Annotated in this window: 53 protein-coding genes (1 of these 53 cut by a window edge); 37 read left to right on the top strand and 16 right to left on the bottom strand. The window is 28.9% G+C overall.

Translation table 11 applies throughout. The features are described from left to right. From KQI89_RS14250 to KQI89_RS14225, 6 genes are all read left to right on the top strand, one after another. Nucleotides 1-1,979, top strand: the 3' portion of a protein-coding gene (locus tag KQI89_RS14250) for a hypothetical protein (protein ID WP_216457605.1). It extends 817 nt beyond the left edge of the window; the window shows 1,979 of its 2,796 coding nt (coding positions 818-2,796); its start codon lies off the left edge, out of view; its stop codon occupies nucleotides 1,977-1,979. A gap of 486 nt (nucleotides 1,980-2,465) precedes the next feature. Beyond that, nucleotides 2,466-3,668 (top strand): efflux RND transporter periplasmic adaptor subunit, encoded by a 1,203-nt coding sequence (locus KQI89_RS14245; protein ID WP_216457604.1) that lies wholly within the window; start codon nucleotides 2,466-2,468, stop codon nucleotides 3,666-3,668. Next, entirely contained in the window at nucleotides 3,665-4,393 is a 729-nt protein-coding gene (locus KQI89_RS14240) for an ABC transporter ATP-binding protein (RefSeq protein ID WP_216457603.1), read from the top strand. Before KQI89_RS14245 ends, KQI89_RS14240 begins: the two co-directional genes overlap by 4 nt. A gap of 11 nt (nucleotides 4,394-4,404) precedes the next feature. Further along, a complete protein-coding gene (locus KQI89_RS14235; protein ID WP_216457602.1) occupies nucleotides 4,405-5,613 on the top strand; it encodes an ABC transporter permease in 1,209 nt (402 codons plus the stop codon). A 183-nt stretch (nucleotides 5,614-5,796) separates the two neighbouring features. Continuing rightward, nucleotides 5,797-6,087 carry a DUF2325 domain-containing protein gene (locus KQI89_RS14230; RefSeq protein WP_032120750.1) on the top strand — a complete coding sequence of 97 codons (291 nt, stop codon included), beginning with the start codon at nucleotides 5,797-5,799 and terminating at the stop codon, nucleotides 6,085-6,087. 39 nt (nucleotides 6,088-6,126) lie between these two features. Further along, on the top strand, nucleotides 6,127-6,735 hold the full coding sequence (locus KQI89_RS14225) for a DUF3793 family protein (RefSeq protein ID WP_216457601.1): 609 nt from the start codon (nucleotides 6,127-6,129) through the stop codon (nucleotides 6,733-6,735). 65 nt (nucleotides 6,736-6,800) lie between these two features. Here the strand turns inward: KQI89_RS14225 and KQI89_RS14220 are convergent, their stop codons facing one another. Both KQI89_RS14220 and KQI89_RS14215 read right to left on the bottom strand, forming a co-directional pair. Then, nucleotides 6,801-7,487, bottom strand: a complete 687-nt coding sequence (locus KQI89_RS14220; protein WP_216457600.1) for a DUF4397 domain-containing protein — start codon at nucleotides 7,485-7,487, stop codon at nucleotides 6,801-6,803. A 21-nt stretch (nucleotides 7,488-7,508) separates the two neighbouring features. Beyond that, nucleotides 7,509-8,435 (bottom strand): hypothetical protein, encoded by a 927-nt coding sequence (locus KQI89_RS14215; RefSeq protein ID WP_216457599.1) that lies wholly within the window; start codon nucleotides 8,433-8,435, stop codon nucleotides 7,509-7,511. Between the two features lie 142 nt (nucleotides 8,436-8,577). Here KQI89_RS14215 and KQI89_RS14210 point away from each other — a divergent pair, with 142 nt between their 5' ends. Together KQI89_RS14210 and KQI89_RS14205 are read left to right on the top strand one after the other, a co-directional pair. After that, nucleotides 8,578-9,870, top strand: a complete 1,293-nt coding sequence (locus KQI89_RS14210; protein WP_216457598.1) for an aminotransferase class V-fold PLP-dependent enzyme — start codon at nucleotides 8,578-8,580, stop codon at nucleotides 9,868-9,870. 24 nt (nucleotides 9,871-9,894) lie between these two features. Next, on the top strand, nucleotides 9,895-10,410 hold the full coding sequence (locus tag KQI89_RS14205) for a ferritin family protein (RefSeq protein WP_216457597.1): 516 nt from the start codon (nucleotides 9,895-9,897) through the stop codon (nucleotides 10,408-10,410). 182 nt (nucleotides 10,411-10,592) lie between these two features. Here KQI89_RS14205 and KQI89_RS14200 read toward each other — a convergent pair whose 3' ends face one another. Further along, a complete protein-coding gene (locus KQI89_RS14200) occupies nucleotides 10,593-11,813 on the bottom strand; it encodes a 6-phosphofructokinase (protein ID WP_216457596.1) in 1,221 nt (406 codons plus the stop codon). A gap of 329 nt (nucleotides 11,814-12,142) precedes the next feature. Here KQI89_RS14200 and KQI89_RS14195 point away from each other — a divergent pair, with 329 nt between their 5' ends. Both KQI89_RS14195 and KQI89_RS14190 read left to right on the top strand, forming a co-directional pair. Continuing rightward, complete coding sequence (locus KQI89_RS14195; protein ID WP_216457595.1) at nucleotides 12,143-12,697, top strand: manganese efflux pump MntP; 555 nt, start codon at nucleotides 12,143-12,145, stop codon at nucleotides 12,695-12,697. Nucleotides 12,698-12,828: 131 nt separating this feature from the next. Further along, the gene (locus KQI89_RS14190; protein ID WP_343216380.1) at nucleotides 12,829-14,124 is read left to right on the top strand and encodes an NCS2 family permease; all 1,296 of its coding nucleotides are present in this window, start codon (nucleotides 12,829-12,831) and stop codon (nucleotides 14,122-14,124) included. 75 nt (nucleotides 14,125-14,199) lie between these two features. Here the strand turns inward: KQI89_RS14190 and KQI89_RS14185 are convergent, their stop codons facing one another. The 3 genes from KQI89_RS14185 to KQI89_RS14175 are packed head-to-tail and all read right to left on the bottom strand — an operon-like array spanning nucleotide 14,200 to nucleotide 16,083. Then, the gene (locus KQI89_RS14185) at nucleotides 14,200-14,613 is read right to left on the bottom strand and encodes a Fur family transcriptional regulator (RefSeq protein WP_216457593.1); all 414 of its coding nucleotides are present in this window, start codon (nucleotides 14,611-14,613) and stop codon (nucleotides 14,200-14,202) included. Nucleotides 14,614-14,618: 5 nt separating this feature from the next. After that, nucleotides 14,619-15,410 carry a metal ABC transporter permease gene (locus KQI89_RS14180; RefSeq protein ID WP_216457592.1) on the bottom strand — a complete coding sequence of 264 codons (792 nt, stop codon included), beginning with the start codon at nucleotides 15,408-15,410 and terminating at the stop codon, nucleotides 14,619-14,621. Between the two features lie 7 nt (nucleotides 15,411-15,417). Beyond that, complete coding sequence (locus KQI89_RS14175) at nucleotides 15,418-16,083, bottom strand: metal ABC transporter ATP-binding protein (protein WP_216457591.1); 666 nt, start codon at nucleotides 16,081-16,083, stop codon at nucleotides 15,418-15,420. A gap of 178 nt (nucleotides 16,084-16,261) precedes the next feature. Here KQI89_RS14175 and KQI89_RS14170 point away from each other — a divergent pair, with 178 nt between their 5' ends. The 4 genes from KQI89_RS14170 (at nucleotide 16,262) to KQI89_RS14155 (ending at nucleotide 20,884) form a co-directional block, all read left to right on the top strand. Further along, complete coding sequence (locus KQI89_RS14170) at nucleotides 16,262-17,167, top strand: metal ABC transporter substrate-binding protein (RefSeq protein ID WP_216457590.1); 906 nt, start codon at nucleotides 16,262-16,264, stop codon at nucleotides 17,165-17,167. A 199-nt stretch (nucleotides 17,168-17,366) separates the two neighbouring features. Next, nucleotides 17,367-17,765 carry a DUF6762 family protein gene (locus KQI89_RS14165; protein ID WP_216457589.1) on the top strand — a complete coding sequence of 133 codons (399 nt, stop codon included), beginning with the start codon at nucleotides 17,367-17,369 and terminating at the stop codon, nucleotides 17,763-17,765. A gap of 138 nt (nucleotides 17,766-17,903) precedes the next feature. Continuing rightward, nucleotides 17,904-19,697 carry an oligoendopeptidase F gene (gene pepF / locus KQI89_RS14160; protein ID WP_216457588.1) on the top strand — a complete coding sequence of 598 codons (1,794 nt, stop codon included), beginning with the start codon at nucleotides 17,904-17,906 and terminating at the stop codon, nucleotides 19,695-19,697. A gap of 128 nt (nucleotides 19,698-19,825) precedes the next feature. Continuing rightward, complete coding sequence (locus KQI89_RS14155; RefSeq protein ID WP_216457587.1) at nucleotides 19,826-20,884, top strand: HD-GYP domain-containing protein; 1,059 nt, start codon at nucleotides 19,826-19,828, stop codon at nucleotides 20,882-20,884. A gap of 40 nt (nucleotides 20,885-20,924) precedes the next feature. On the opposite strand, the gene KQI89_RS14150 is transcribed toward KQI89_RS14155, so the two are convergent. Continuing rightward, complete coding sequence (locus KQI89_RS14150; RefSeq protein ID WP_216457586.1) at nucleotides 20,925-22,583, bottom strand: hypothetical protein; 1,659 nt, start codon at nucleotides 22,581-22,583, stop codon at nucleotides 20,925-20,927. Between the two features lie 92 nt (nucleotides 22,584-22,675). Here KQI89_RS14150 and KQI89_RS14145 point away from each other — a divergent pair, with 92 nt between their 5' ends. Then, entirely contained in the window at nucleotides 22,676-23,671 is a 996-nt protein-coding gene (locus KQI89_RS14145; protein ID WP_216457585.1) for a rhomboid family intramembrane serine protease, read from the top strand. Nucleotides 23,672-23,822: 151 nt separating this feature from the next. On the opposite strand, the gene KQI89_RS14140 is transcribed toward KQI89_RS14145, so the two are convergent. Continuing rightward, nucleotides 23,823-25,550, bottom strand: coding sequence for an ATP-dependent metallopeptidase FtsH/Yme1/Tma family protein (locus KQI89_RS14140; RefSeq protein ID WP_216457584.1), 1,728 nt, complete (start codon nucleotides 25,548-25,550; stop codon nucleotides 23,823-23,825). Between the two features lie 211 nt (nucleotides 25,551-25,761). Here KQI89_RS14140 and KQI89_RS14135 point away from each other — a divergent pair, with 211 nt between their 5' ends. From KQI89_RS14135 to KQI89_RS14115, 5 genes are all read left to right on the top strand, one after another. Continuing rightward, complete coding sequence (locus tag KQI89_RS14135; protein ID WP_216457583.1) at nucleotides 25,762-26,715, top strand: YkvA family protein; 954 nt, start codon at nucleotides 25,762-25,764, stop codon at nucleotides 26,713-26,715. A 23-nt stretch (nucleotides 26,716-26,738) separates the two neighbouring features. Further along, nucleotides 26,739-27,674 (top strand): ribonuclease H1 domain-containing protein, encoded by a 936-nt coding sequence (locus tag KQI89_RS14130; RefSeq protein ID WP_216457582.1) that lies wholly within the window; start codon nucleotides 26,739-26,741, stop codon nucleotides 27,672-27,674. A 100-nt stretch (nucleotides 27,675-27,774) separates the two neighbouring features. Beyond that, a complete protein-coding gene (locus KQI89_RS14125) occupies nucleotides 27,775-27,954 on the top strand; it encodes a YtxH domain-containing protein (protein ID WP_246583126.1) in 180 nt (59 codons plus the stop codon). Nucleotides 27,955-28,241: 287 nt separating this feature from the next. Continuing rightward, on the top strand, nucleotides 28,242-29,546 hold the full coding sequence (locus KQI89_RS14120; protein ID WP_032120770.1) for a helix-turn-helix domain-containing protein: 1,305 nt from the start codon (nucleotides 28,242-28,244) through the stop codon (nucleotides 29,544-29,546). Between the two features lie 38 nt (nucleotides 29,547-29,584). Beyond that, the gene (locus tag KQI89_RS14115) at nucleotides 29,585-30,844 is read left to right on the top strand and encodes a helix-turn-helix domain-containing protein (protein ID WP_216457581.1); all 1,260 of its coding nucleotides are present in this window, start codon (nucleotides 29,585-29,587) and stop codon (nucleotides 30,842-30,844) included. A 581-nt stretch (nucleotides 30,845-31,425) separates the two neighbouring features. On the opposite strand, the gene KQI89_RS14110 is transcribed toward KQI89_RS14115, so the two are convergent. Beyond that, nucleotides 31,426-32,958 carry a thiol-activated cytolysin family protein gene (locus KQI89_RS14110; protein ID WP_216457580.1) on the bottom strand — a complete coding sequence of 511 codons (1,533 nt, stop codon included), beginning with the start codon at nucleotides 32,956-32,958 and terminating at the stop codon, nucleotides 31,426-31,428. A gap of 253 nt (nucleotides 32,959-33,211) precedes the next feature. On the opposite strand from KQI89_RS14110, the gene clpB reads away from it, so the two are divergent. Further along, nucleotides 33,212-35,806, top strand: coding sequence for an ATP-dependent chaperone ClpB (clpB, locus tag KQI89_RS14105; protein WP_216457579.1), 2,595 nt, complete (start codon nucleotides 33,212-33,214; stop codon nucleotides 35,804-35,806). A 111-nt stretch (nucleotides 35,807-35,917) separates the two neighbouring features. Here the strand turns inward: clpB and mnmA are convergent, their stop codons facing one another. Continuing rightward, entirely contained in the window at nucleotides 35,918-37,072 is a 1,155-nt protein-coding gene (gene mnmA / locus KQI89_RS14100; protein WP_281418326.1) for a tRNA 2-thiouridine(34) synthase MnmA, read from the bottom strand. A 253-nt stretch (nucleotides 37,073-37,325) separates the two neighbouring features. On the opposite strand from mnmA, the gene KQI89_RS14095 reads away from it, so the two are divergent. From KQI89_RS14095 to KQI89_RS14085, 3 genes are all read left to right on the top strand, one after another. Continuing rightward, entirely contained in the window at nucleotides 37,326-37,508 is a 183-nt protein-coding gene (locus tag KQI89_RS14095; RefSeq protein ID WP_032120774.1) for a hypothetical protein, read from the top strand. Between the two features lie 15 nt (nucleotides 37,509-37,523). Further along, nucleotides 37,524-37,769 carry a spore coat protein gene (locus KQI89_RS14090; RefSeq protein ID WP_216457578.1) on the top strand — a complete coding sequence of 82 codons (246 nt, stop codon included), beginning with the start codon at nucleotides 37,524-37,526 and terminating at the stop codon, nucleotides 37,767-37,769. A 360-nt stretch (nucleotides 37,770-38,129) separates the two neighbouring features. Further along, nucleotides 38,130-38,732: an ECF transporter S component gene (locus KQI89_RS14085; RefSeq protein WP_032120776.1), complete on the top strand. Its 603-nt coding sequence runs from the start codon at nucleotides 38,130-38,132 to the stop codon at nucleotides 38,730-38,732. A 57-nt stretch (nucleotides 38,733-38,789) separates the two neighbouring features. Here the strand turns inward: KQI89_RS14085 and KQI89_RS14080 are convergent, their stop codons facing one another. After that, a complete protein-coding gene (locus KQI89_RS14080; RefSeq protein WP_081923177.1) occupies nucleotides 38,790-39,089 on the bottom strand; it encodes a PspC domain-containing protein in 300 nt (99 codons plus the stop codon). 127 nt (nucleotides 39,090-39,216) lie between these two features. On the opposite strand from KQI89_RS14080, the gene KQI89_RS14075 reads away from it, so the two are divergent. The 5 genes from KQI89_RS14075 (at nucleotide 39,217) to thiE (ending at nucleotide 43,919) form a co-directional block, all read left to right on the top strand. Further along, the gene (locus KQI89_RS14075; RefSeq protein WP_216457577.1) at nucleotides 39,217-39,882 is read left to right on the top strand and encodes an HD domain-containing protein; all 666 of its coding nucleotides are present in this window, start codon (nucleotides 39,217-39,219) and stop codon (nucleotides 39,880-39,882) included. A 150-nt stretch (nucleotides 39,883-40,032) separates the two neighbouring features. Then, nucleotides 40,033-40,722 carry a TVP38/TMEM64 family protein gene (locus tag KQI89_RS14070; protein WP_216457576.1) on the top strand — a complete coding sequence of 230 codons (690 nt, stop codon included), beginning with the start codon at nucleotides 40,033-40,035 and terminating at the stop codon, nucleotides 40,720-40,722. A 215-nt stretch (nucleotides 40,723-40,937) separates the two neighbouring features. After that, entirely contained in the window at nucleotides 40,938-42,077 is a 1,140-nt protein-coding gene (locus tag KQI89_RS14065) for a cysteine desulfurase family protein (RefSeq protein WP_216457575.1), read from the top strand. Beyond that, nucleotides 42,074-43,219 carry a tRNA uracil 4-sulfurtransferase ThiI gene (gene thiI / locus KQI89_RS14060; protein WP_216457574.1) on the top strand — a complete coding sequence of 382 codons (1,146 nt, stop codon included), beginning with the start codon at nucleotides 42,074-42,076 and terminating at the stop codon, nucleotides 43,217-43,219. The genes KQI89_RS14065 and thiI overlap by 4 nt, the downstream gene beginning before the upstream one ends. A 37-nt stretch (nucleotides 43,220-43,256) precedes the next feature. Further along, nucleotides 43,257-43,919, top strand: coding sequence for a thiamine phosphate synthase (gene thiE, locus KQI89_RS14055; RefSeq protein ID WP_216457573.1), 663 nt, complete (start codon nucleotides 43,257-43,259; stop codon nucleotides 43,917-43,919). Between the two features lie 239 nt (nucleotides 43,920-44,158). Here thiE and KQI89_RS14050 read toward each other — a convergent pair whose 3' ends face one another. Genes KQI89_RS14050 through KQI89_RS14040 form a run of 3 tightly spaced genes read right to left on the bottom strand, consistent with a single transcriptional unit; the run spans nucleotide 44,159 to nucleotide 47,826 of the window. Continuing rightward, nucleotides 44,159-45,283 (bottom strand): Ger(x)C family spore germination C-terminal domain-containing protein, encoded by a 1,125-nt coding sequence (locus tag KQI89_RS14050; protein WP_216457572.1) that lies wholly within the window; start codon nucleotides 45,281-45,283, stop codon nucleotides 44,159-44,161. Then, a complete protein-coding gene (locus KQI89_RS14045) occupies nucleotides 45,270-46,352 on the bottom strand; it encodes a GerAB/ArcD/ProY family transporter (protein WP_216457571.1) in 1,083 nt (360 codons plus the stop codon). Before KQI89_RS14045 ends, KQI89_RS14050 begins: the two co-directional genes overlap by 14 nt. 1 nt (nucleotide 46,353) lies before the next feature. Further along, nucleotides 46,354-47,826, bottom strand: coding sequence for a spore germination protein (locus tag KQI89_RS14040; RefSeq protein ID WP_216457570.1), 1,473 nt, complete (start codon nucleotides 47,824-47,826; stop codon nucleotides 46,354-46,356). Between the two features lie 394 nt (nucleotides 47,827-48,220). On the opposite strand from KQI89_RS14040, the gene KQI89_RS14035 reads away from it, so the two are divergent. From KQI89_RS14035 to KQI89_RS14015, 5 genes are all read left to right on the top strand, one after another. Next, a complete protein-coding gene (locus KQI89_RS14035) occupies nucleotides 48,221-48,628 on the top strand; it encodes a hypothetical protein (RefSeq protein WP_216457569.1) in 408 nt (135 codons plus the stop codon). A gap of 176 nt (nucleotides 48,629-48,804) precedes the next feature. After that, nucleotides 48,805-50,022 carry a MerR family transcriptional regulator gene (locus tag KQI89_RS14030; RefSeq protein ID WP_216457568.1) on the top strand — a complete coding sequence of 406 codons (1,218 nt, stop codon included), beginning with the start codon at nucleotides 48,805-48,807 and terminating at the stop codon, nucleotides 50,020-50,022. Between the two features lie 110 nt (nucleotides 50,023-50,132). Beyond that, the gene (locus KQI89_RS14025; protein ID WP_216457567.1) at nucleotides 50,133-51,374 is read left to right on the top strand and encodes an MFS transporter; all 1,242 of its coding nucleotides are present in this window, start codon (nucleotides 50,133-50,135) and stop codon (nucleotides 51,372-51,374) included. A 207-nt stretch (nucleotides 51,375-51,581) separates the two neighbouring features. Beyond that, the gene (locus tag KQI89_RS17940) at nucleotides 51,582-52,880 is read left to right on the top strand and encodes a murein hydrolase activator EnvC family protein (RefSeq protein WP_281418325.1); all 1,299 of its coding nucleotides are present in this window, start codon (nucleotides 51,582-51,584) and stop codon (nucleotides 52,878-52,880) included. A gap of 385 nt (nucleotides 52,881-53,265) precedes the next feature. Then, nucleotides 53,266-53,460, top strand: a complete 195-nt coding sequence (locus tag KQI89_RS14015; protein ID WP_216457566.1) for a DUF4250 domain-containing protein — start codon at nucleotides 53,266-53,268, stop codon at nucleotides 53,458-53,460. Between the two features lie 59 nt (nucleotides 53,461-53,519). Here KQI89_RS14015 and KQI89_RS14010 read toward each other — a convergent pair whose 3' ends face one another. After that, nucleotides 53,520-54,248, bottom strand: a complete 729-nt coding sequence (locus tag KQI89_RS14010; RefSeq protein WP_216457565.1) for a L,D-transpeptidase family protein — start codon at nucleotides 54,246-54,248, stop codon at nucleotides 53,520-53,522. Nucleotides 54,249-54,402: 154 nt separating this feature from the next. On the opposite strand from KQI89_RS14010, the gene KQI89_RS14005 reads away from it, so the two are divergent. From KQI89_RS14005 to KQI89_RS13995, 3 genes are all read left to right on the top strand, one after another. Beyond that, the gene (locus tag KQI89_RS14005; protein WP_216457564.1) at nucleotides 54,403-54,582 is read left to right on the top strand and encodes a hypothetical protein; all 180 of its coding nucleotides are present in this window, start codon (nucleotides 54,403-54,405) and stop codon (nucleotides 54,580-54,582) included. 271 nt (nucleotides 54,583-54,853) lie between these two features. After that, complete coding sequence (locus tag KQI89_RS14000; RefSeq protein WP_216457563.1) at nucleotides 54,854-56,227, top strand: APC family permease; 1,374 nt, start codon at nucleotides 54,854-54,856, stop codon at nucleotides 56,225-56,227. Nucleotides 56,228-56,368: 141 nt separating this feature from the next. Beyond that, nucleotides 56,369-56,911 (top strand): DUF2680 domain-containing protein, encoded by a 543-nt coding sequence (locus tag KQI89_RS13995; protein WP_216457562.1) that lies wholly within the window; start codon nucleotides 56,369-56,371, stop codon nucleotides 56,909-56,911. A gap of 90 nt (nucleotides 56,912-57,001) precedes the next feature. Here the strand turns inward: KQI89_RS13995 and KQI89_RS13990 are convergent, their stop codons facing one another. After that, entirely contained in the window at nucleotides 57,002-57,421 is a 420-nt protein-coding gene (locus tag KQI89_RS13990; protein ID WP_032120788.1) for a bacteriohemerythrin, read from the bottom strand. Between the last annotated feature and the right edge of the window lie 250 nt (nucleotides 57,422-57,671).

Raw genomic sequence — 57,671 nt, 5'->3', positions numbered from 1 at the left:
GTCAATTGAGAGATGGATCTACAAAACTTTCAGAAAGTGAAAGCCTATTTGCTGAAAAGATGGGAGATTTAGTTTCTGGTACAGATAAATTAGGTTCTGGTTCTAAAACTTTAAAGGAAGGAGCTTACCAATTAAAGGAGGGCATAGGCACTGCAACAAAAGGAATGGCCTTAGCACAAACTGAAATGGCTAAGGCAGAAAATCAGAAAAAGATTGCTCTTATAACTGATGATCATAATGTTCAAAGAGAAAGAACTTTAATTGAAGATGCTTACTTTGCAAAAGATATGGATGTTTCATCAATACAAGGTTTAATGCCTTATATTAACGAAAACAACATGAACCTTATGGGAAAAACTTTTGTGGATTATAGAGCTATAGGAATATCAAAGATCTTAGCGAGTCCTATGATAGATCAAATAAAAGCTTTAGGAACACCAGAAAACATAAAAAATATGGAGGCTTTATTAAATACTACTGATGCATTAGGCAATTTAGATGTAGATATGAATAAATTACAACCTTTACTACAGGTTATGAAAAATATAGATAAATTAGCGCCTTTGATGGGAGAGTTAAACTCCCTAGCTGTTATGGATTTATCTATGATAGATACTTTAGCACCTGTATTCCAAAATGCATCTGCATTTAAAAATATATTGGATTCAGCTTCAGCTTTGCAAAAGGTAAATGGTAAAGAGATGGAGGGTTTCTTACTAGAACAACAAAAGACAGCAGAAGCCTTTATAAAAAATACAGATCAATTAGTTAAAGAAGAAAATGTTAATGCTTTAAGGACAGCGGTGGATAAGGCTTATCCTTTGGATAATGAGCAAACAGCAGTGATAAACAAACAATTAAAGGGCTTAATAGAAGGATATAATAATGCCATTATAGGTGCTAGAACAGGTTTTATTAATTCAAAGGGAAAGATGCAAGCTATGTCAGAAAGCTTACAAAGACTAATAGGCCTCCAAGGAGCTCTTGGTGAAAATAAAGAAGCTTTAGAATCTATGGCAAAGGCATTAAATCCTGAAAATATGTCCAAACTAAATGAAATGATTAGTACCTTAAAAGGAGCTCAAGCAAAGATACAAGATCAACAAACACAAGCTATGTTAAAGGGATTAAATGAAGTTTTAACTAACAAAGATGTTATGGGAGAACTTAATAAAGTAAATCAAATGCTTCCAGCTATACAAGGAATGAAGAGTACATTAGAAGTTAATAAACAAAATATAGCTGTAGCAAAAGAGCTATTACAAATGAGCGATACAAAAGAGTTTAAAGAAGCTATGGTGAAACTTAATGCATTAGAAGAAGACATAAAAGAATTAACTCCATTAATTACTGCTTTAGAAAATAATATGACACCAGAAGTAATGGAGAAACTTAAAACTTCACCAGAGGCCTTAAAACAACTAGTTATTATGCAAAAGCATCTTAAAGATAGTGAAGATATATTAGCTATCATGAAGGAATCTCTAGAAGAAAATAACATAGTTAAAACTAGAGAAGCTTTAGCTAAATTGCCACAATTAACTCAAGGAATAAATAAGTTACAACAAGGTGCTTCCATGCTTTATGATGGTACTGTAGAGCTTAATAAAGGGTCAGAGGACTTAAGCTCAGGAGCCTTAAAATTAAAGGATGCATCTAATGAGTTAGCTAAAGGAGCAAATGATTTAAAAGAAGGAATGATTCAGTTTGATGAAGAAGGAATAGGCAAACTTAATGATAAGGTAAAAGAAAATATAGGAGATATAGATGACATACTTGCATCTAAGGATGAAGTTATAAAACTATCAGAGAATTATGGAACCTTTACTGGACTGGAAGAAGGCATGGAAGGAAAGGTTAAGTTCATAATGAAAACTGAGGAAATAAAATTACCTGAAGTTAAAAAGGAACAAAAAGTAGAAGTAAAAGAAGAGAAAAAGGGATTTTTTAATTGGGTAAAAGGATTATTTAATAAATAATCTTTTGGAACTTAAATAATTAGTAATATCCATAAGGTGTAAATTAGGAAAATTAAAGTTTAATAACTAAAAAGGTCTATTTAAGGACTGTAATTACCATAAAAGTAATTACAGTCCTTAATATTTTTTTAAATAATATTAAGGGTAATCAAATGAAACTTCACCGTAGATGAAATTTGTAAATATATATGAAGGTTAGTTGAACTTATGATGACTTTAGAAGTGTTTATTTTTGAGTATTAGGAATGGTAGTAGATGGATAAATAAGGGTGTTATGTAATAAGTTAAATTAATGCAAATTAAGTATAAACACATTGATAATGTAATATAAAAAGGATAGAATAATTTATATGTGTAGTAAGAAATGTAATAAAATATTTGTTTTAAGTAAGTATATGTTAAAAGTTTTTTAATTATTTGAAATATATATTTGATTAAAAGTAAACTAATAATTAGAATTTATTTTGTAGAATAAGGAGAGGAAAAATGAAAAAAAAGGTAGTAATTTGGATAGGTATTTTAGTGGTAGTAAGTTTAGTAATTTCCATTCCCCTAACACTTGGAAAAAAGAAAGATAAAATACCAAGGGTTAGAACAGCAGCTGTACAAAAGGGAGATATAAGCTCTTATCTTACAACTACAGCAGTGATAAAGTCGAAAAATATAAAGGAGTATTATGGTTCACAACTTAAAGTCACTGCTGTTAATTTTAAAGTGGGTGACAAGGTAAAAGCTGGTGAAACCATAATAAGTTATGATGTACAGGATTTAAAGAATGCAGTAAAGCAGGCAGAAATTCAATATAATAATTCAATTCTTCAAAAGCAAGAACTTTTAAATCAAAAGAAAAGCCTGGAGGAAAAAAAGAGCATAATTAATAATCAATCTGTAGAATCTTATGTGGAAGATATGAATATATCTAACATTCCAAATTCAGAAGAAGCAGTGAAAGCTGTTCAAGGTACTATGGTTCAAAATACCAAAGTTACTGATATACCTGAAATTTCTGAAGAAAAAATAAAGCAAGCAGATAATGCAATAAGTCTTACTAAGCTTTCCTTAGATTCAGCAAAGTCAAAATTAAATTCTGTAAGTGAAAATATAACATCGGAATTTGATGGAGTAATAACAGCTATTAATGTGTCAGAAGGATCTGTGGGAAATATGGCTCAACCCGCTGTAGTTGTTCAGGATATAGACAATTTAAAAGCAGTAATATCCTTAGGTAAATACGATGCTGCAAAGATAGCTATAGATCAAGAGGCTCAAGTTATCTCTGATGGTAACAGAGTAAAAGGTAAGGTATTCCATATAGATCCAGTGGCGAAAAAAATTGCTTCAGCTACAGGTTCGGATGTTATATTAAATGCGGATATTGATATTTTAGAAAAGCTTGAAGGTATTAAACCAGAATTTGATACAGATGTAGAAATATTATTAGCTAAAAAAGAGTCAGTACTAAAGGTACCAACGGAATCTATTAAGTCAGATAAAGAAGGAAAGAATTACGTTTATTTGCTTATGGGTAACAAGGCTGTGGAAAGAGAAGTATCTCTTGGACTGCAATCTGATATAGATGTTGAGATAGTAGAGGGTGTAAATGAAGGAGAAAAAGTAATATTAAACCCTACTGGTATTATACAAGATGGAACTCTTGTAGAGGAAGCTCAATCAGGTGATATAAAATGATAGAAGTTAAAAATATAGTAAAGATATACAAAACTGGTGATATAAATTTTAAGGCCTTAAAAGGTATTGATCTTAAGATAGAAGAGGGAGAATTTACATCTATTATGGGACCTTCTGGGTCAGGGAAATCTACATTTATGAATATTCTAGGATGCTTAGACGTATTTGATGAGGGGCAGTACATTCTAAATGGAAAAGACATCTCTAATCTTAAGGATAATGATCTTGCCTACATAAGAAATAAAGAAATAGGATTTGTATTTCAAGCTTTTAACCTTTTACCTAGAATGACCATATTAGAAAATGTAGAATTACCTATGGTATACGCAGGAGTTTCTAAAAAAGAAAGAAGAGAAAAGGCTCTTAGTGCTTTAGAAAAGGTAGGGTTAATAGATAGGATAAAGCATAGACCAAATGAAATTTCTGGAGGACAAAAGCAAAGGGTGGCAATAGCTAGAGCAATAGTAAATTCACCAGCAGTTATAATGGCGGATGAACCTACAGGAAACCTAGACTCTAAATCTTCAGATGACATAATAAGAATATTTCAAAACTTAAATGATGAGGGGTCTACTATAATAATGGTAACACACGAACCAGAGGTGTCTAAATATACAAAGAGAATAGTAAGATTTAGAGATGGAGAAATTGTAGCAGATGATATGGTAAAAGATAGAGTAATACTTGCTCAGAACAATTCTGATATGGATTTATTCACTGAATAGGAGGGATGAAATTGAATATTATTGAAAATTTCAAAATGGCCTTAGACAGCATAAAATCAAACAAGCTTAGATCCTTCCTTACTATGCTTGGAATAATAATAGGAATAAGTTCAGTTATAACCATACTTGCCTTAGGGGAAGGTGGAAGAAATAGCATATTAGGAGAATTTGAAAAAATAGGAGCAGCTACAGTTAATATAAAAGTTAATAGTCAAAAGGCTGAAGCTTCAGATTATTTTAATTTAGAAGATATAAAGCAAATTAAGGATAAAGTAGATTCAATAAAATATATAACTCCCATAGTTCAAAGACAAGGAGTAATAAGAACAGAAGATAAAAACAAGAGAAGTTTTATAACAGGAGGAACTCAGGATATAAATTATATTCAGAGCTTAGAGATTATTTACGGAAGATTTTTTAATGAAAGAGAATTTAATGAAGGAAAGCCTGTAATTATAATAGACGAAGTAGGGGCGAAATATCTTTTTGGGTATACAGATGTGGTAGGTAAAACATTAACTTTAGGACAAAAAACCTCTCCTAAAAAAGCAACTATAATTGGTGTTTATAAGTCTACTGGATTCCTATATGGTGGAGAAGATGAAAATATGCCTATATTTACAGTAGTTCCATCAACTTTCTTAAAGACATTATTCCCTAATGATTTTATTATGGATAACATTATGATTATGTCTAAGGATAAAGATAAAACTGAAGAAGCGGCAACAAAAACTATAAATGTATTACAATCAAGACATAATAATAGAGGGAGGGAGGTTTATAAAGCAGAAAATACTTTAAAACAATTAGATGAAATAAATAAGGTTGTTGGAACTTTCACTACTTTTATAGGAGCTGTAGCGGCCATATCATTACTAGTAGGTGGCATTGGGGTTATGAATATAATGTTAGTTTCTGTAACAGAAAGAACCAGGGAAATAGGCATAAGAAAGGCTATAGGGGCCACGACTAAAACCATATTGATGCAATTTTTAACAGAGTCAGTGATAATCTCCTTGTTAGGAGGAATAATAGGGATGACCATAGGTATAACAGGTGCTTTTATAATAGGAAGTTTTGTTGATATAACCCCGGTTTTATCATTAGGATCTATACTAGGAGTTATATTTTTCTCATCAGCTGTAGGAATATTCTTTGGCATATATCCTGCAAGAAAGGCTGCAAGATTGGATCCTATAGAAGCCTTAAGATATGAATAGTAATATATATAATCAATAAGAAACCTTTTAGAAAATTCTAAGAGGTTTTTTTATTTGGAAAAAACAAGATAATATTTACAAACATTAAAAATAAGTATATAATATAATCAATAATGAATTTCAATTTCAATTACAATATTGAGATTTGACATATGGGTAAATAAATTATAAGGAGAGAGAAGGATGAGTGTATTAGTTATTGGTGGAGATAAGTTGGGAAATATAAAGGATTACTTAAAGCAGAATGGTTTTCAAACTATAAATCATGTTACAGGAAGAAAAAAGGGAGATTTAAAGGTAGATATACCTGTAAACACTGATTTGGTCTTGATCCTTACTGATTTTATAGGGCATCAATTAACTAAAACTATAAAAGGTAGGGTGAAGGAAAAGGAAGCTACGGTTATATATTCTAAAAGATCCATAAGTTATTTAGATCAAAATTTAAAAGAATTTTTGAAAAATAAGCAATAATAGTATTAAGGAATTAAATAATATAAAGGGTTGATGAAATTGATAAAAGATATTACTTGTAGCTATATGAATAAAATAGAATACTTTTCAGATATAGATTATATTAAAGCAAAGATTTATTACCACATAGCACCTACGCTAAAAGGATTAAAACCCTCATCAATAGTAACTCTTACTAAGGATAAAAGGGATCTTTGTAGCTTATGGGATTTATATAAAAATCAAATATTATTGGACTGTGGGTTAGATTACTTTGAATTAAAAAGAGATGATCAGAGCATTAATGTTATGGTTTATAATAAGTCCTATCTTATTAGAACTATACATAATTCTAATAACTTAGATTTTTTATTTCAATATGGATATTATAAGTCTATGAATCTAAATGAGATCTTAAATAGATTAAAACAAAGATTTGTTAATGTCTGTCCTCATGAAGTAGGTATATTTTTAGGATATCCCATTGAAGATGTTAAGGACTTTATAAAACATCCTAAAAAACCTTGCTTAATTACTGGTTATTGGAAGGTATATAATGATTTGGATTATGCAGAGAAGAAATTTAAAAGTTTTGATAAGGCAAAAATAAATGTTATGATGGATATAATGAATGGTTTTAATTTTACAAATAAAAATTATTTAAATTAAAACTAAAAGATAAAAAAAGCCCAGAGAGTATATACGTTTTAAACTCTCTAGGGCTTTTAGTTTTATCAGGTTTTTAGATAAGAAGCTCCATCTAAAGGAACTAATATTTGCAGTGGAGGAGAAGAATTTAATAGCCCCACCGTATATATGGTATAAAATTTATTAGGAAGTAATTTCACGCTAGGTATAGTAAGTAAAATTCTATCTGTTAAGCTATCTCTTATTTCAAGCCAATGGTCCTTAGGTACTACAGGGATATATGATGTAGTCTCCTGGAACTCAACATTTTTAAATAATTTAGTGTTATCTCTATAAGTTAAATCTAGCGTAGGAGCATTAGGTGAAAGATTAGAAAATCTTAACATGGAGAAATTAGGTTTACTCGTAGTTGCAGGTTCTAGTATTGGTAGAATTTGCAAACTATCTAAAGTGTTAACTGCAGCTATAGTATATATGGAATTTGGATTTAATTCGATTTTTTCAGTGAAAACCGCTTTGTCCATACTTCCAGCTGGATATATTTTAATTTCATAAGAACCAGAAGGAACAGAAATATAAGGCGTAAAATTTTTATAAGATAAATTTCTTGCAATAGCTGTTCCGTTGGCATATATGTCTACAGCAGGGGCATCAGGAGAAGCATGAAGTATTCTTATATAAGTTTTTATTTTAGGAAGAGACTCTACTCTACTAAAATTTTGTAATCCATAAGGGTAATAAAAACCATGATTATAAAAGTTTGAATTCATCATTATAATTTCACCTTTTACTAATTAATCATCTTCATACATAAGTGTAATTCTTATAATTTTTCTAATTATATTTTGGGCAACAGGATAAGGTATTCTGTAAGCCATTAGAGTTTTTATTATACTAGGATGAGAGGTTTCAATTTTTATTAATATCTTTTCCACCTTTGCATCTATGTTTCTAGAGTCTTCTTCTAATAAAAACTTGTTTTTTTGGCTTAACTCATGAGCTAGTGAATTCAGCTCTGGAACTTCCATATCTATTCTTGTAGTAGTAGGTTTTTTTGTTGGGGTTGATGGATTTACCATAGGAGCTTTTTCTATAGTGTCTTTCTCCATCATAGGCATTTGATGCATCATGTCTGGTTGCATCATGGGATTCATCATAGGCATTTGCTGCATCATGTCTGGTTGCATCATAGGGCTCATCATGGGCATTTGCTGCATCATGTGTGGACACATCATGGGATTCATCATAGGCATTTGCTGCATCATGTTTGGATCCATCATGGGATTCATCATAGGCATTTGTTGCATCATGTTTGGATCCATCATGGGGTTCATCATAGGCATTTGCTGCATCATGTTTGGATCCATCATAGGGTTCATCATAGGCATTTGTTGCATCATGTTTGGATCCATCATGGGGTTCATCATAGGCATTTGCTGCATCATGTTTGGATCCATCATAGGGTTCATCATAGACATTTGCTGCATCATGTTTGGATCCATCATGGGGTTCATCATAGACATTTGTTGCATCATGGGGTTCATCATAGGCATTTGTTGCATCATGCCTGGCTGTATCATAGGATTCATCATAGGCATTTGCTGCATCATGTGAGGACATATCCTAGGCTCCATTTTATCAAAGTCCTGAATCAACGGAACAAATTTAATGTCATCATCCTTATCCAGATTTCTATCCGTGAAATCTTGCTCTTCATACATAAATGTAACCTCCATTTATAAAATTACATTAATATAATATGTAAGTAAGCTCCTTTTGTTGCCATATTGTGTAAAATAAAAAATATATCACAATTAGTAACAATTACTAATAATATTAATAATATAATAAGGAGGGGTTTTTATGTTTATAGATTATAGGGAGCTTTTTTCTGAAATAAATCATTATATTACTTTAGATAATGGCAAGACAGTTAAAACCATAAATTTAGATAATGCGGCCACTACTCCCCCTTTTAGATATGTAATGGATAATATAAGATATTTTTCATCCTATTATGGATCTATCCATAGAGGGGTTGGGTATAAATCAAGCATATGTTCTAATTTTTATGAAGAAGCTAGGAAAGTAATATTAAATTATTTTACAGCTCCAGAAGATAAATATACTGTTATTTTTGTGAAAAATACCACAGAGGGTTTAAATAAACTATCTAATAGATTAATTTCCAGTAAAGATCAAATTGTTCTAACATCTCATATGGAGCATCATTCTAATGATTTGCCTTGGAGAGGTAAGTGTAATTTAGATTATATAGGTATAGATAAGGATGGTAGATTATCTTTAGAAAGTCTTTATGATAAACTTCATTATTATAATGGTAAAGTTAAACTTGTAACTATAACTGGAGCTTCAAATGTAACAGGATTTATAAATGATATAGATACAATATCTGAAATATGCCACAAATATGGGGCAGAGCTTGTAGTTGATGGTGCACAATTAGTACCTCATAATAAGGTGAAGGTTTGGAAAGATGATGGTAAGAAAGCTATAGATTATTTAGTATTTTCAGCCCATAAAATGTATGCACCTTTTGGGATTGGAGTTATCATAGGGAAAAAGGATGGCTTTGATGAAAGAGATCCAGATTGTACAGGAGGAGGAACTGTAAAGGTAGTAACTGATAAGGAAGTAATATGGGATGAAATTCCTTTTAAAGAAGAGGCAGGGACACCTAATTTTATGGGAGTAGTGGCTCTTTTATCTTCACTAAGATTATTAGAGCGTTTAGATATGGAAAATATAGAGAAAAGAGAAAGAAAACTTACAGAATATCTTCTAAATAAATTGAATCAGAGAGAGTATATAGAAATATATGGTAGTCATAAGATGGACAAGGATAGATTAGGTATAGTAAGCTTTAATATTAAAGGAATTTATCACGAAAAGGCTGCAGAGATTCTTTCAAAGGATTATGGAATAGAAGTGAGAAGTGGTTGCTTTTGCGCACACCCTTATGTACAAAAGCTTTTAAATCTATCCATGGAGGAGATTGAACACTATAAAAACAATACAAACTCAATGAAACCAGGAATGATTAGGATTAGTTTTGGCATATACAATACGGAAGAGGAAATTGATAAATTAGTAGAAGCTTTAGATTATATTAATTATTCTTTTCAAAAACAGTGATATTAATTTTAAAAAGGAGGGTTTATGAGTTATACAACATTAAGACAACCTCAAGGAGTGCCAGTTTCCTATGTAAATCTTATAAGAGAGGCTTTAATAGCAGAACTTATAGCTATAAATGATTATTATAAGCAAATAGTAAATACTGACATTAAGGAACTAAAGGAGATATTACAACACATAATGGAGGAGGAAAAGCGACATTATGGTATGTTTCTACAACTTATAAGAAAATATGATCCAGAACAATATGGTAAATATATTGAAGCAGATAAAGACGTAAAAATAAGTACTAATATTAAGTTAAGTAATCATGATTCTAAAATGCAAAATCAAATTATACTAAATAATATAAGAGATGATATTAAATCAGAGTTAGAAGCCGTAGTATTGTATGAACAGCATATTTCAATGATTCCTATAAATGAGATAAGGGATGTATTTAAAGAAGTTACGGCAGATGAAAAAGAGCATATAGAAGAATTGACTTCAGTTTTATTAAAGTTAGATAAGGATAGCTATGGACCTATAAGTAAATAATAGTTTTCAATCTAAAAATTTTCAATAAAGAAGAAGTAATATAGAAGATTTTAATCAGTGATTAGTGGCTTTTAGAATTCACCTTGAACAATAAAAAGTAGCCATAGGTCACTATATTAGTTTTTACTTTATGTAAAAATTAAGAGCTTTAGGATATTACTTCTTCTTTATTATTGTTATTATTATTTAGTAAAAATAGAATAATCTATAAGGTCATTTTCATAGAATAATTCAACATTACCTGCAACTAGAGGTTTTATATAATTATAAGCTTTTTCATTAACTCCATTCCCTTCAGCATTTATAAAATCTTTAGGAACATACTTAACATTATTAGCTACATCACAAGCTTTAACAGAGAAAAATTCCGTATTATATAAATTCCCGTTAAGTCTTTTAATAGCTACCATGTATCCAGAGGAACCTTTGAGGTAAAGTTTAATAGCAGCGGCACCCGCATTGTAAGCCTCTTCTACATCTGTACTAGAAGATATATGCATAGCACATCTTTGTAATACTCCAAGCTCTAAAGATTTAACTCTAGTAGTTATTTCCTTATTTAAAATAAGATTTTTAAGATAATTTCCTACTCCTCCTAATTGAGCATGTCCAAAGTTATCATGACATCCAGTAGTTTTTAATGTGGATAAGAAATTACCAGTATTATCTTTTAATCCTTCTGAGGCTACGATATAAACATGGTTTTGCTCTTTATACTTTTTCTCTACGTCTTTAATAAATTTCTCTTCATTAAAAGGGACTTCTGGTAAATATATAAAATCTACTATAGGTTTTTTATTAAGGGTTGCTAAACATGAGCTAGCAGCTAACCATCCTGCATCTCTACCCATGGTTTCTAGTATAAATATACCATTGTTAATATATACAGAAGAATCTAAATAAGTTTCTAAAGTAACGGTAGAAATAAACTTAGCTGCGCTACCAAAGCCGGGAGTATGATCTGTTATAGGAAGATCATTATCTATGGTTTTGGGGATACCTATTATTTTAACATCTATGTTTTTGTTTTTAGCATACTCACTAAGCTTGGACACAGTATCCATAGAATCGTTACCGCCTATGTAGAAGAATGCTTTAATATCTAATTTGTTAAAGATAGAAAAAATTCTTTTGTATTCACTTTCATCTTTATTAAAATCTTTCATTTTATATCTGCAAGATCCAAGTCCAGAAGAAGGGGTAAGTTTAAATACATTTAATTTTTTTTCATCACATTGTGATAAATTTATTATATTTTCATTTAATATTCCTTCTATACCGTTTAATCCTGCATAAACATTTTCAAAGGTTTTTGATTTTTTGTTTTCATCTACTAATCCCACTACACTTGAATTTATAACGGAAGTAGGACCACCGGATTGAGCTATAAGACAATTATACATTATAGTTATCTCCTTTCGACATATATTATATGCTATATAACATATGTATGGGTAAAATTATACGCTATTTAATAATATATAATAAAAAATGAAAAAAATAAAGAGGTTTTAGTAAAAATGTATAGCATAATAAGCTATATAAGATTTGATATACATATTATTGAATATATAGTAAAAATGGCATTTAAAATGAAAATGGATAATATAATTATAAGGTAAATTTCATCTTTAAAATGTTTTAACTCTTCTAAGGTTCAGATGCAGAAGATATTCCTTTTAAGCAAACTACATCTGAAGGAATAATCACTTCATATGAGAGGGGATCACATATGACATTTTTATCTATATTTATAATAGCTTTAGCATTATCTCTAGATGCATTTGGAGTGGCATTAAGTATAGGTCTTAATTGTAGAATTAAGATTATAAATAAAATTTATTTTTTATTATCCTTTGCCTTTTTTCAATTTTTATTTGCATTTATAGGGGCTTATTCTGGTACCATATTCAATAAATATGTAACTTGTATACCTTCTATTGTGGGGGGGGCTATTGTAGCTATGGTTGGAGTTATGATGATAAAAAATGGTATGGAGGGGAAAGAAGGCTATTTGCTGTTAAATCCTAAGATGTATGTAATATTAGGAATATCAGTTAGCATAGATGCATTAATAGTGGGATTTACTGCTTTAAGTGCTATTGGAAATATTATTATTCTTATGGAAAGTAGCTTATTTATAGGATTAGTTACTTTAATTCTTACATTTATAGCTTTTATAATATCAAAATTTCTTCATAGAATAGAATTTATCTGTAAATACGCAGATTATATAGGGGGTATAATTTTAGTGATTTTGGGATTAAAAATGATGTTTTGGACATGATATTTAAAAAATTCCTACCTTAAATTATAAAATAATTTCTTGATTTTATAATATTATTTGCTATAATATTAGTGCATTTACATATAATAAGTGTAGATGAGGGTGGGAGAGGGAAAAGATGAAAAGGAAAGATAAAATTGAATAGTTTATTTGATTTAAAAGCCAATGAGACTACAACAAGAAAAGAGATAATAGCTGGATTAACCTCATTTTTTGCGGCGGCTTATATAATAGCAGTAAATCCGTCTATTTTGTCAGATGCGGGTATACCTATGGAAGCAGGAGTTATAGCTACAGTATTAGCAACCTTTGTAGGATGCTTATTAACTGCATTTTTGGCTAAAGCCCCTATGATATTAGTTCCTGGTATGGGAATTAATGCTATGTTTTCTTATACTATAGTTAAAACTATGGGATTATCTTGGCAACAAGCATTAGCAGCAGTTTTTATTGCAGGTATACTGTTTTCTGTAGTTGCATTTACAAAACTTGGGGCAATAATTACAGAATCTATTCCAACTTCTTTAAAGGAAGCAATAAATGTTGGAATTGGCCTTATGATTACGTTTATAGGACTTCAAAAAAGTGGCATAATAGTTTCTAATGAAATTACCTTTGTTACTCTTGGAGATCTAAGCAATCCCACAGTATATATAACACTTATAACTCTTGTAATTGCTCTAGTATTATTTATAAAAGATGTTCCAGGAAATTTTCTTATAAGTATGATAGCAGGTACTCTTATTTCCGCAGGTTTTGGACTAGTTGATTTAACTAATGTAACCTTAAGTGGTTTTTCTTTAGAGAGCTATAAAGATGTTATTGGGCATATAGATTTTAGCAATATGTTTTCAAGTTCCTTTATTGTAGCTACATTTTCTATACTACTTGTACTTATATTTGAAAATCTAGGATTGATTCATGGACAGATAAATGTAATGCTACATAAGCCTGAAAAGTTTAAAAAGTCTTTTCAAGCTAGTGCCATATCTGTTATTAATTGTGCATTGGTTGGAACGAGTCCAACGGTAGTTTCTATAGAAGGAGCAGCTGGTATTGCAGCAGGTGGAAAGTCTGGATTAACCTCTTTAGTGGCTGGGATATTATTTTTATTAACTATAGTATTTATGCCAGTTATTAAGATTATACCTAATAGTGCTATAGCTCCAATTTTAATAATAATTGGTAGTTTGATGATTAAAAATGCTTTAAATATAGACTTTAATGATTTTACAGAGGGGTTTCCCGCTTTTTTAATCATAGTTATGGTACCGCTTACTTTTAGTATTGTGGATGGAATGGCCTTTGGATTTGTGGCTTATCCTATAGTAAAGTTTGCAAGTAAAAAGCACAAAGAAGTATCTTTACCTATGTATATAATTTCCATTATGTTTTTAATTAATTTTATATTACATGCTATTGGATAGAAATTAATTAAAAAATTAAGGTAGATTTTAAAAGGATATCCTTTTAAAATCTACCTTTTTAAGTATGGAATTATTTCACTTATGTTTTTTACACTGATCACAGATACCCTTCATTTTTAACTCATGCTCAATTAAAGTAAAACCTGTTTTATTTTTTACAAGTTCCTCTATTTGCTGCATAGGGCACTGAAGTTCCACTTCTTTATGGCAGAGACTACATTCTAACACATGGTTATGCTTATGTTTTTTTAGAACATAATTATACTTGCCTTCTCCAAGATCGAATTTTTCTATTATATGCTTATCTTCAAATAGTTCTAGGGTTCTATATACAGTGGAGAGATTTATATTTATTTTATTTTCTAAGCATTTACTACGAATATAATCTGCTGTAAGCACATCTTCGCTATCCTTAATTATATTAAATATTACTACTCGTGCCTTAGTTACTTTTATAGAGCTATCTTTCAATAAATCTATTGTATTCATAATCCTCACCTACGATATTTTCCTATTAATAATATTATAGTTAATACTAGCACAGAGGTCAAAGCTATGGTTCCTCCTGGAGCTGTGTTTAAGAGAAGAGAAGTAGCAAGACCTACAAATATGTCTATAAATCCAAATATTATGGAAAATATTAATGTCTTTTTAAATCCTAATTTTAACTGCATGGCTGTAGCTACCGGAACTACAATCATAGAGGAAATTACAAGAACTCCTAATATCCTGATGGATACAGAGATAGTGCCAGCAACTATAAGAGTAAATATATAGTTTATTAGGGATACATTTATACCAGAAACCTTAGCTCCTTCTTCATCAAAAGTAACATAAAGTAATTTGTTATATAGAAAGTATATAAGGATTAAGGATAGTATACTTATTGCACCCATCCATATTAAATCAGACTTTGAGACTGTAAGCATGTTTCCAAATAATATAGAGTTTACGTTAGAGCCTGCTTTCCCAGTACTCATTATTAAAATAGCAATACCTATGCTAAGGGTAAGTATTATTGACATCACTAGCTCAGAATATCTTTTATAATAAGTCCTTAAATACTCAATAAGTAATCCGCAAAGGGAAGTAAATGCAAAAGATATAATAAGGGGATTTAATTTTGTCATAAGGCCTAAAGCAATACCTGCAAAAGAGGCATGAGATAAGGTATCACCCATCATTGAGTATCTTTTTAAAACTAGGAATAATCCTACAAAAGGACAGAGAATAGATACAAAGACTCCCGCCACTAATGCATTTTTTATAAATTGATATTGTAACATGTATATTCTACCTTTCCTTATAAACATTTAAGATTTTATTTTTATATTCTTTACAGGTATATAAAATACCATTTCCTGAGCTTAATTCATAAACATTAGTGGAGTTTTCGAGTACTGCATCTAAGTTATGCTCTACAGAAATAACTGTTATGTTTTTTTCTACATTTAATTTTTTTATTATAGAGTATATTTCCTTTTGACTTTGAAGGTCTATGCCTGTAGAGGGCTCATCTAATATCAGCAACTTGGGAGATCCCATAAGAGCTCTTCCTATGAATATTTTTTGTTGCTGTCCCCCAGATAAACTCCCTATTAACTTATTTTTGTATGCTCCCATAGAGACTATATCTAAGCTTTTTTCAATAGAGTTTGCATCATCTATCTTAGATACCTTTTTATGATTAATTAACAGCTCTTTAACGGTAATTGGAAATTGGGAATTGAAGCTATCAAGCTTTTGAGGTACATAGCCAATATTTGAAGTACCTAATTCTATTGATCCTTTAACAGGCTTTAATAATTTTAATATAAGTTTTATCAAGGTGCTTTTAGCGCTACCATTTTCACCTACTATTGAAAAATAACTACCCTCAGGTATATGCAAATTAACATTATCTAAGATGTAAGGCTCAGAACCTTCATAAGAAAAACATAAGTTTTTTATTTGAATCAAGTTTTTCATCTCCTTGTGCTTATAGGTTTAAATAAACATATAAATTTCTATATTAATTTAGGTTAAATAATTCTAAAAGTATAAAAAAGCAATATATTGACAACAATTAACTCATGTATTATTATATACATAATTGCGAATGATTTGCAAGAAATTAATACATATTTAGGAGGGAAAAATGAAAGGTAAATTATATAAGATTATGATTCCGTTATTTCTTTTAGTATTTTTAGTGGGATGTGGAAGTACACAGGATACAGAAAAAACGGATAATAAAGTTGATAAGAGAGTATCTGTAGTTGTAAGTTTCAATGCTATGGCTGAACTTACAAAGGCTATAGGTGGAGATAAGATTGAACTTACTACTATTGTACCAAGTGGAGTAGAAGCTCATGACTTTGAACCAAAACCAAGGGAGATAGCTAGCCTTTCTAAGGCAAGTTTATTTATATATAATGGACTAGGCATGGAGCCTTGGGCAAAGGATATGTTAAAAAGTATAGATAATAAGAATTTACAAATAATAGAAGCTTTTAAAGAGGCAGACTTAATAAAAAATTCAGGAGATGAAATCGGGGAACATGGAGAGTTTGACCCACATGTTTGGCTAAGCCTTAAGGAAGCAAAAGTTCAAGCTAATAATATTAAAGAAGGACTAATTAAAGTTGATTCTAACAATAAGGATTACTACGAAAGTAACTACAAGGAATTTTCTAAAAAAATAGATGACTTAAAAGCAGAATATGAAAAGAAAATAACATCTCTTGAAAGAAAAGACCTTGTAACAGGTCATGCTGCATTTGCATACCTATGTAGGGATTTTGGTCTTCAGCAACATAGTGTAGAAGATGTATTTGCAGAAGGAGAGCCTACTTCTCAAAAGATAAAAGAGTTAATAGATTTAAGTAAAAAAATAAAAATAAAAACAGTTTTTATGGAAGAGAATGCTAGCCCTAAGGTGTCAGAGACCATAGCTAAGGAAGTTGGAGCAAAGGTAGATACTATTAATACCTTAGAGTCAGAAGGAGATTATATTAACACCATGAAAGAAAACTTAGAGAAAATATATAATAGTTTAACGTAAGAGATAATGATATAACAAATGATATTTTAGGATGTTTTAAAATCATAAATAATATATAATAAGTATAACCTTGATAAATTTATCATACTATTCAAGGTGACTTGTTAATTATATTATTTGTTTTAAGGCATCCTAATATTTGTTTTGCAATTAATACATAATAATTAAGTAATACTTTATATTATTAAGGAGGATTAATATGGATTTTTCATCTTTAGTGCTTATGGAAAGAGAAAAAGATACTAATTTATTTTTAAAAGAGTTAGGTAGTTATGAAGTTGGTGAAGGAGCTGTCTATGTAAGAAAGTTGTATTGTATAGATGGGGAAGTCAACCTTTACTTTGATACTAATAAAGATGTAGAGGAGTGGGAGTATTCAGCTATATTTGATCTCTTTGACACAGAAGCTTTTGCTGAAAGGGGATATACAATTGAAGATAAGGATGATGACTATAATCCAACATGGATTGTAAAGTTTCCTTATGACAATGAGCATGAAATAATGGCGGATAAGATAAATGAACTCTGTGATATTATAGATGAGACTATGGAAAAAGTATTTAAAGATATAGAAGATAAAAAAGAAGAGTATATTTAATATTTTCAAATAAATATTAAAACAGAATTTATGAAAAACATATACAGATTTTAAGAATCTTCGTACAATTTCAATGGAAATTAAATATAAGCTATGATACATTATTAATATATAAGCTTTTGTAAGGAGGGTTTTTTTATGGCAGAAGTAAAAAAGTTAAAAACTAGAGACGAAATAGAATCAAAATATAAGTGGAATATAGAAAAAGTTTATGAAGATGTTCAACATTGGGAAAAGGATTTTGAAAAATTAAAAAATCAGGCTCTTAAGCTAAAAGAATTTTCAGGGAAGCTAAAAGATCCTAAAGAATTATTGTCTTACTTAAAGTTAAAAGAAGAGGTTTCTAGATTAGCAGAAATGATATTTGTATATGCACATTTAAGAGCAGACGAAGATACAGCTAATACAACCTTTCAAACTTTAAAAAATAAAATTGATGGATATTTAGCAGAGCTTGGTAGTATGAATGCTTTTTTTGTTCCGGAAATATTATCTCTACCTGAAGAGGAATTAAGAAAGAATATAAAAGAGATAAAAGAATTAAATATGTATGACTTTATGATAGAAGATATATTATTAATGAAGCCACATGTACTTTCTAAAGAATTAGAAGAGGTACTTGCTTCTGTATCAGATTGTCTTGATGCACCATCTAATATATTTGGAATGCTCACTAATGCAGATATGACATTTCCTGTTATAAAGGATGAGGAGGGAAATGAAGTTGAGCTTACAGAGGTTAATTATGGTACATTTATAAGATCAAAAGATAGAAGGGTAAGAGAAGAAGCATTTAAGGCTTTATTTGACACCTATGGTAAATTTAAAAGCACGTTAACAAGCTCTTTAACTTCATCAGTGAAGAATTTCATATTTTCTTCAAAAACTAGAAAATATGAGTCTGCATTAGAAAGTTCATTAAAGCCAAATAATATACCTGTAGAGGTGTATCATAATGCTATAAATACTATAAACAAACATATTGATTCACTACACAGATATGTTAGAGTAAAGAAAAAGTTACTAGGATTAGATGAAATACATATGTATGATCTATATGTTCCAGTAATAGATATACCTAAGGAGCACATCGAGTTTGAAGATGCAGTAAATATAGTAAAAGATGGACTTAAGCCTCTTGGAGAAGAATATTTAAATATATTCCAAGAAGGAGTTAATAAAGGTTGGATAGATGTATTTGAGAATAAGGGAAAAAGGGGAGGAGCATATTCCTGGGGATGCTATGATAGTATGCCTTATGTACTTCTTAATTATAACTATAATATAAATGATGTTTCAACTTTAGCTCATGAAATGGGTCACTCTATTCACTCATATTATTCAAGAAAAGATCAACCATTTATATATGCTAATTATACCTTGTTCTGTGCAGAAGTAGCTTCTACAACTAATGAAGCTCTTTTAATTCATCATTTAATAGATAAAGAGAAGGATGAAAACAGAAAACTTTATTTAATAAATCAAGAATTAGAACAAATAAGAACTACAGTGTTCAGACAGCTTATGTTTGCTGAGTTCGAGCTTGTGGTTCATGAAAGCATTGAAAAGGGAAACCCGTTAAATAACAATGATTTATGCACTATATGGCATGATTTAAATGTTAAGTATTTTGGACCAGACATGATAGTAGATAAAGAAATAGATATGGAATGGGCAAGGATACCTCATTTTTATAGAGATTTTTATGTTTATCAATATGCTACAGGTTATGCAGCTGCAAGTGCTTTTGCTAAATCCATATTAGAAGATGGAGAAAAGGCAGTAGAAAGATATAAGGGATTCTTAAAGAGTGGAGGAAGCGATTATCCTATAAATATACTTAAAAAAGCAGGTGTGGATATGACTACTCCAAAACCTTTAGAAGCAACTATAAATAGATTTAATGAATTATTAGATATGTTAGAAAAATAGATTTTATTGTAAGAAAAAGTGAAGGATTTACTATCCTTCCCTTTTTTTATAATAATATAGTGAAATTATTTGAAGAAAATAGTATAATTATATTGTTATGTAGGGAAAAGAATTATATGAGGTGAGTTATGAGACTGGAATTTATATCAAGAGTTAAAGAAGGGGATACATTAGCTAAAAGTATTTTTTCAGGAGATGGAAAAGTTTTATTAAGAGCAGGAGTTAGTTTAACATATAGCTACATAGAAAAATTAAGGCAATTAGATGTTCTTTATGTCTATGTTGAAGATGAGAGACTTGGAGATTTAGATTTAGAAGATGCTAAACTTAATGAACTAAAATTAAATACTGTAAAAAATATGTCTAACATAATAAAAAAACTTATATCTAACGATAGAGTAGATTTAAGAGAATCTTTAACAAAAGTAGAAGAACTTATGAATTATGTCATAGAGTTTGGGGATGTAAATAAGAGTTTAAATGACATTAAAACTCATGACAATTATACTTTTGTACATAGCATAGATACAGGAATAATGGCCACATTTTTGGGGATAAACATGAATATGAGTAGAGAAGAACTTGTAAACCTAGGGATAGCTGCTACTCTCCATGATATTGGGAAAGTTAAGATTGATAAGGATGTAATAAATAAGCCATCTGCTCTTTCCGATATGGAGTATTTAGAAATGAAGAAACACCCTGTATATGGGGCTGAAATATTAAAATTAAATTCTAATCTTTCTTTAAAAATTATAGATGCTGTATTACAGCATCATGAAAGAGTAGATGGTAAAGGATATCCTTTTGGATTAAAGGGAAATGAAATAACACAAAATGCAAAAATAATATCAGTTTGTGATGTATATGACGCTGTAAGTAATGACAGGTGTTACAGAAGTAAATTTAACCCAAAAGATGCTTATGAACTTATATTAGCTGGTTCTGGCAGTTTCTTTGATAAAGAGGTAGTTATGACTTTTAGGAATACTTTTGCAGTATATCCTCTAGGATGTTGTTTAAGACTTTCTAATGGAGTAGAGGGGTATGTAATAAAACAAAACAAAGGCTTTCCAGATAGACCAGTAGTAAGAGTACTTTATGATAGTGCAACTAGGCGTCCAATCCCATTTCATGAAATAAATTTACTAGAAGAGATAAATATAGGTGTAGAATATACTATTTAAAATATATTAGTACATAAAAAACTCAGCTGAACTTTAAAATTCAGTTGAGTTTTTTTAATTGAAAGTTATTTTTATTCAATCCTTTTTCATATAGAATTTTATAAGATTTAGATATAAGCTCTTCTTTATTTATTCCATCCATAGGGTATTCTACCAAAGTATAAAGTACTTTTATTTCTATTTTATTATTAAATTTATAGTTAGTAAAATCTTTCTTTAGTTTTTCAATCTTGTTTCCAGCATTTAAGCCATCTTGGAGATTAAATATTATTTTTATATCTTCTTTTTTATTACATAATATATAGTCTAAAGAAGATAGGCCTTTAGATATATTCTCAGAAAGGTTTAGTTTTATATTTTCATAAACCTCTATGCCATAAGTATTTAAAATCTCTGCATAGTTTTTTATTTCAACTATAGAAAGACAGAAAAGGTTCTTTTCGCATATGTTTTTATCTAAAATGCTTGAAAAATCTTCATAATTAGTATACATATTTTTTCTACTCACTATTGAAGAAATCTTTTCCTCAGTAAATACACCTACACTTTTGCTTAACTGTTCTAGTAGAAGTATCTCTTTTTTTGAAGGAGAATAATTGTCAAAGGCTATAAGAATACAACCAAGAGTATCCTTTATATTGCTTATAGGAAATATGAGTATGGATTCAATATTAGGATTATGCTTCTTTATGAAAAAATACTTTAAAATATTTTCATTTTTAGTATAAAAATATTTGCCACACTGTATAAGGTCTAAAACGGGATTATTACCTAAATTTTTTATTTTTAGGTTCTCATAGTCAACATTTGCTTCATTTTTATTGCAGATAGGATATATATATTCGTTATTACCAATAAAGTTATATATTCCACAATAATAAAAAGGTACTATAGTCTCTATTGTATTGATAACTGTATATAATTTATTAGTGTAACTAGACTTTGATATCATCTTATTGTAACTTTCAATTAATGAATTAAGAAAAATATTTTCTTGCTTTAGATTTCCTATAGCATTAAAAGTATAACTTAAGAATATTACAAATAAGGTAAATACTATTACTAGGGTATATTGAAAGATTTCATAAAGGTACAAGGTTATATAAGACATAGTGCTAGAAGTTAAAAATATAATAGAAAAATAGTATAGAGCTTTTTTAGATAATATATCCTGGACCTTAGACTTATTTTTTAATAAAGTATCAATTAGTAATAATATATAGTTGAATAAAGTAAAAAATGTAGAAAATAAGAGTATGGATAAAACTAAATTAATGTTACCACTATACATTTCCCTAATAAAAGAAAGGGATCTATGAGAAAATAATAAGGTAAGCATTAATATGGATAAGTTAATTATATATTTATTGTAATTTATATTATTCTTATTTTCTGTAGTTAATATGTCTAATATAGAGGATAATAAGAAACTAATAAGCATTATTAAAATAAGAAGATTCATTTGGAATATAAAGTATAGTATTACTATAATATAATCTTCTAAAGAAAAATAAAGATTGTTTAATTTCATTGAAAACTTTCCTATTATTATGTAAGATAGAATCATTATGGTTATAAATATTAAATCTTCTCCATATAGTTTTTGATTAAAAGGTGGACGTATATAAATTAAAATTATTATAAGTGCGGATAAAATGTAAGTTGTTCTTAGTATTTTAGAGGGCAAGGAATTTATCATACTTCACCTGCTTTCTTTATACTCAGTCTATATTTAATTATACTAGATTTTGTTATATTTATAAATAGGTTAATTCTAGAGGGGAGAGGCTTATGAGAGAGAAATATATTAATAATATTATTTCAGCTTTAATAAAAGAATATGGATTTAATGTGGAAGAGTATGAGATATCAGAAGATAATTCTAAAGATTGGATAGTTATAAGATATGATGAGGGCAGTGCAATTGTAGTTATATTTTCTACATTAAAAGATTTTGCAAAGAAGAATTTTATGGCCTTAGAATATATGAGATCTAAGGGTATTGAGTCTTTAAGCTTGAACAATATAATATTAGATGATTTTAAGGGAGAACCTTTAAATTTATCAGGCGATTATAATTATAATTTTATACTATTAGATTCTGAGGATGGAAAGTTATTGGGACAAAGTCAAGGTATAGAAAATTTTTCTACACTAATTGAAAAAACAGCCCAAGGAAATAAAGATATTAAGGCAAAGAAAAGTGATATAAAAAATTCAATAGTTAGCCATAAAGCTACCTATGCACTTATAATTATAAATATATTAATTTTTATATTATCGGTATACTTGTCTAGAAGTATAGTAGATATAGATATAAGAGTACTATTATTTTTAGGAGCTAAAAACAACATACTTATAAGACAAGGGCAATATTATAGGCTTTTAACTGCTATGTTTTTACATGGAGGACTTTTACATGTAGTATTAAATATGTACGCTCTTAAAGCTACAGGTGAAGTTGTAGAGAGTTTTTATGGAAGAGGAAAGTTTATAATTATATACTTTTTTTCAGGAATTACATCGTCTTTAGCTTCTTATATGTTCTCTAAAAGCACTTCTGTAGGAGCTTCAGGAGCTATCTTTGGGCTTTTAGGAGCTTGCTTAATTTTTGCATTTAAAATGAAGGACAAAATAGGAAAAGGGTTCCTGAAAAATATAATATCAGTTATAGCTGTAAATGTGTTTATAGGAATAAGTATTTCAAATATAGACAACTTTGGGCATATTGGAGGCCTTATAGGTGGAATAATAATTTCATGGATTTTATTTAAAGAGAAATCATAAAAGCTATAGTTTAAAATAATAAATTAGTACAAAAAGAACCCTTAGAAAAACTAAAAATTGTTTTCTAAGGGTTTTATTAAAACTTATTTAAATCTTGTAAAAGTTAGGTACTAGCTATAAGTAAAGTCTAATTTAAACTAAGGATTAAACATTATAATAAGTCTTTGGTATAGAGAGTTTCTTTTTCTAAAAGTTTCTCTGATAAAGTGTTTAATTCATCTAGGTTTTCTATTAAGAGGTCCTTTGTTTTTTCATATAGGTCATTTAATAATTCTTTACATTCCATTGTAATATCTGAAGTTGATACATTAAATCTTTCTTGGATTGAGGATAGGTTTAACAATCCAAGAGAGTTACCCATACCATATTCTGTAAGCATGTTTGTCATTAAGGTTGTACATTGTTTTAAATCATTATAAGCTCCTGTAGTTATATGTTCCTTACCAAATATTATTTCTTCAGCGGCTCTTCCACCTAAGAAAACCATGATTTTGTTTTTTAGGTAGGTAAGGCTTTCGTAAGATGTATCCTCGGGAATACTTAAAGTATATCCACCAGCACCTTTTGTAGTTGGTATTATAGTTACCTTAGAGATTTTTTCTTTTGGAAATAACTTCTTTGTTACTAAAGCATGTCCTATTTCATGATAAGCTGTTATGGATTTAGATTTTTCATCTAAGAAATCTTTATTTACCTTTTCATAGCCAGCTAATACAATAGAAAATGCCTTATCTAAATGCTCATGAGTTATGAATTCGCTACCTTCTCTACAGGCAAGTATAGCAGATTCGTTTACTAGATTCTCTAATTTAGCTCCAGAAAATAAAGATGTATTTTTCGCCCAGTCCTTTATATTTATATTTTTATAAGGCTTATTTTTAAAATGAAGATTCAAAATATCCTCTCTTGCCTTAACATCAGGAAGAGTAATTTCAATATGTCTATCGAATCTACCTGGTCTAAGAAGTGCAGAGTCAAGCATATCTAGTCTGTTTGTAGCTGCCATTACAATTATACCGTGGTGCTCATTAAATCCTGACATTTCTGTTAATAAGGCATTTAATGTTTGATCTCTTTCATCAGATCCACCTGCCTTGGAAGAATCACGTTTTTTACCAATAGCATCAATTTCATCTATAAATATAACAGCCTTTCCGTGGCTTTTTGCCTTTTTAAACAAGGACCTTATACGACTAGCACCAACACCTACGTAAACCTGCACAAAATCAGAACCGGACATAGCATAAAAAGGTACATTAGCTTCTCCAGCTACAGCTTTAGCTAATAGGGTTTTACCCGTACCAGGTTCCCCATATAGTATGATTCCTTTTGGCATCCTAGCACCATACTTTGAGTATTTTTCTGGATTTTTAAGATAATCTACAATATCCATAACACTTTCTTTTGCCTCTTCATTTCCTGCCATAATATTAAAGTCCCACTTAACATCTGTAGCTGCTTTAGCATCTAAGGAATCTACAGATTTTAACCCTCTTCCACTAGTGGCTACAGATTTAACGAAATAAGAAAGTAATATCAAAGAGGAAAAACCTAATAATAAAGAAGGAATCAGCTGAGAAAGAGATAAATCATCTTTTTCTAAAACCTTTGCTCCAACTTTTAATAGATCTTCTTTAAGTGTTATACTTCTTGGGTTATCCGTGAAATATTCTGTACCATCTTTTAATTTTATTTTCATTGAATCCTGTGCTGAAAGGTATACTTTATCAATAGTATTGTTATTCATATCAGTTACAAATTGAGAGTAATCTTTGTAGTTGTTAACTTTTATAGTTTTATTTACTATTATCAAATATATTAGAGATAATACAGCTATTAACACAGGTATTAATAAGTATTTTTTCTTTAATTTATTCATCTTAACCTCCCGATACAGGATATAACTCCTGAATTTAGTTTACATAATATATTATAATCTTTTTTAATATCTTGTCTAATGAAAATCATAAAATTTACCTTGTTAACTTATGTCATTAAAAACAGCTATTAATTCTTGTAACTATTGTGAATTAATAAATTACCATGATATACTATTAAGATAAGAAACTTCTAAAAGGATGGGGATTATTATGTTGGTTTCTCAAGTTAATGCCAAATTATCTGAATTAGATTTAATGGGGATAATAGATGAATATGTAAAGGTTGAAGGATTAAAGATTGAATCTATTGCTATAAATGAATTTATAGAAGTATTTGGACAATATAAAAAAGTTGTAAATTTACCTTTTAAGCTTACTTTAGCTTTTGGAAGCTTCTATAATAATAAAATAAATTTAAAACTAACTTCTATCAAGGTTTATAAGTTAGGGGTTATATCTCCTATTAAAAACTATACTTTAAAGAAGATAATAGAGTCTTTAAAGCAAAAAGGTATAAATGTTAATGAGGATCATATTACATTAGATTTAGATATATTATTGAAAGCGGTGCCTTATGTAACCTTTAAACTAGATTATATTGAGCTTTTAAAGGGATACATTCAGGTTTCAGTAAAAGATGTGTTAGTATCATTAAATAAAAGCACAGAGTCTTTAAAAATTGAAGAAGAAGAAGAGAAGGAAGAGATAGACTATAGTAATATTACAACTATAGAAAAAGTTAAAGATTGTTATTCTGATGTAAGAGAGACAGTAAAGGAAAAAGTTCCAGAAAAGTATAAAGAAGCTGTGGAATGGGCTATGATTGTGCCGGATATATTATCTTTAATATACAGGATATTTAAAGACAATAGAGTTAAGATGAAAACTAAAATTGCATTAGGAACTTCTATAGCATATTTGACACTGCCATTTGATATAATACCAAATAAAATACCGTTTATAGGGAAAATAGATGAGTTTGCAGTAGCTTTCTTTGCTTTAAATAGGATAGTTAATGATGTACCTTTACCAATAATATTAGAAAATTGGGAAGGTAAGAATAATATAATTGTGGTTTTAAAAGAAACATTAAATTACATAAACAAATTTAGTGGAGGAACAAATGTAGATAAATTGTATAACACTGTCTTAAAATTTGTATAAAAAGTCATAAAGCGAGGTAACAGATGGGAAAAAAAGTTTATGCCATAAAAGAAGGTTATGATAGTTTAAATAAAGAAGAAGTAAGAGATATAATTGTTGAAACTTGGGATCAGTGCTTAAAATATGTTAAAGGGGTAAAGGGAGCAAAATACAAGAGTTTTTCATCTTTAAAGGAAGCTGAAGACTTTTTAAAGGAAGAAAATAGATTGCTTAAAAAAGGTATAGATAATTATCCTACAGATGTACCACAGATATATGTTGATGGAAGCTTCAATTCATCTACAGGTATATATGGATATGGTCTTGTAGTTATAATGAAAGATGAGATTATTTATGCTGAAAAAGGCTGTCCAGAAGATGATAGCCTAAAAAATTTAAGACAGATAGCTGGAGAGCTTAAAGGAGCCATTAGAGCTGCGGAATATGCCTTAGATTATGGGTATAATCATATTGTTATCTTTCATGATTATGAAGGCATAAGTCATCATGCCACAGGATACTGGGAGAGAAAAGAGAAGTCTTCAGAAGAGTATTATGATAAGATGAATAGATTTATGAAAGATATGGGATTGAAAATAACCTTTGTTAAGGTAGATAGCCATACTTTAGACTTATATAACGAAGTAGCAGATGAACTGGCTAAGTTAGCAGCAGGAGTAGAAATTGAAGGTGTTGTTAGTAAGCTATTAAAAAACACAACTATTAAAATAAAAGATAAAAAAGTATTAGCTGAAATAGAAGGACTAATAAAAGAAACTGTTAAAGAAAATATACATGTTACTAGTGATATAAAAAAAACAAATAATATAGAAAAAATTAAAGAAGAAAATTTATGCTTTATAATGGAAAAATTAAAAGAAGCTTATGCTAAAAGTGAATGTGATGCAAGGGAATATTTAAAGTCATTAAAAGACGAAATTAAAGAAGATATAATAATAAGTTGTATTGAAAACAAATAGTTTTAGTATATTAAAATAATAATCTCCAATTATTACAATGATTAAGATTATAAAAAATGCATAAACTACCTATAGAAAATAATTAAAGAGGTGGTTAAATATGCGTAATAATAAATTTATGACAGGAATGACAACAGGAGCTATTATAGGAGCTGCTATGGGAATGATGATGAGTCCAGATATGGACAAAAGGACAAAGAAAAAAATAAGAAGATCAGGGAAGGCTATAAAGAATATGGCAACAGACATGTATAGTGGAATGTCAAATTGGATGAGATAAGAATAGATTTATTAAAGCAGTTCAATATTATTTGAACTGCTTTAAATATATTTAATTAAAATATATTTAATAGTTACTTATAAAAAAAATATAAGTTTTACATATAATTAGTTATATGGGTTAGATTTACAATAAAATCTTGGATAAACAATGAAAAATTAAATATTTTGTTATATAAAAGAAAAAAATCATATGGTTTACATTAAAAATATGTTATAATAAAACAGAATATTCATGCAAAGATTTAATTTTATTAAACATATAACTTCAGTAAAGGAAGAGTGATTATGGAGATATTGTCTTTAGGAGAAAAGATTAAACGTAGAAGAAAAGAACTTAATATGACATTAAAGGATTTAGCAGGAGATAGAATAACTCCAGGACAAATCAGTTTGGTAGAGTCTGGGAAATCAAATCCTAGTATGGATTTATTAGAATACCTAGCAGAAACGCTTAGGACCTCTGTGGATTATCTCATGGAGTCTGAAGAGAGTCAAGCAGAAAAAATTTGTTTATTTTTTGAAAATATGGCGGAGGCAAATATATTGAATGGAGATTTAAACACAGCCTCACAATATATTGAAAAGGCCTTATATTATGCAGAAAGATATAACCTAGAATATAGAAAGGCAAGAAATCTATATTTAAGAGCTACTATTCACAAGTCTAAAGATGAATATGGACCTGCTCAACAATTCTTTCTTTCAGCAAATGTTATATTTATAAAAAATAATAATTTTGAAGAGGTTGTACATACATTCTTAAATTTAGGTAAAATAACCTTTGAAGTAAAAGCCTACCATTCTTCTAATAGTTATCTTCAACAGGCAGAAAAAGCTTTTTTAGATAACAATATAGGAGATGATGCTCTAATAGGTGAGATATACTATTATATGGCAAATACATATTATAAACTAGAAAGTTTAGATAAAGCAATAAATTATACTTATCTTGCAAAAGAAAGATTTGGTCAACTAGATGATAAAAAGGATTATGCTAATTCATTGCTTTTATTAGCAGAACAATATAATAAAAAAGGTGACGTAGATAATGCTATAAGATATTCAATGAAAACCTTAGATGTATTTAGAGAATTAGAAGATTCATTCCAAATATCGGAAGTTGAAAACAATTTGGGCAAGCTATTTTATGAGTTTGAAAATATAGAAGAATCCTTTAAACACTTAAATAAGGCCAAGGAGATGCGTTCTAAAAATAAGGACCCTAAAATTATAGAAACTATAATAAATATTTGTGAGAATTATATAAAACTTAAAGATGATGAAAATTGCAAAAAAACCTTAGAGGAGATATCTTCTAATATAAGTGATGGGGATAACGACGCATTAATAAAGTACTACCTTTTAAAGTATAGAGTTGAGCTTTTAGAAGAAAATCTTTCACAGGCTGAAAACACCTTAATTATGGCTCTTAATTTTGCAAGAAATATGGAGTGTTATAAAGAGGCAGCTGAAATTGCTATAATACTAGGTAAGTTTTATATAGAAAATAGGGACGATAAAGGAGCAGCTAAATACCTAAATGAAGGGGTACTAATGTTTAAAAAGCTTGGAATCATTAAAGATAATTAGTAGAAAATAATTGTTATATTGGATAGGTGTGATAAAGCATGGAAATATTATCTACAGGAGAAAAAATTAAAAGGGCTAGGATATATAAAGGTGCGACTTTAAAAGATATATGTAAAGATAAAGTATCTGTGTCTAAAATGAGTTGCATAGAAAATGATAAAATTAAGCCAGAGAAATGGATAATAGAATATGTAGCTGATAAGCTTGAGCTAGATGTGGACTACCTTATGAAAGATGTGGAAGAACAAATAAAGGCCAATATAGATGTGTTAAAGGATGAAAAATTTAATAGTGATGTGGAAGAAAAGCTTCAATATAATTTAGAATATGCCCTAGATTATAATTACAATGATTTAAGCTTTGAAATAATGCATATTTTGTTTAATGGATACATAGAGATAGGTAAGTTTGAAAATATACAGATTATAAACTCTAAATATTACGACCTATGTCAAAAATCGAAGTCTGATAATAATCATCTTGTATATTATAAAGATATGGCAAGGTACCTTTATATGAACAAGGAATATATGCAAGCATCTACCTATTATAATTCTGTAAGGAAGTATATAAGAGAAAAAAATATAGAAGATTATGATATGCTAAGTACTGTAACTTACAATGAAGCTGCTTGCTACATGATGTTAGAGGATTATGAAAGATGCTACGAAGTTGCAGTAAGACTTATAGACCTTTTAGAGCATGTTAATAAGGATATCAAAAACGCAGAAATATATCATCTTTTAGCTATATTATCATTAAAGATGGGTAAAGATAATTTTGAAGAATATGAGTCTAAATCTTATAAATATTTCAAGGATGATTTTGGAAGGAAGGCAAATGCCATACTAAATTATGCTACAGCAATGTTTGAAATTGGAGATAAAGAAAAAGCTACGGAGTATGTTAAAAATGGTTTAAACACATATCCTAAGGATAATAAACAGTCTTTAGTAGAATACATGTTAAGATGCATAGAAGAGTTAACAAATAATAATATATTGGATGAAGCACAGTTTATTTGTGATGAAACTTTAAATTTTGCTATAGATTGCGATAATATAAGATACATAGAGAGAGCCTATTATTTTAAATCAATTATCCTTCAAAAGGCAGGAAAGTATGATCAAGCTGAAATGTATATGAATCTTTCTACAGACGCTTTATTTAAATATGCAAATAAACAGGAAAGATATAATAGATATATAGAAATGGGAGATATGTATCATAAACTTGAAGAAGTAAACGAGTCTATAAAATACTTTACCTTAGCTCTTGGACTTCAGAAAAAGATGTAAACTTATGAGATAAAAAATATTTTTTAGCAAATCCTTAGAGGTTTTTGATTAAAGAGATTTTTAGGTAAAAAAGGCTGTATTTTTTAAATATAGCCTTTTTATTTGAAGAAAAAGATTTTCCTTTTCTAGCTTTTCAAGCTGTTTTTTAAATTTAAAGTTTTCTTTTAAAATATTAATTTCTTCTTACAGAATGGAATTTACTTTGCATTCTTTTGACTTTAATAATTCATTCTGTAGTTAAAATGCATATTTAGTTTGAAAGAAGAATAGCATTTAAAATATAGATGTTTATTGTTATTTTTAAGTTACAAGGATAACAAAATAAGAAAATGACTATTCTTATTTTCGCATATAAACTGGAACAATGGGTTTCAAATAGGTATTTCATTTTAGTAAGATATAGTTATTTTTATTATGAATTCTGGAGGTTTAGATGGATCAGGAGGAGAGTTATCCTTTCGTAACAACGAAAAGTAGAATGGAACTAATCTAAAAGAAAATAAAAAATTAGCGGTAAATAACTATAATGATTGTTATTTACCGCTAAAAGTTTTAGAGTTAAATATTAAAAGTTAATGTATTTAATTAAACTTGATATTAGCTGTAGGGTATAATGTAGTTCCTCCAATTGAAACTCTTATTTCATTTGATAATGGTACATCATATTCATCAATAATTGTTCTAAACCATTCCCAAGCAAGGCCTGTACACTCTCTTGCTAAAATTCTTATATTTTTTGAATTAGGAGGCAGTGGTATTACTGTACAGTAATGAGCTGTTTTATCTTGATAATTTCCTGCCCAAGTTTTATGGGTTAGTACTTCCTTTCCATTGTCATCATAGGAAAATTCGTCCCAGGATACTTCAAATTGTGCTACATAGGCACCATAATGATCAAGAATTATTTTACCCCTAGAATATTCTGTTGATGTAGTCTCCACATAATCTGTTTTATTATGAACTGCAGCAATTGAATTATCTTTCAAGAAAACGCTTGTATATGAAATTGGATATGCTGGATTTTTAGCACTGAATTCTGCATTATCTTTGATTATATTTCGAATTTCATCAAAGTCCTTTGTGATAATCTTATTATGTTCTTTTGCGTCTCCTCCTAATACTACCGCAGTAAAGGAGCTTTCTTCAAAAATATCTTTATATTGTGCATTAGACTCTACATTATTATTTTTAAGCAATGCTTTAAAGGCAGCTTGGATATCTTTACTCTTAGATGTGGTTTCTAATTTCACATAAATTGTTCTACCATAGGCTACATTTGATACTATAACAGGTGGCGCCTCATTGCTTACTCCTTTACGAGTTAGCTCTTCAAAAGTAACACTATCATCAAAAAGTTCTGATGGATTATTAGGTAGTTCTGCACTTACGGTATAAAATATTTGTTTGTATGCCGCAACCATAACTTTTTTATCACCATTTGCTATAGCATTAAAATCAATTCCTAGTGAGTTATCAATAACTTTAGCATTAACATTAAGAGCACTTGATATTTGTGATTTACTATAAACCATAGCTTCTGAATATTGTGTTCTTGCGGGTAAAGTGTTTGTTTCAGAATACTTTTCATTCCAAGTGGACGCTAGTTCATCGATGGCACCAGAGACGTTACCATAGGTTGGGTTTTGAACTGTTACTGTATTTTCATTTTTCATACCTGGTAAGTCTATGCTAATATTCAAAGGTTTTCTCTTGCACATTAGAATATTAGGTTGATTTTCAATAAAATTACGGTTTGCAAGCTGTAACGCTCCTGGGTATGTACGATTACTCATAGAATCAATAATTGAAATATCCACTGGTGAAGTTGTAAGTGATTTTTTATTGCGTTCAACCACTATAAATTTTCCTTTTGAATTTAAGCCTTCTTTTGGGACAAAGCTTTCTATTTTATCGCCATTTGTGGCTAAAATCTCATCTTTATTATAGGTTAGGTTTGCTATGCCAGTATCAATATCAGTGGATTTAATGGCCTCACTTGCCAAAATAAATGGAGAGGTTTCTGCAAAGGCAGCGCCTGGATAATTCATAATACACAAACTAGCCAATAAGAAGAATGACAATTTGTTCTTGTTAAGTTTTTTCAGAATATTCATACAATTCATTCCCTTCCTTTATATAAATCATACCATAATTTTACCATAGAAATCAAATCCAAAAGATAGATATTTAACCATATAAAATATTTACAAAAGATCTTCATGCATAATGTTTTGCATATAAATACAATTAGACCTTTAGAAGTTTAAATTATTGTAGTAGCTGAATGGTTACAGATTTTTATTTTATTTAAAATACTGATAATATATATAGTAAGATAGTAAAAAATAAAAATTAAGGAGGGAAGTTATGAATATAGAAAAGTTGACATTGAGGGTACAAAATGCTCTGAATGACTCTCAAGCTATAGCAGTAAGTTATAGACATCAGCAAATTGATATCATACATCTCTTTGCAGCACTTGTACAGCAAGAAGATGGGCTTATACCAAATATATTGGAGAAAATGGGAGTAAGTATAAAAAATCTAAATTATGATATAAATAAAGAATTAGAAAAGTTACCTAAGGTTTTAGGTAGTGGAGCTGATAATTCTTCTGTTTATGCAACAAGAAGAATAGAAGAAGTATTTATTAGTGCAGAAAAAATAGCAAAGGATTTTAAGGATTCTTATATAAGTGTTGAACATATTATGTTAGCTATAATGGATGTGGATTATAAAGGTATTACAGGAAGGATAATGGTAAGTAATGGGATCAACAAGAAGGATTTTATGTCTGCACTAGCTGCTACTCGAGGAAATCAAAGGGTAGATACTATGGATCCTGAGGGTACTTATGATGCACTAAAAAAATATAGTATAAATCTTGTGGAACTTGCTAAAAAACATAAGCTTGATCCTGTTATTGGAAGAGATGAAGAGATAAGAAGGACTGTTAGAATATTATCTAGAAGAACTAAAAATAATCCAGTATTAATAGGAGAGCCAGGAGTGGGTAAAACTGCTATAGTAGAGGGATTGGCAGAAAGAATTGTTAGAGGTGATGTCCCCGAAGGACTTAAGGATAAGATAATTTTCTCTTTAGATATGGGAGCTTTAATTGCTGGAGCTAAATATAGGGGTGAATTTGAAGAAAGATTAAAGGCTGTATTAAAGGAAGTTCAAAGTAGTAATGGAAGGATAATATTATTTATTGATGAACTTCATACTATAGTTGGAGCTGGTAAAACAGAAGGTGCTATGGATGCAGGTAACATTATAAAGCCACTTTTAGCCAGAGGAGAACTTAATTGTATAGGGGCAACTACTTTTGACGAGTATAGACAATATATAGAAAAGGATAAGGCACTTGAAAGAAGATTTCAACCCGTTATAGTTGAAGAACCTTCTGTAGAAGATACAATATCCATATTAAGAGGATTAAAAGAGAGATTTGAGATACATCATGGGATAAGAATTCATGATTCTGCTATAATAGCTGCAGCAAAACTATCTCATAGGTATATAACAGATAGGTTTTTACCAGATAAGGCCATAGATCTTATAGATGAAGCTGGAGCTATGATAAGGACTGAAATAGATAGTTTACCTACAGAATTAGATGTGGTTAGAAGAAGAATATTCCAACTTGAAATTGAAAAAGAAAGCCTAAATAGAGAAAGAGACAGTTTTTCTAAAGATAGGCTAGCGCATCTAGAAAAAGAACTTAGTGAATTAAAAGAAAAAGACAAGGCAATGACTGCTAAGTATGAAAAAGAAAAAACTCATATATTAGAAGTAAGGGATTTAAAAACTGAATTGGATAATATAAGAGGAAGAATTGAAAAGTATGAGAGAGAGTATGATTTAAATAAAGTAGCAGAATTAAGATATGGAAGGCTCCCTCAAATAGAAAAGAAAATACAAGAAAAAGAAGAACTTATTAAGGAAAATTATGAAGGAGCTCTATTAAAGGAAGAAGTTACAGAGGAGGAAATATCTGAAATAGTATCAAAGTGGACTGGAATACCGGTGTCCAGGATTCTAGAGGGAGAACGAAAGAAACTTTTAAGATTAGAAGAAGAGTTAAAAATAAGGGTTGTAGATCAAGAAGAGCCTATTAAAGCTGTAGCTAATGCAGTAATAAGAGCTAGGGCAGGACTTAAAAGTGTAAATAAACCTATAGGTTCCTTTATATTTTTAGGACCTACAGGAGTAGGGAAAACAGAGCTTGCTAAGACTCTAGCAAGAACATTATTTGATAGTGAGGAAAATATGATAAGGATAGATATGTCAGAGTATATGGAAAAGTTTTCTGTATCTAGGCTTATAGGAGCTCCTCCAGGATATGTAGGTTATGAACAAGGCGGACAGTTGACAGAAGCGGTTAGAAGAAAACCCTACAGTGTTATACTTTTCGATGAAATAGAAAAAGCTCATGAAGATGTGTTTAATGTATTTCTTCAGATTTTGGACGATGGACGATTGACAGATAATAAGGGAAATATTATTGATTTTAAAAACACTATAATAATCATGACTTCTAATATAGGAAGTCAGTATTTGCTACAAAATAAAAAAGAAAATCAAATAGAAGAAGGCATAAAAGAATCAGTAATAAGAGATATGAGAGATAGATTTAAACCGGAATTCCTTAATAGAGTAGATGATATTATATTATTTAAACCTTTATCTAAAAATGGGGTAGTAAAAATAATAGATATATTTTTACAAGAATTAAACTATAGATTAAAAGAAAAAAATATGAGTATATCTGTAACAGAAGAAGCGAAGACACTTTTAGCCAAAGAGGGATACGATCCTATATATGGTGCTAGACCCCTAAGAAGATATATAGAAAATTCTCTAGAGACAGAAATAGCGAGAAAAATTATTTCCGGAGAAATAAAGGAAGGACAGAATATAAAAGTAGATATAGAAGAAGGAGATCTTCTTATAATATAAGTCATGGGATAAAATAAAAGATAAAAGCTTAGGAATTTTTAAAATATGACTTCCTAAGCTTTTATATTTAGTCTTTCAAAAAAAGTTTATGGGTTAGTATAGGGATAATTTTTAAAGGTTGTATTCCTTAAATTTTTCCATGCTTTCTTTACTCTTAAAGTACTTATCTATGGTAGCTCCACCAAGGCATTCTGAATCTTTATAGAAAACAACTGCTTGACCTGGGGTTATAGCTTTTTGAGCCTCTTTAAATTCTACAAAACATTTATTATCTTTCATTAAATGAAGTGTAACCTGCTGGTCAGGTTGTCTATATCTAAATTTAGCTGTACATTGGAACTTCTTAGGCTTTTCATTTTCACTTATGAAACTTAAATCCGTAGCTATCAAACCATAGGAGTACAAAGAGGCATGTTGCTCTCCTTGAACTACATAAAGAGTATTAGTTTTTAGATCTTTTTCAGCTACAAACCAAGGTTCGCCTTCACCACCTATACCCAAACCTTTTCTTTGACCTAATGTATAATACATAAGTCCGTCATGCTTTCCTTTTATTTCCCCAGAAGGTGTTTTTATAAGTCCGGATTTTGCAGGTAAAAAGTTGCTTAAAAATTTATTAAAGTCTCTCTCTCCTATGAAACAAACTCCAGTACTATCTTTTTTATTTGCAGTTTCAAGCCCAGCTTTTTTTGCTAGCTCTCTAACTTGAGATTTTTCAAGGTGTCCTATTGGAAATAAGGATTTCGAAAGCTGATATTGATTTAACTTACATAAAAAATAAGTTTGATCTTTATTATTATCTGCTCCTCTTAAAAGCTTGTATTCTCCATCCTTAAAATCTACATTAGCATAATGTCCCATAGCTATGTAATCTGCTTCAAGCTTTAAAGCCATATCTAAAAAAGCTTTGAATTTTATTTCTTTATTACACATTACATCAGGATTTGGAGTTCTTCCTTTTTTATACTCTTCTAAAAAGTAACTAAAAACTCTATCCCAATATTCACGAACAAAGTTTACAGTGTAGTAAGGGATTTCTAATTGATCGCAAACTCTTCTAACATCCTCATAATCTTCAGTAGCTGTACAGGCACCATCATCATCTTTTTCATCCCAGTTTTTCATGAATATGCCCACAACATTATATCCCTGTTCTTTAAGTAGTAATGCCGCTACAGAGGAATCCACTCCACCAGACATACCAACTATGACTTTTGTATCTTTTGGATCTTTCATATATATCAATGTCAAAAAAAATTTCGACATTTACCTCCCTTCAAAGTGTTAATTCTATTATACATATATATTTTTTCTTTGGCTATTTTTATTACACTAGATATTTTTATCATAAATGAAATAATTAATCAATGCTTCAATGAAAAATATAGGATTAGTTTTATTATTAAATAATTATAAAGATTTTAAAATATAACATAAAGATAAAAATTATACCTGAATATTTTATCTATAGAATTCTAATACTAGTATTGTAAATAAAATAAAAGGAGAGTTGATTAATATGCAATTAAGTCAATTAGAATTACAAAATTTAAGACATCTTATAGGATCACATGAAACAGCCCATCAAAAATTAAGTGCATATGCACAGCAAGCTACAGATCCTCAAATAAAGCAAATGTTTGAGCAATCAGCTAAAGAAGCTCAAAATACTAAACAAAAACTAATAAATTTTTTAGGATAGAAGGAGGAAATGTAAATGCAAGATAAAGATATGGTAAATGATGTTTTATCAATGGTAAATGGAAGTTTATCAGGATATGCTAGTGCTATAAGCCAAACTGAAAATGAACAATTAAGACAGACTCTTCAACAAATAAGAAACAATGATGAGAATTGTCAATATAACTTGTATAAGGTAGCATCCCAAAAAGGATTTTACAAACCAGCATCACAAGCTACATCTCAACAAATACAAGAAATTAAATCACAATTTAATGCTTAGAGCTTTTAAAGCACAGGGAAATAAGCATAATATTTAAAGTAAGAAAAAATAATGAAAAGGGCTTTCAAGGTTTTACTTTGAAAGCCCTTTAGTAATTCTAGTTATTATTCATAACTTATTAAAATCCCTCCATAAGAAATCTGTAATATTTATGGTTAAATATTGAATATGCATAGATAACGTTTGTAGAAAAATGTGAAAATGAAACTTTGGAAAAACTTTAACAAATTCTATTAACATTTTTTAAAAAAGGTGATAAAATACTTTTAGTCGGTATTCTTATAGAAATCGAACTGTATTTTAAATCTTAATTAAATTTCAACTTATATCCTTTAGGGGAATAAGAGTGAGGAGGATATCATGGAAAGAGGATCAAGATTAAGTCAAACAAGGACAAGGCAGCTTACTGTAGTAGGTATGTTGTCTGCAATTTGCATTATATTAGGAGTTACAGGCTATGGATTTATTCAATTGCCTATAGCTAAGATAACTATAATGCACATACCTGTAATAATAGGTGCAATAATAGAAGGGCCTAAGGTAGGAATGTTAATTGGACTTATGTTTGGAGGATTTAGTATAATCCAGAACATAATGGCTCCAAATCTTTTATCTTTTGCTTTTATAAACCCATTAGTTTCTATACTACCAAGGATTTTAATCCCATTAACTTCCTATTATAGCTACAAACTCATAAAAATAAAAAATGAATCTATAAGAATTGGAATTGGTGCAGCGATAGGATCTTTGACTAATACTGTTGGAGTATTAACTATGATATACATTTTATACGTAGATAAATATGCAACAGTTAAAAATCTTACTATTGATAAAGCTACAAAAGCCATTTTTGGAGTAGCCTATACTAATGGTATACTAGAAGCTATAGTTGGAGTACTTATAACTATATCTGTGGTAGGTGCTGTAAATAAAATAAAAAAGGAAAAGAGAAAAGATAATTAGTTTAAAAGAATATTAAAGTAAAAAATAGCTTGCACAGCTAATGTGCAAGCTTTAATTTTAGCTATTCATATCATTATTGTTATTATTTCCTTTGTTTTCACTTTTTGTCTCATAATAATCTACATCTTCAAAAGGTTTATTGAAGTTTGGATCCCTATTAACTAAATCTTTTTTGTCTGGCAAAATTGCAGCAGCTGCTATATAAAGTATAACTCCAGTGAACCAAAAGAAGCCTAGAGCAAGCCAAACCAATCTTACTATGGATACATCTATACTTAAATATTCAGCAGTTCCAGCGCAAACACCAGAAATCATTGATTGTTCTTTTATTTTATATAATCTTTTATTATTTGACATTTAAATCTCCTCCAAAAATAATTTGTTTTATACTTAACTTATGATTATATTATATAATTAAAAATGTATTATAACTAGTTATCATGGTAATAATTTAATATGACTACAGTAATAGAAGGAGAAAAATATGAAAGAAATTTATGGTAAAATAGATGAAATATTGATTAACGAAGAAAGACCATCTTTTGAGCTAAATAAAATGTTGGTTGATGAAGAGTTAGACATGGAACCTTTTAAGGTTTTATCAAAGCTTAAGGACATACCTCAAGAATTAAAATATCATCCAGAGGGTAATGTGTGGAATCATGTCATGCTTGTTATAGATAGAGGAGCTAGCTATAAAAAATATAGTAAGGATCAAAGAAGATTTATGTGGTCACTGTTACTTCATGATATAGGAAAAATAAGTACAACTAAACTGAGAAAAGGTAGGATAACCTCTTATGACCATGATAAAGTAGGAAAAGAAATGGTATTAGAATTTTTTAGTTATTTTCAGGAGGAAGAAAGTTTTGTTAAAGAAGTAGCCTCTCTTGTAAGATGGCATATGCAAGCTCTTTTTGTAACAAATGGCCTACCTTTTGCTGATATAAATTCTATGATAAAAGAAGTAGACTTGAAAGATATAACACTTATAAGTATATGCGATAGACTCGGCAGAGGTAGATTAGATGATGAAAAAGTAAACAAAACCTACGAAGTTATACAAAATTTTGTAGATATCGTTTCCAGTAAAGGAAATTTAAAGGGATTTAATATTTATGAGGAATTTAATATAAATACATTTATGTAGAATATGAAATAGGTAAATATATTTTTATCTGAGCATTTAATGAAATTTTCGAATATTTGTAAATTATTTAAGTAAAATTTAAGATTCTTACAATATATTTTTAATATATAAATGATAATATATATGTAATAAAAAATTGGAGGACAATTTATGAGGTACAAAGGAATATTTAGTGTTAAAAACTTATTGATACTTACAACTGTAGTATTATCATTTATATTGTTATATATTTTTAGAGAAAACATAAATGTGTTTATGAATTTACTAAGAGATAAAGAAAGGTTAAAGGTTTACTTAGATTCCTTTGGAACTTTAGGAATGCTTGTGTTTTTTATAATGCAGATAATCCAGGTTGTAATATTTTTTATACCAGGAGAGGTTATACAGGCAGCAGGAGGATATGTTTTTGGAACCTTTTTAGGAACCCTTTTATCCATTGGAGGTATAACAGTAGGCTCTATTATTTTATTTGCTATTTCTAAAAAGTTTGGAATGCCTTTGGTGAATAAATTTATGTCTAAGAAGAATTTTCATAAGTTAGAAAAACTACTTAATAATAAAAAAATAAACTTAATAGTTTTTTTATTATACCTTATACCGGGTATACCTAAGGATTCCCTTATATTTGTATGTGGAGTATCGAGAATAGATCTTAAAAACTTTATAATATATTCAACTTTAGGAAGGATTCCAGCTTTGTTCCTATCTAGCCTTTTTGGTGCACAGGTAGCGGGAGGTAATCATTTTATAGCCATAACAATAGCTATTATAGCAACAACAGTTGTTTTAGTTGGTATAGTAAAAAGAGAATTTTTACTTAAAATTTTATCTGATATTTAATATAGTTTTTATTATTATAAAGTAGCTTCTTCTAAATTTTGAAGAGGCTCTTTATTTTTTATAAGTAAAAAATAATATAGTAAGAATAAAATTATTTTATCTTCAGGGTATATAGTAATAGGAATTTCTTAAAATAAATAGTAGATATATAAGATTATTATGTTTATAATTAATTAGTATAATTAGGAGACAATAATATAAAGTAGGTGATATAGATGGAAGTATATTTAGATAATAGTGCTACTACGAAACCTTATGATGAAGTAGTAGATGTATTAGCTTATACTATGAAAGAAGTATATGGAAACCCTTCTTCTGCCCATAGATTAGGTGTTATAGCAGAAAGAAAGTTGAATGAATCTAGAGAGACTATTGCAAAGATAATTAATTCTTCAAAGGAAGAGATTATATTTACCTCAGGTGGAAGTGAGAGTAATAATCTTGCTATAAAAGGACTGGTGGGACCTGGGAAACATATTATAACTTCTGCTATTGAACATTCTAGCGTTTTGAATACATTAAAAGAGTTAGAGACTGAGGGAGTTAAAATTACATATCTTTCTACGGATTCAAAGGGTAAAGTTAACTTGGAAGAATTAAAAAACAGCATAAATAAGGATACTGTATTAGTAACTATAATGCATGTAAATAACGAAATAGGTGTCATTCAAGATCTAAAGAGTATTGGAAGTATAATCAAGGAAAATAGCAGTAGAGCTAAATTTCATGTTGATGCAGTACAAAGCTTTGGTAAGTTAAATATAGATGTAAAAGAATGCAAAATAGATATGCTGTCTGCTAGTGGTCATAAAATCCATGGACCTAGAGGAATTGGATTTTTATATATTAAAAAGGGGCTTAATCCTAAACCTATTATAGAAGGTGGTGGACAAGAAAGAGGATTTAGAGCTGGAACGGAAAATGTAGCTTCATCTGCAGCCTTAGCCTTAGCTAGTAAAATCATGAAGGATAATATGGATGAGAATTATTCTAGAGTTGAAGATATTAAGGCTTATTTTATTGAAGGGTTAAAGAACATAAGTGATATAAGAATTAACAGTCCCTTAGGTGAAGATTTTACTCCTTATATATTAAATATAAGCTTTATAGGAGTAAGAGGAGAAGTATTGCTACACGCTTTAGAGGATAAAGGCATTTTTGTATCTACAGGTTCTGCTTGTTCATCTAAAAATGTCAAGCATAGTAGAATATTAGGTGCTCTTTCTATACCAAGCAAGTACTTAGAAGGTGCTATAAGATTTAGCTTTTCAGAGTTTACTACAAGAGAAGAAATAGATTATACTTTAGGGATTTTATCAAAGTCACTTGAATTTTTAAGGAGAGTTAAAATATGAAAAAAGTAATATTAGTAAAATATGCATCAGAAATATTTCTTAAAGGACTAAATAGAAATAAATTTGAAAAAAAATTAAAAGATAATATAAAAAAGGTGTTAAAAGACATTGATTATAAATTTATAATGGATCAAAATAGATGGTTTATAGGTGGAGAAGATCTTGAAGGAATAATAGAGAGAGTAAAGAAAGTCTTTGGAGTATCAGAACTTTGTATTGTTAGAATGATTCCAGCAGAAATGGAAGAGATCAAGGCACAATGCTTAGAAATTATGAAAGAAGTAAGCCCTGAAACCTTTAAGGTAGAGACTAAGAGAGCGGATAAGCGTTTTCCTATGAATTCAATGGAAGTTAGTAGAGAGTTGGGTTCTTTTATATTATCTAATATGGAGGATATAAAGGTTGATGTTAATAAACCACAGCATGTATTACAGGTAGAAATAAGAGGAAATGCTTATGTGTATGAAAAAAAGGTAAAGGCTGTAGGTGGAATGCCTTATGGTATGAATGGAAGTACTATGCTTATGCTATCTGGAGGAATTGACTCTCCTGTTGCTGGGTACCTAGTGGGAAGAAGAGGTGTGGAGTTAAACTGTGTATATTATCATAGTTCACCTTATACTAGTGAAAGAGCTAAAGAGAAGGTAAAAGATTTAGCAAAAATATTATCTTCGTATACAGGACGTATAAATCTATATGTAGCACCTTTTACTAATATACAAATGAGTATAATTGAAAAATGTAGAGAAGATGAACTTACTATAATAATGAGAAGATTCATGATGAGATTAGCTTGTGAACTTGCAGAAATAAAGGGTATAGCTTCTGTAACTACAGGAGAGAGCGTAGGTCAAGTGGCTAGCCAAACCATGGAAGCTTTAATAGTTAGCGATGATGTATCTGATAGACCAGTATTCAGACCATTAATAGCTATGGATAAAAATGATATAATGGATATAGCTAAAGAAATAGGAACCTTTGAAACTTCAATATTACCTTATGAGGATTGTTGTACAATATTTGTTCCAAAGCATCCTAAGACTAAACCAAGACTTAAGGAAATAATGAAATCAGAAGAAGCATTAGATATAGAAGCCTTAGTTAAGGAAGCTATAGATAATACAGAGCTTATTGTCCTTTAAAAAACTATTTGAATTTATTGAAAAGGGGAGAGGTTATATGAGAGTTATTAAAGATAAAAAATATTTTAGAGAAAATCTGAGACATATATTTGAAAACTCCATATATTCTATTAACGGAGAAGAGTTTTCAAAAGGTAGAAGTAACATAGAAATTGTTAAATCTATCATAGAATCAGAGGTTAAGATATTTCAATATAGAGAGAAGAAAAAGGGAAAAAGAGAGAAATATCTAGAGTGCATGGAAATAAGAAAGTTAACTAAAGATAATGGAGTGCTTTTTATTGTAAATGATGATATTGATATTGCACTTGCAGTAGAAGCTGATGGAGTTCATATTGGACAAAATGATATTCCCTATAAGGCTGTAAAATCTATAGCTCAGGATATGATTATAGGACTTTCAACTAATAATGAAGATCAAGCATTAGAAGCAGAAAAAATAGGAGTAGATTACATAGGGGTTGGACCAATATTTCCTACCACTACAAAGCTTGATGCAGCACCTACTGCGGGACTTAAATATTTAAAGTGGGTTTCAGAAAATATAAACATACCTCATGTAGCTATAGGGGGCATAAAAGAGAGTAACATATTACTTGCAAAAGAAAATGGTGCTATGAGCTATGCCATAATATCTGAAATTGTTGGAGCGGAAAATATAAAGGAAAAGGTTAAAAAGATACAGGATATAATAAAGTAAAAAATTATTTTTATATAGAAAAGCACATTGATTTTAATTAAATACTAATTAAGCCAGGAATCACTTGATATAATGAAGCCCTCTTAATGCTCATGTTTACTAGAAGGATGAGTATTAAAAGGGCTAAGTTTTTAGATAGGCTTAAACATAATTAAGGTAGAGTAAATCTAAAATTAAAATATAATCAAACTTTATAGGAAGATTTATGGAATAAGGTTTTGGTTATTTAGCCATTATTTTTATTTTTTAAAAAGCTTCGTACCACTATCAGGATCTATAGATTTTCCTCCACTTAAAATTTTTACATTTACATGAACATCTATCTTTGAATTAAGAAAATTTTCTTTAGAAATATAAGGACTTGTATCTCCAAATTTAGCTATTGCATATCTGGTTAAATCTAAACAATCGAATCTATAGTTGTTTTGTATAAGATTAATTTCATCCAAAAGCATATTTTTAACTTTATCCTCTAATGTTTTTTCAATTACCCTAGTATCATCGAAATATCCATAACTATTTTTTAATGAGTTTACTAAAATATAGCCCTTCATATTTATAAATATATCATATTTTAACTTATCTTCTTCTAAAGAAACTTTTACCTTTGAAGAGCTTTTTCCTTTAAAATCTATGTATTGTTGAGGATTGTCAGATAATATACTAAGGAATCCTTCACCATTTTTATTTCTTAATAGATTAATTAGTTTTGCTTCATCAAGAGGTACATATTTTATCATTTGATTACCTTCAAAAAGAGCTAACCCATTAACCTTAGGTTTATTATCTTCTATTTCTATATAGGGTAAAACTATATTCCTTCCATTTTGCCTTTCCATTAGCATTAAATCTATTACTTCATATCTATTGCTATAAAAATTGCTTTCATTTAGATTTTTTATTATACCATTGATGTGCTCCGATACAGAATAACTAGGAGGGGTTGGTATAGAAAATACAGTTTCACTATCTTGCTTTGAGACAATGATGTAAGCTCTCTCATTTCTAGAGGTATCTCTAATAAAAGAATCTAGAAGATCTTCTATACCAAGGCGAGCTCTATCTTCACTTAAGATATATATAACCTCTGCCCAGAGCCATTTCTTGCTGTTCTCCATTTGTCTTTCATTTTCAGAAGTGTATAAAGTTAAATCACTACCTGTTAAAGGAACTGAAGATAAATGACTATTACTTCTGTCAGATAAAATTTCAAAGGTGGCAGAATATTTTTTGCTATTTTCTGGATTTAAATCATTACCTATCCCAACTATTATGGATAATTTTTCAGCAGGAACAGCATTATAAAAGCTAATAAAAAAAAGGGGGATAAGGACTATAAAAAACAATAATTTATTGACGCGCATGATACTTATCCTCCTTCTTAAAAATTAAAATTATAGTGGACAGCGTTGATATGAATAAAATAGAAAAAAACACTATAGGAAACAGAGTATCATATATAAACATAGTAATAGCCCTATTACTTTCACTGGTTAAGTATAATGAAATTATGATTATATAATTTATAATGTAAGTTCTTTTTCTATTAAGGGTAAAGATATTTTCCAGCATATTTGAAAAGGTATAATGATTTATAGCTAGGGTAATTAATATAGAGGAACTCCAAATTAGCAAAAATGTAGATCTTAAATCTGAAAGTATAGGTAGTTCTACTAATTTAACCAAAAATAAAAGGGAATACTTGTACTTTGAAGTAAGTTCATAACCTAAATAATAGATTGTGACAAAGACTACAACAGTATATATAAACATTAGAAGTAAAAGGCATTTTATATTTTCTAAAAAAAGTTCTTTTTCCTTGGAAATATAGGGTTGAAAAAAATACGCGTTTTCACCTCCTTGATAGGCTAACATGGCATTAGGCGTAGCGTATAGTATATTTATCATATTGGTTGCTATGGGGGAGATATTTGAAAAAGATCCTTTAGTTATATAAATTAGGGGAATGAAGAAAATTATCAAAATAAAAGGTGTATTTATTTCAGTAAATCTTCCTAAACCACTTATACCGTTGTAAGAAGTTAAAATAGTAGTTAATATTACAGAAACTGCTATAAGCCAATTAGGTAAGAAATCTACAATGGTATATTTTACTATTTCTACATATGTACTTAAAGTTATAAATTGAACCAATATAGAATTTAAGATAAAAAGTATAATAACTACATTGCCTAAAAATTTACCATATATATTTATAAGAGAGTTTGTAAATGTCATATTTCCATGTTTTTTATGGAGATAAGAAGAATTAAATAATATTAATAAGGGTATAACTCCAGATATAAGTACTGATATCCATGCATCTTGTTTAGCAACCTTTGAGGTTTCATAAGCTAAAGATAATATACCTATACCTACAAAAGAATTTATTATTAGAGAATTATATTGATTCTGCGTTAATTGGTTATTCATATTATTGAGTACCATCCTTATTTTTTACTCTGAATAATTTACTTGATAGTTTATTTAATGAAGTTATCTTTTCTCTGAATATGCTGTCCTTAACCCCTGAAGATTTATACGGTGTTATTGGAGAAAGATAAGGAACTCCAAAAGAATTTGTATTTATAAGTATTAAAAGTATCAGATGAATACCTAATATTATTCCAAGTAACCCCAAAAGTTTAACTAAAATAAGCATGAAAAACCGTATAAGTCTTATAGATAAAGCCATTTGGTAATTAGGTATTAAAAAAGTACTAATAACACCTATGGCGACAATTACTAGGGTAGTAGGGCTTACAAGACCAGATCTTACCGCAGCATCTCCTAGTATTATTCCTCCTACAATAGCCAAAGTCTGTCCTATAGGTGATGGCAGCCTAATACCTCCTTCACGAAGAATTTCTACCAGTATTTCCATAGAAAGGACTTCTAAAAAAGGATTCAAGGGTATATTAAGTCTTGATTCTGATATTGTTTTTAATAAATTTAAAGGTATAAGTTGAGGATTATACTCTACATAACAAAGATAAATAGGAGATAAAAGGACTATAATAAGGGCACCCATTATTCGTAAAAATCTTTCAAAATTAGCTATTAAAATATTATTTGAATAATCCTCAAAGGCTTGAAAAAATTCTATAAAAACTACAGGTAATATTAAAACTTGAGGGGAACCATCTATAATTATTGCTACTTTACCTTGAAGGATATCAGATACTACTTTATCGGGAACTTCTGTAACTTTACCTTGAGGAAAAATATTATAAGTTCTCGGTTCTATATATTGAATTAAATATCCACTATCTGGCAGATAATCTATAGATAAAGAGGAAATCTTACCTTTTATATTATTTAATAAAGTTTCATCAGCAATACCGTCTACATATAATAAGGATATCCTTGTAGGACTCTTATTTGCTAAGGTATAATTTTCTATTTTAAGATTAGAGCTTCTTAATTTTTGTTGTATAAGAGCAATATTAGTATCTAGACTTTCTATAAAAGCATCTCTAGCGCCTCTTATAGTTCCTTCTAAAGTAGATTCACTAATGCTCCTATAATAACTATGAGGGGTCTTACAAAGAATACATTCATCGCAATTATCTATGAGTATGGCACAGTTTCCAAGAAGTAATGAAGAAGATATGGTAGATATATCTTTCACTATTTTTAAAGAAGAGGATAATATAATTTTTTTAGCAGCATATCGAGCTTTTTCTTCTATAGTATTAAAATCAATGTCCTTATTTAGTAAAAGAGGAGTTACAATGCTTTTTTCCATATGTTCTAAATTTGTTAATCCATCTACATAAATAATTGCACAAGAAGTATCCTTGTTTAAAGATAAAGTTCTTATTTCTAGATTCCTATTTTCACTATATTTAGATTTAATCAGTTTAATATTTTCATCTAGACTTAAAAGGAGATTATAAGAAGACATATAACAAAACTCCAATCATGATAAATTTTTACTATTAGGTTTTGTGTTTCTATGGAATAATATACTTATTAAGTTATTAATATTTTATTAAAGTTATTTTCTAAGTAGATATCCAAAATCTATGATTTAATCATAATGGCTTAAGCAGAGAACCAAAATCTATGATCTTGAATGAATGAGTTAATTAGATACCAAAACCTGCGGTTTGATGGTAGTTGGTTAATCATAAAACCAAGATTTGCAATTTTGAGCGAGTCCCTTACTTTTTGAGTGCTCATCTGTAGATGTAAAGATGAGTTTCTACAAGAAAAATTTACAGCTTGTAGTGTAATTTTCTCGTTAGTATAATATTATTGAGAATAAAATAAATTTTCAAAATTAAGGAGAGGGAAGTTTGAGATATTGCGAAGTATGTGGTAAGGGAAAAGCAGAATTGCACCATATTATATTTAAAAGTGAGGCAAGCTATATGGCTAATATAGCTATTAATTTTAAATATTTATGTGATAATTGTCATAGAGGGAAGAATGGACCGCATATGAATAATGATATAAATTTAAGGTATAAAAGAGAGCTACAAGATAATCTTTTCAATATCTTTAAAGAAAAAGATTATTTTAATGAGGAGGATATAAAAGAAAAACTATCTATTAGTACCAGCGAAGTTATAAGGTTATGCAGAAAACTCAAAAGATATAAAGAGGGATATAAGGTAGAAGACATAGTGAAGTTATGCATGGGAAATAAGTTGTACATGGAATCTTGGGAAAAAGAGATTTATGACTTAATAGGTTTTGTTTAGGCATAATTATGAGGGGATTTTAAAAGTAGATATAGAGGATCTGGCTCATATTCATAATTATTTCCCTTAATATAATTGAGAAAAACAGTAAAAGAGTATAGTTAATTTAATATAAAAAGGATATATTTATAAAGGTTTATTAAAATATAAGAAATTATTATATTTGGAGAAGGAAAATGAAGATAGGAAAATTTGCTAATAAAAACAACTTGAGTATTGATACTATAAGGCACTATATGGACATAGCCTTGATTATACCTAAAAAACTGGGAGGGCAATATGACTTTGATGAAAGATGCCAAAGGGACTTAGAGGATATATTAAGTTTTAAAGGTATGGGATTTACTCTAGGTGAAATCAAAGAAATTTTTATGTTTAAGAGATTTGGAAAACTTACTCCTTATCAGAATGAACACTGTTATAGAGAGATTTTTAATAATAAGTATCATGAGATTGAAGCTAAAATTATCCAATTAAAACATATGAAAGAAAGACTTGATGACAAGATAAAAAAACTTGGAGTTCAAGATAATAAAAAGAACTTTCAGATAGGAATAGATTTTAAAGCTTTAAATCTTTTTAGATGTTTAAGTTGTAATGGAGATTTAATGCTTCATGAAGGAAATATTAATAACAATCAAATTATCAATGGAAAGTTAAGGTGCCACTGTGGTGAGGAATATATAATTGAGGAAGGCATCTTAATATTAGGTAATAGATATATTCATGAAGATATAGATTCAGATTTTGATTATATAATAGATTATATAAATTTTACAGATGAAGATTATTTATCGAAGATGTATGAAACCTTAGAATGGGCAAATAAGAGAATAGACTTCAAGGAGCTAAAAAATAAGGTTATTCTTGAGTTGGGTTCTGGAATGGGCTTCTTCTTGAGGAATATATATAAGGACTTACCAGAAGACATATTATATATTGCGGTAGACCACTCTATAGCAAGGCATCGATTTTTAAAAAGCATGATTGAAATCACAGGAAGTAGAAAGAACATAGTATTTATTTGTTCAGACTTCTTAGAAATTCCAATAAAAGAAAAGAGTATAGATGTGGTTTTAGATATTTCAGGAAGCAGCAATTATGGATTTGAAAAAGAAGAATTTTTACTGAAATTAATAGATTGTTATGTAAAAGAAGATGCTTATTTGATTGGTAATTATATCTTATTTAAAAACTTTACTTTCAATAGTTTTATAGAGCAAAGATATAGAAAAAATTTCATCTTAAATAACATAAAGAATGAAATAAAGAAGCTTAATTACAACTTAATTGAGGAGAAGATGTCTGATTATATAGATAAGGGCGGAAAGTATGAAAGCTATTTTAATGAAGGTGAAAGAGTTTATGGATATTCTTTCTATGGTAAAAGGTAGGGTTAACCCTATCTTTTATTTATTTTATAGTAAAAAAACTTTTATTTATATATTGAGGTTGTCTATAGCCGATTATGTACAATTAAATTAAAATCATAGGAGGTTATAGTATGTTAGAATCAAGTGTTTATTTAAAGGAAGCTTTTGATAAAAAAGAAATACCAAATATTTTACTATATTCTATAGGAAATCTTATTTCCATGTTTGGAACATCTATATATAACTTTTGCATAGCACTCTATGTATTAAAGCTTACAGGATCAGGATTATCTTTTTCAATAACTTTAATATTAGGAGTTATTTCAGCAGTTATAGTGAATCCCTTTGCGGGGGTACTTGCAGATAAGTTTAATAAAAAGACTATAGTAGTTATTATGGATTTACTAAATGGAGTGCTATTAATTACACTTTACTTTTTAAGCAGTATGAATGGATTAAATATATTAATGATTTATGTAAGTACTTTTATTTTAAATATATTTACAACTATCTATAATATAAGCTTTGAGTCAGCAAAACCTAATTTAGTTTCTGATAAAAGTCTTATGAAGATAAATTCTATAGGTAAAATAATAGATTCCATATCTTCTATTTTAGGTCCTATGTTAGGTGGGGTAGTTTTTGCATTTATGGATATAAGATTTTTCATAGCAATAAATGGAGTTTCTTTCATTATGTCAGGTATATTAGAGATATTTATAGATTTTAAGCTTAATTATGAAGAGAAAAATCTAGAGGAAATAGCCTTTATTGAAGGTATAAAAGCAGGGTTTAAATATATAAGAGAAAGAAAAAATGTTATAAAATTAGTGGGAATTATGATATATTTAAATTTCTTTATTGGACTTTCTATAAATGTACCTATGCCCTTTATAATAAATAATGTATTAAAATTAAGCACAAAAAGTTTTGGCATAATAGAAGGTGCATTTCCTGTAGGGATGATATTAGGTGCATTATTTGTTAACAAAGTAAATGAAAAATATCCTTATGATAAGCTATTAAAATTTATGATTAGGGTTTTAGCTATATGTATTTTGATGATAGGTATACCTATATTATTTAGCTATATAAAATTAAATGATACAACCTATTTGATATACTATGCCATAGTAATGGGAGTAATGGGAGTAACTATTGCATTTATAGACATACCTCTATTTTATATATTTCAAAATATAATACCAGATGAATATAGGGGGAGAGTATTAAGCTTAACATTGACTATGACAAAAGTTACCTTACCCTTGGCACTTATAATTTCTGGAAGTTTAATTAATTTAATTCCTTCTTATACTTTATCCTTAGTAGGAGGAGTATTACTCTTAATAATAAGTTATTTTTACAAATAAGTTTTTATAATCATAAGTGCAAATTAGAAAAAAGACGCTATTGCGTCTTTTTCTTCATAATTTCTTCATAAAAAACTAATATAAATAGAATAAATCAATATTCAACAGCTTTAAATTTATAATTTATAAAAATTTAATCAGGTTGTGACATTAAATTCAAAATATAGTATAATAAATTTAGTTAAACAGAGCAAAGGGGATGGTTTTTTGCTTAAAAAGAAATATTTATGTGTTTTAATGAGCATATCGTTGTTATTTACTTCCTTTAGCGTAGTTTCTGCTGCGCCTAGTTATGTTGATGAGAAGGAAAAACAAATTCAAGACAATAGCAATAAAATAAAAGATCTTGAGAATAGAAATAAAGAGATACCAGAAGTTCAAGATAAGCTAAAAAAAGATGTGGATTCACTTCAAGATCAGCTAGAACAGAAGGGAAAAGAACTAGAGGATGCAAAAACTAAAATAGGCTATTATGAGGGAGAAATTGGTGAACTTAAAAATAGCATGTCCGAGTTGCAAGGAAATATTAAGGATACAGAAAATAGTATAAAAGTAAAGACAGAAGAAATATCTAAAAAGCAACAAGAAGAAAAAGAAAAAGAGGAGATGCTTGGACAAAGGCTTAGAGGGATGTATATTAATAATCCAGCAGATGCTATATTAAAAACTATTCTAGATAGTGGTGATTTTCGTGATTTAATATCTAGAGTAACTAATATCAGTCGTATGATAAAGATGGACAAAGAACTTATTGAAGAAGTTAGAGTTATGAAAGAAAATCTAGAAAAGGACAGAAAAAATCTAGAGGAAGAACAGAATCAATTAAGCAAAAAGATGAATCAATTAAAATTAAGTAAAGAAAAATTAGAATTGATTCAAAAGGATTTATTAAAACAAAAAAGTAATAGTGAGAGTATAGTATCTCAATTAAATAGTATTGAAGAGAATAAAAAAGGACTTATAGTAAAACTAGATAAGGAAAAAACTCAAAACCAACAAGAAATCTCTAAATTAGTTGATTTTAATGATAAGGCAAGGGAACAAATAGATAATTTTATTAAAGAGCAAATTAATAATAATAAACCTTCTAAACCTGATGAAGATAAGAACCAAGGAAATTCATCAGGGTTCATAAGACCTGTTAGTGGTCCAATTACTTGCGCTTATGGTCCTAGAACTCACCCTATAACTGGTGCACAGGGATTTCATCATGGGGTAGACATTGGTGCAGGATATGGAACAGCAATAAAAGCGGCTCAAAGTGGGTACGTTGTAACTGCTACATATAATAGTATATATGGAAATATGGTTATTTTAAGTCATGGTAATGGTGTACAAACTGTATATGCTCATGCTCAAAGTCTTAATGTCTCTCAAGGACAGCAGGTTAAGCAAGGACAAACTATTGCGTATGTAGGCTCTACAGGTATGAGTACAGGACCACACTTACATTTTGAAGTAAGAATTAATGGAAGTGTAGTATCACCTATGTCTTATATACAATAATATAAAAAAACATAAATAAAGCGCTATTAAGCGCTTTATTTATTTTGCAAAAGTATATGTAAAGTACAGCATACTATGCTGTTGAGATTAAGGATTACAAAACAAGAGAATTATTTTAAGTATAATTTAGGATGTTTTTATATATTAATATTGTTATAATTAATATATAAATAAGTTGTAACAAAGTTATTAGAAGTCATCAATTGAAGTTTAGATTAAGGTAGAGTTTGTAACTAGAGTTTAGACTTAGTTGAGCTTATCTACACATGTAACGGCGATTATATCCTTCTTAGGAAGTAGAAATATTGGTTAAATAAAAAGAAAGGAAGTGAATGTTTAGTAAGATTGTGTACTTTTAGTATACTGTGTTACTAAGGATAAGGCTATGGATAAAGATTCACTAATAAAAATGGATCCTTATATGCTTATAAGCATATTAAATATGAAATTGAGAGATGAGTTTAATAATTTAGAGGATTTACTTAAAACCTATGATTTACAAGGTGAAGATCTTTTGGCAAAATTATTAAAAGTAGGATATGTGTACAGTAAAGATAATAATCAGTTTATAGAAGAATAAAAATAGAGTAGAGTTTCAAAAGGATATATTAAAGAAACTCTACTTTAAATAGATAAAAACTAGTCTATGAGGTAAATTCCTAATCTATTATAAAAATTCATGTTTATTTCATCAGATATAGGCATTTTGTTGTCCTTTTGATATTTATGAATGGCATATTTTAAATCTTCACCATATACTCCATTAATATAACCCTTAAAGTAACCTTTTTCTTTTAATATTTGTTGAAGGGCATACACATCAGAGCCAGTCATACCAGGTTTTATACTTCTTAAGTATTCTCCAAAGGCACCAAAAGGACCACCCCATATAATCACATTAGTTCCAATAGGGACGTATTCATATAACTCTGCCACATCATCATTTTTCATTCTTATGCAACCTTTAGAAGAGTTCCAACCTATAGAGTTAGGATAAATGGTTCCATGAATACCATACTTTCCCCAGGGAACATTGAATCCCATCCACCTTCCTCCAAAGCCTTCTCCCCAAGTATCTTTACTTATTATTTTCCATGTACCTATTGGAGAGGGTGTAGATGGTTTTCCTCCTGCACACCTATAAGTTTTGATTAAATTTCCTTCTTGAAATACAGATAGGGTATTTGTTGTAATATCTACTACAATTACCATAGGCCTTTTTTTATTTAAGTTCTGTACCCCTAAATCTTTTGTCTTTATATTTTCGTACTTTGAATAACTTTTATATATTAAGATTATTTCAAAGGATAAAATAATTACTAGTACAAATATTATTTTATAGAAAAAAGGAAGTGGTTTTTTAAACATTAAATGAACCTTTCTAAAATCGTGTTTTATACTCTATATTTATGAATATAAACTGAAATATATAATCAAAATAATCTTTACTTAAAAAAAATATATGATAGTATATATTACATGAAAAGCAGTATCAAGTATTCTGTAGAAAGAGGGTATAAATATGATTGAAAAATTAAATACTATAGATGAATCACTTTTAAAAGACTCAGAGGAACATGGCTACGAAGAGTACACAACTAATGTATTTAAAGAAAAAGTACTAATATCTTTTGGAAACTCTTGTGGTTGTGGGAGAATTTCTAATGGAAATTTAAGTTGTGGTTGTAGGAATAAGAAATAGTTTATAAAATTGCCCTAAAGCTAAACAAGTATATAAGCTTTAGGGTAATTTTTAATCTTAAGCTTACATACTAAATCTGTGATTTGGTTATAGTCACTTACTCTTCGATTACCATCTGAAAGTATGAAGGGGAGTTTTGTATAACTTATATGATTTTATTATAAAAATATTAAGTAAATTTAACAGGAATATTTATAAAATTATATTGACTAAATATGCATGTGATTATAAAATAGCTAAGGTAATTTAATGAAAGAATAGAGGAATAGTAATGGAACAAAATGAGGAGCTAAAAAAAGAACTAGGTTTATTTATGGCTACTGCTTTAGTAGTAGGGAATATGATGGGATCAGGAATATTTATGTTACCTGCAACTTTAGCCCAAAAATCTGGACCGGGAGCCACCATGATGGCCTGGGGAATAACAGGAATTGGATCTATATTCTTAGCATTATCCTTTGCAAATTTGGGATCAATCATACCTAAAACTGGTGGGCCTTATGAATTTTCTAAGGTTGCCTTTGGGGATTTTGTGGGATTTATGAATGCTTGGCTTTATTGGAATGGATGTTGGATAGGAAATGCAGCTATAATAATTGCAGTAGCAAGTTATGTAGGTTTTTTATTTCCAGTTGTAGCAACAAACCCTATGTTAGGATTTATATGTACTTCATCTATACTATGGATATTTACACTATTAAATATTAAGGGTGTAAAGTTAGCGGCTAGGGTTCAAACAGCAAGCACCATAATTAAAATAGCCCTCTTTATATTTTTTGTTATTATAGCAGGTTTAAATTTTAATATTGTTAATATTACTCCGTTATTTCCAGAAGGAAAGGGACTAGAAACTGTGCCAGCGGCAGCTACTGCAACTCTTTGGGCATTTACTGGACTTGAAACAGCAGCTGTTACAGGAGGAGAGATTAAAAATGGAGAAAAAAATATAAAAAGAAGTACCATAATAGGTATGATTATTTCTACTATATTTTATATGTTAATAAGTTTTGCAGCCATGGGAGCAATGAGCCAAAACTCTTTAATTACTAGTAATGCTCCTCTTGTAGATATATTTTCTAGATATTTAGGATCAGGTGCGGGAATTTATATAGGAATTTTTGCCCTATTAAGTTTAGTAGGTACTACTATAGGATGGCTTTTATCTACAGCACGGGTGTCCTACGCAGCAGGAGTAGATGGTGTTTTTCCACATGTTTTTTCAAAGATTCATCCTAAATACAAAACACCATACGCTTCTCTTATAATAAGTGGTGTTTTGGTTAATATATTATTACTTATGAATTTTACTAAAGGTTTTGGAAGTGCATTTACTTTTGTATCCCTTTTAGCCACACTATCTTATCTTCCTATATATGCATTAGCTACTGCAGCTGAAATACTTTTAGTGGTTAAACATAAAAAAAAGATTAATATTTTAAATTTTATTAAAAGCTCAATAGTTCCTTTAATGGGATTTATATATGCATTATGGACTATATATGGTTCAGGAGCTGAAACTGTAATGTATGGTTTTTTATTATTGCTTTCAGGTATACCTTTCTATTTATATATGAATATAAAGAATAGATCTATTAAAACAGAAGTGAAGAAGGAAAATTTAAATAATTTGGATATGCCTATTTAATATTTTTAGATAATTAACTTAGTTTTCACAAATCCATCAAAATTATCTCATATATATATCAAATATTGTGGGTAATATAAAAGTAAGGACAAAAACTTATATTACTTATTAAAATTGCTAATATATTAGGAGGTAATTATTATGAAAAATAAAAAAATAATAGCGGCTTTAGTACTTTCTATAACAATGGGAATAGGAGCAAGGGCATATGCAGACACTAGCCTAGGTGTTGTTAATGACAATAATAAGCCTATTGAAAAAAGCTATGAAGGAAAGGTTAGAAACCAATGCAATAAATTAGGTGCTGGAAGATTAGTTGGTAAAAAAGGATACGAATTTAAATTAGAGGCCTTAGCAAAGAAATTAAATATGTCTATAGATGAGCTTAGTAAACTAAGAGCGGAAGGTAAGACTTTTTATCAAATAGCCAAAGAAAAAGGTTTAAGTGATGAAGATTATAAAAGTGTTATGAAAGAAGCAAGAATGGCAACTATAGATAAGGCTATAGAGGAAGGTAAAATCACAAAAGAACAAGGAGATGAAATTAAAGCAAAAATAGAAGAAAATATGAAAAATTGTATCCCAGGAGAAGAAAATTCAAAAAAAGAAAAAGGTGGATGCCCAAAAATCAATGAGGGTAAAAAAGGTAATGGTACGGGAAAGAGCCAAAATAAGGGAGAATAGTTAACAATTAAATAATAAATAATGAAGTAAGAGGTTTAAAATTAAAGTTTCTCAAAGATAGGCTTTGAGAAACTTCTTTATTTTTATTATTTAATATATTCCTTTTTCGTTAAGAATAGGTTTATATCTCATATCAGTTTTTAATATGTGATTACTTATCCAATCTAGTAAAAAGGAAAGTGTATTTATCATTGCGTTTTTTTGATTTATATAAATGTCTCCACCAGATTCCAATTGTACTAACTTATCTATAAAAGCATCGTGTTGAGCTTTATGAGCACCAATGTCTTCATATCCATTAGCACGCATCAATTCTTCTTCATATCTAAAATGATATATAGTATAGTATTTTAATTCTTTAAAAACTTCTTTTATTTCATCGTAATGGTCTTCAAGAGAATCATAACCTTTTATATAAGATGATAGTTTATTACCTATTTTAAATAATTCTTTATGCTGGTCATCTATTTCTTTAATGTTTACGCTATAACTTTCTTTCCAATCAAACATAAATATCCTCCATAATAACATAGTACTTTAATTAATTATATCATAAAAGTATGAAAAAAATGTAGAATTAAGAATAAGTTGTTAAATATATATTAATAAAGTTAGCTATACAAAAATTTAAGGTATCTTGAAAAACAAATATATAAATGCTATAATTCATTGACAATGGAAATATATTTGAATTTTCGTAGTTATTTTCGGTATAATAAAATAAGATTTATATGGATAATAAGATTAATTGTAAGTTATA

This window comes from Clostridium simiarum, assembly GCF_018919175.1.
In the GTDB taxonomy this organism is placed as follows: domain Bacteria; phylum Bacillota; class Clostridia; order Clostridiales; family Clostridiaceae; genus Clostridium_L; species Clostridium_L simiarum.
Note: the sequence above shows the minus strand (reverse complement) of the source record. Positions and strands in the feature narration are given on the sequence as shown.

Excerpts from the sequence above, each read along its gene's own strand:
- KQI89_RS14245 (WP_216457604.1), top strand. The coding sequence starts at position 2,466 with ATGAAAAAAAAGGTAGTAATTTGGATAGGTATTTTAGTGGTAGTAAGT.
- KQI89_RS14240 (WP_216457603.1), top strand. The coding sequence starts at position 3,665 with ATGATAGAAGTTAAAAATATAGTAAAGATATACAAAACTGGTGATATA.
- KQI89_RS14230 (WP_032120750.1), top strand. The coding sequence starts at position 5,797 with ATGAGTGTATTAGTTATTGGTGGAGATAAGTTGGGAAATATAAAGGAT.
- KQI89_RS14220 (WP_216457600.1), bottom strand. The coding sequence starts at position 7,487 with ATGATGAATTCAAACTTTTATAATCATGGTTTTTATTACCCTTATGGA.
- KQI89_RS14215 (WP_216457599.1), bottom strand. The coding sequence starts at position 8,435 with ATGTATGAAGAGCAAGATTTCACGGATAGAAATCTGGATAAGGATGAT.
- KQI89_RS14210 (WP_216457598.1), top strand. The coding sequence starts at position 8,578 with ATGTTTATAGATTATAGGGAGCTTTTTTCTGAAATAAATCATTATATT.
- KQI89_RS14205 (WP_216457597.1), top strand. The coding sequence starts at position 9,895 with ATGAGTTATACAACATTAAGACAACCTCAAGGAGTGCCAGTTTCCTAT.
- KQI89_RS14200 (WP_216457596.1), bottom strand. The coding sequence starts at position 11,813 with ATGTATAATTGTCTTATAGCTCAATCCGGTGGTCCTACTTCCGTTATA.
- KQI89_RS14195 (WP_216457595.1), top strand. The coding sequence starts at position 12,143 with ATGACATTTTTATCTATATTTATAATAGCTTTAGCATTATCTCTAGAT.
- KQI89_RS14185 (WP_216457593.1), bottom strand. The coding sequence starts at position 14,613 with ATGAATACAATAGATTTATTGAAAGATAGCTCTATAAAAGTAACTAAG.
- KQI89_RS14180 (WP_216457592.1), bottom strand. The coding sequence starts at position 15,410 with ATGTTACAATATCAATTTATAAAAAATGCATTAGTGGCGGGAGTCTTT.
- KQI89_RS14170 (WP_216457590.1), top strand. The coding sequence starts at position 16,262 with ATGAAAGGTAAATTATATAAGATTATGATTCCGTTATTTCTTTTAGTA.
- KQI89_RS14165 (WP_216457589.1), top strand. The coding sequence starts at position 17,367 with ATGGATTTTTCATCTTTAGTGCTTATGGAAAGAGAAAAAGATACTAAT.
- pepF (WP_216457588.1), top strand. The coding sequence starts at position 17,904 with ATGGCAGAAGTAAAAAAGTTAAAAACTAGAGACGAAATAGAATCAAAA.
- KQI89_RS14155 (WP_216457587.1), top strand. The coding sequence starts at position 19,826 with ATGAGACTGGAATTTATATCAAGAGTTAAAGAAGGGGATACATTAGCT.
- KQI89_RS14150 (WP_216457586.1), bottom strand. The coding sequence starts at position 22,583 with ATGATAAATTCCTTGCCCTCTAAAATACTAAGAACAACTTACATTTTA.
- KQI89_RS14145 (WP_216457585.1), top strand. The coding sequence starts at position 22,676 with ATGAGAGAGAAATATATTAATAATATTATTTCAGCTTTAATAAAAGAA.
- KQI89_RS14140 (WP_216457584.1), bottom strand. The coding sequence starts at position 25,550 with ATGAATAAATTAAAGAAAAAATACTTATTAATACCTGTGTTAATAGCT.
- KQI89_RS14135 (WP_216457583.1), top strand. The coding sequence starts at position 25,762 with ATGTTGGTTTCTCAAGTTAATGCCAAATTATCTGAATTAGATTTAATG.
- KQI89_RS14130 (WP_216457582.1), top strand. The coding sequence starts at position 26,739 with ATGGGAAAAAAAGTTTATGCCATAAAAGAAGGTTATGATAGTTTAAAT.
- KQI89_RS14125 (WP_246583126.1), top strand. The coding sequence starts at position 27,775 with ATGCGTAATAATAAATTTATGACAGGAATGACAACAGGAGCTATTATA.
- KQI89_RS14120 (WP_032120770.1), top strand. The coding sequence starts at position 28,242 with ATGGAGATATTGTCTTTAGGAGAAAAGATTAAACGTAGAAGAAAAGAA.
- KQI89_RS14115 (WP_216457581.1), top strand. The coding sequence starts at position 29,585 with ATGGAAATATTATCTACAGGAGAAAAAATTAAAAGGGCTAGGATATAT.
- KQI89_RS14110 (WP_216457580.1), bottom strand. The coding sequence starts at position 32,958 with ATGAATATTCTGAAAAAACTTAACAAGAACAAATTGTCATTCTTCTTA.
- clpB (WP_216457579.1), top strand. The coding sequence starts at position 33,212 with ATGAATATAGAAAAGTTGACATTGAGGGTACAAAATGCTCTGAATGAC.
- mnmA (WP_281418326.1), bottom strand. The coding sequence starts at position 37,072 with ATGTCGAAATTTTTTTTGACATTGATATATATGAAAGATCCAAAAGAT.
- KQI89_RS14095 (WP_032120774.1), top strand. The coding sequence starts at position 37,326 with ATGCAATTAAGTCAATTAGAATTACAAAATTTAAGACATCTTATAGGA.
- KQI89_RS14090 (WP_216457578.1), top strand. The coding sequence starts at position 37,524 with ATGCAAGATAAAGATATGGTAAATGATGTTTTATCAATGGTAAATGGA.
- KQI89_RS14085 (WP_032120776.1), top strand. The coding sequence starts at position 38,130 with ATGGAAAGAGGATCAAGATTAAGTCAAACAAGGACAAGGCAGCTTACT.
- KQI89_RS14080 (WP_081923177.1), bottom strand. The coding sequence starts at position 39,089 with ATGTCAAATAATAAAAGATTATATAAAATAAAAGAACAATCAATGATT.
- KQI89_RS14075 (WP_216457577.1), top strand. The coding sequence starts at position 39,217 with ATGAAAGAAATTTATGGTAAAATAGATGAAATATTGATTAACGAAGAA.
- KQI89_RS14070 (WP_216457576.1), top strand. The coding sequence starts at position 40,033 with ATGAGGTACAAAGGAATATTTAGTGTTAAAAACTTATTGATACTTACA.
- KQI89_RS14065 (WP_216457575.1), top strand. The coding sequence starts at position 40,938 with ATGGAAGTATATTTAGATAATAGTGCTACTACGAAACCTTATGATGAA.
- thiI (WP_216457574.1), top strand. The coding sequence starts at position 42,074 with ATGAAAAAAGTAATATTAGTAAAATATGCATCAGAAATATTTCTTAAA.
- thiE (WP_216457573.1), top strand. The coding sequence starts at position 43,257 with ATGAGAGTTATTAAAGATAAAAAATATTTTAGAGAAAATCTGAGACAT.
- KQI89_RS14050 (WP_216457572.1), bottom strand. The coding sequence starts at position 45,283 with ATGCGCGTCAATAAATTATTGTTTTTTATAGTCCTTATCCCCCTTTTT.
- KQI89_RS14045 (WP_216457571.1), bottom strand. The coding sequence starts at position 46,352 with ATGAATAACCAATTAACGCAGAATCAATATAATTCTCTAATAATAAAT.
- KQI89_RS14040 (WP_216457570.1), bottom strand. The coding sequence starts at position 47,826 with ATGTCTTCTTATAATCTCCTTTTAAGTCTAGATGAAAATATTAAACTG.
- KQI89_RS14030 (WP_216457568.1), top strand. The coding sequence starts at position 48,805 with ATGAAGATAGGAAAATTTGCTAATAAAAACAACTTGAGTATTGATACT.
- KQI89_RS14025 (WP_216457567.1), top strand. The coding sequence starts at position 50,133 with ATGTTAGAATCAAGTGTTTATTTAAAGGAAGCTTTTGATAAAAAAGAA.
- KQI89_RS14015 (WP_216457566.1), top strand. The coding sequence starts at position 53,266 with ATGGATAAAGATTCACTAATAAAAATGGATCCTTATATGCTTATAAGC.
- KQI89_RS14010 (WP_216457565.1), bottom strand. The coding sequence starts at position 54,248 with ATGTTTAAAAAACCACTTCCTTTTTTCTATAAAATAATATTTGTACTA.
- KQI89_RS14005 (WP_216457564.1), top strand. The coding sequence starts at position 54,403 with ATGATTGAAAAATTAAATACTATAGATGAATCACTTTTAAAAGACTCA.
- KQI89_RS14000 (WP_216457563.1), top strand. The coding sequence starts at position 54,854 with ATGGAACAAAATGAGGAGCTAAAAAAAGAACTAGGTTTATTTATGGCT.
- KQI89_RS13995 (WP_216457562.1), top strand. The coding sequence starts at position 56,369 with ATGAAAAATAAAAAAATAATAGCGGCTTTAGTACTTTCTATAACAATG.
- KQI89_RS13990 (WP_032120788.1), bottom strand. The coding sequence starts at position 57,421 with ATGTTTGATTGGAAAGAAAGTTATAGCGTAAACATTAAAGAAATAGAT.